General features: G+C 33.9%; 50 protein-coding genes and 1 riboswitch (1 of these 51 only partly in view). Of the genes, 43 read left to right on the top strand and 7 right to left on the bottom strand.

Annotation, left to right across the window (positions count from 1 at the left end; genetic code table 11):
* Window positions 1-1,048 carry the 3' portion of an MFS transporter gene (locus AC4BB5_RS07650; protein ID WP_490458754.1) on the top strand. The gene continues 260 nt to the left of window position 1, outside the view, so the window shows 1,048 of its 1,308 coding nt (coding positions 261-1,308); its start codon lies beyond the left edge, outside the window; its stop codon occupies window positions 1,046-1,048.
* Between the two features lie 223 nt (window positions 1,049-1,271).
* On the opposite strand, the gene AC4BB5_RS07655 is transcribed toward AC4BB5_RS07650, so the two are convergent.
* Window positions 1,272-1,670: a VOC family protein gene (locus AC4BB5_RS07655; protein WP_490458755.1), complete on the bottom strand. Its 399-nt coding sequence runs from the start codon at window positions 1,668-1,670 to the stop codon at window positions 1,272-1,274.
* A gap of 239 nt (window positions 1,671-1,909) precedes the next feature.
* Here AC4BB5_RS07655 and AC4BB5_RS07660 point away from each other — a divergent pair, with 239 nt between their 5' ends.
* From AC4BB5_RS07660 to AC4BB5_RS07670, 3 genes are all read left to right on the top strand, one after another.
* On the top strand, window positions 1,910-3,367 hold the full coding sequence (locus AC4BB5_RS07660; protein ID WP_490458756.1) for a zinc ribbon domain-containing protein: 1,458 nt from the start codon (window positions 1,910-1,912) through the stop codon (window positions 3,365-3,367).
* A gap of 91 nt (window positions 3,368-3,458) precedes the next feature.
* Window positions 3,459-4,646: a glycoside hydrolase family 3 protein gene (locus AC4BB5_RS07665; RefSeq protein WP_490458757.1), complete on the top strand. Its 1,188-nt coding sequence runs from the start codon at window positions 3,459-3,461 to the stop codon at window positions 4,644-4,646.
* Window positions 4,647-4,656: 10 nt separating this feature from the next.
* Complete coding sequence (locus AC4BB5_RS07670; protein WP_490458758.1) at window positions 4,657-5,424, top strand: zinc ribbon domain-containing protein; 768 nt, start codon at window positions 4,657-4,659, stop codon at window positions 5,422-5,424.
* A 57-nt stretch (window positions 5,425-5,481) separates the two neighbouring features.
* On the opposite strand, the gene AC4BB5_RS07675 is transcribed toward AC4BB5_RS07670, so the two are convergent.
* The 3 genes from AC4BB5_RS07675 to AC4BB5_RS07685 form a co-directional block, all read right to left on the bottom strand.
* Window positions 5,482-6,333 (bottom strand): MurR/RpiR family transcriptional regulator, encoded by an 852-nt coding sequence (locus AC4BB5_RS07675; RefSeq protein ID WP_490458759.1) that lies wholly within the window; start codon window positions 6,331-6,333, stop codon window positions 5,482-5,484.
* 112 nt (window positions 6,334-6,445) lie between these two features.
* Window positions 6,446-7,285, bottom strand: coding sequence for a Cof-type HAD-IIB family hydrolase (locus AC4BB5_RS07680; RefSeq protein WP_490458760.1), 840 nt, complete (start codon window positions 7,283-7,285; stop codon window positions 6,446-6,448).
* Window positions 7,286-7,311: 26 nt separating this feature from the next.
* Window positions 7,312-7,695 carry a VOC family protein gene (locus tag AC4BB5_RS07685; protein ID WP_490458761.1) on the bottom strand — a complete coding sequence of 128 codons (384 nt, stop codon included), beginning with the start codon at window positions 7,693-7,695 and terminating at the stop codon, window positions 7,312-7,314.
* A 697-nt stretch (window positions 7,696-8,392) separates the two neighbouring features.
* Between AC4BB5_RS07685 and AC4BB5_RS07690 the strand changes: the two genes are divergently transcribed.
* From AC4BB5_RS07690 to AC4BB5_RS07825, 28 genes are all read left to right on the top strand, one after another.
* A complete protein-coding gene (locus tag AC4BB5_RS07690) occupies window positions 8,393-9,895 on the top strand; it encodes an Lsa family ABC-F type ribosomal protection protein (RefSeq protein WP_490458762.1) in 1,503 nt (500 codons plus the stop codon).
* Between the two features lie 254 nt (window positions 9,896-10,149).
* The gene (locus tag AC4BB5_RS07695) at window positions 10,150-10,344 is read left to right on the top strand and encodes a hypothetical protein (protein WP_490458763.1); all 195 of its coding nucleotides are present in this window, start codon (window positions 10,150-10,152) and stop codon (window positions 10,342-10,344) included.
* A gap of 137 nt (window positions 10,345-10,481) precedes the next feature.
* On the top strand, window positions 10,482-12,632 hold the full coding sequence (locus tag AC4BB5_RS07700) for a hypothetical protein (protein WP_490458764.1): 2,151 nt from the start codon (window positions 10,482-10,484) through the stop codon (window positions 12,630-12,632).
* Between the two features lie 224 nt (window positions 12,633-12,856).
* Complete coding sequence (locus AC4BB5_RS07705) at window positions 12,857-13,558, top strand: DUF969 domain-containing protein (protein ID WP_490458765.1); 702 nt, start codon at window positions 12,857-12,859, stop codon at window positions 13,556-13,558.
* Window positions 13,555-14,499: a DUF979 domain-containing protein gene (locus AC4BB5_RS07710; RefSeq protein ID WP_490458766.1), complete on the top strand. Its 945-nt coding sequence runs from the start codon at window positions 13,555-13,557 to the stop codon at window positions 14,497-14,499. Before AC4BB5_RS07705 ends, AC4BB5_RS07710 begins: the two co-directional genes overlap by 4 nt.
* Window positions 14,500-14,633: 134 nt before the next feature.
* Complete coding sequence (gene pcp, locus AC4BB5_RS07715; RefSeq protein WP_490458767.1) at window positions 14,634-15,278, top strand: pyroglutamyl-peptidase I; 645 nt, start codon at window positions 14,634-14,636, stop codon at window positions 15,276-15,278.
* A gap of 167 nt (window positions 15,279-15,445) precedes the next feature.
* Window positions 15,446-16,618 (top strand): hypothetical protein, encoded by a 1,173-nt coding sequence (locus AC4BB5_RS07720; protein WP_490458768.1) that lies wholly within the window; start codon window positions 15,446-15,448, stop codon window positions 16,616-16,618.
* Window positions 16,615-17,232 carry an MptD family putative ECF transporter S component gene (locus tag AC4BB5_RS07725; RefSeq protein WP_490458769.1) on the top strand — a complete coding sequence of 206 codons (618 nt, stop codon included), beginning with the start codon at window positions 16,615-16,617 and terminating at the stop codon, window positions 17,230-17,232. The genes AC4BB5_RS07720 and AC4BB5_RS07725 overlap by 4 nt, the downstream gene beginning before the upstream one ends.
* Window positions 17,207-17,902 carry an energy-coupling factor transporter transmembrane component T gene (locus AC4BB5_RS07730; RefSeq protein WP_490458770.1) on the top strand — a complete coding sequence of 232 codons (696 nt, stop codon included), beginning with the start codon at window positions 17,207-17,209 and terminating at the stop codon, window positions 17,900-17,902. Before AC4BB5_RS07725 ends, AC4BB5_RS07730 begins: the two co-directional genes overlap by 26 nt.
* Window positions 17,902-19,329 carry an ABC transporter ATP-binding protein gene (locus tag AC4BB5_RS07735; protein WP_490458771.1) on the top strand — a complete coding sequence of 476 codons (1,428 nt, stop codon included), beginning with the start codon at window positions 17,902-17,904 and terminating at the stop codon, window positions 19,327-19,329. The genes AC4BB5_RS07730 and AC4BB5_RS07735 overlap by 1 nt, the downstream gene beginning before the upstream one ends.
* A gap of 13 nt (window positions 19,330-19,342) precedes the next feature.
* A complete protein-coding gene (locus AC4BB5_RS07740) occupies window positions 19,343-19,684 on the top strand; it encodes an antibiotic biosynthesis monooxygenase (RefSeq protein WP_490458772.1) in 342 nt (113 codons plus the stop codon).
* A 321-nt stretch (window positions 19,685-20,005) separates the two neighbouring features.
* A complete protein-coding gene (locus AC4BB5_RS07745; RefSeq protein WP_490458773.1) occupies window positions 20,006-21,130 on the top strand; it encodes a tyrosine-type recombinase/integrase in 1,125 nt (374 codons plus the stop codon).
* A gap of 318 nt (window positions 21,131-21,448) precedes the next feature.
* The gene (locus tag AC4BB5_RS07750) at window positions 21,449-22,174 is read left to right on the top strand and encodes a winged helix-turn-helix domain-containing protein (RefSeq protein ID WP_490458774.1); all 726 of its coding nucleotides are present in this window, start codon (window positions 21,449-21,451) and stop codon (window positions 22,172-22,174) included.
* A gap of 124 nt (window positions 22,175-22,298) precedes the next feature.
* On the top strand, window positions 22,299-24,728 hold the full coding sequence (locus tag AC4BB5_RS07755) for a hypothetical protein (protein ID WP_490458775.1): 2,430 nt from the start codon (window positions 22,299-22,301) through the stop codon (window positions 24,726-24,728).
* Between the two features lie 13 nt (window positions 24,729-24,741).
* Entirely contained in the window at window positions 24,742-25,095 is a 354-nt protein-coding gene (locus AC4BB5_RS07760; protein WP_490458776.1) for an LPXTG cell wall anchor domain-containing protein, read from the top strand.
* Window positions 25,095-25,886: a WxL domain-containing protein gene (locus tag AC4BB5_RS07765; protein WP_490458777.1), complete on the top strand. Its 792-nt coding sequence runs from the start codon at window positions 25,095-25,097 to the stop codon at window positions 25,884-25,886. The genes AC4BB5_RS07760 and AC4BB5_RS07765 overlap by 1 nt, the downstream gene beginning before the upstream one ends.
* A 31-nt stretch (window positions 25,887-25,917) precedes the next feature.
* Window positions 25,918-26,736: a WxL domain-containing protein gene (locus tag AC4BB5_RS07770; RefSeq protein ID WP_490458778.1), complete on the top strand. Its 819-nt coding sequence runs from the start codon at window positions 25,918-25,920 to the stop codon at window positions 26,734-26,736.
* A gap of 106 nt (window positions 26,737-26,842) precedes the next feature.
* A complete protein-coding gene (locus tag AC4BB5_RS07775) occupies window positions 26,843-27,907 on the top strand; it encodes a WxLIP family cell surface protein (RefSeq protein WP_490458779.1) in 1,065 nt (354 codons plus the stop codon).
* Window positions 27,908-27,930: 23 nt separating this feature from the next.
* Window positions 27,931-28,593, top strand: a complete 663-nt coding sequence (locus tag AC4BB5_RS07780; protein WP_490458780.1) for a hypothetical protein — start codon at window positions 27,931-27,933, stop codon at window positions 28,591-28,593.
* A 27-nt stretch (window positions 28,594-28,620) separates the two neighbouring features.
* Complete coding sequence (lepB, locus tag AC4BB5_RS07785) at window positions 28,621-29,382, top strand: signal peptidase I (protein ID WP_490458781.1); 762 nt, start codon at window positions 28,621-28,623, stop codon at window positions 29,380-29,382.
* 228 nt (window positions 29,383-29,610) lie between these two features.
* Entirely contained in the window at window positions 29,611-29,961 is a 351-nt protein-coding gene (locus AC4BB5_RS07790; protein ID WP_490458782.1) for a hypothetical protein, read from the top strand.
* A 289-nt stretch (window positions 29,962-30,250) separates the two neighbouring features.
* Window positions 30,251-31,381 (top strand): tyrosine-type recombinase/integrase, encoded by a 1,131-nt coding sequence (locus AC4BB5_RS07795; RefSeq protein ID WP_490458783.1) that lies wholly within the window; start codon window positions 30,251-30,253, stop codon window positions 31,379-31,381.
* 279 nt (window positions 31,382-31,660) lie between these two features.
* Window positions 31,661-34,288, top strand: a complete 2,628-nt coding sequence (locus tag AC4BB5_RS07800) for a glycoside hydrolase family 38 N-terminal domain-containing protein (RefSeq protein WP_490458784.1) — start codon at window positions 31,661-31,663, stop codon at window positions 34,286-34,288.
* A gap of 21 nt (window positions 34,289-34,309) precedes the next feature.
* Window positions 34,310-35,626, top strand: coding sequence for a PTS sugar transporter subunit IIC (locus AC4BB5_RS07805; protein WP_490458785.1), 1,317 nt, complete (start codon window positions 34,310-34,312; stop codon window positions 35,624-35,626).
* A 93-nt stretch (window positions 35,627-35,719) separates the two neighbouring features.
* A complete protein-coding gene (locus AC4BB5_RS07810; RefSeq protein ID WP_490458786.1) occupies window positions 35,720-36,517 on the top strand; it encodes a MurR/RpiR family transcriptional regulator in 798 nt (265 codons plus the stop codon).
* 13 nt (window positions 36,518-36,530) lie between these two features.
* Complete coding sequence (locus tag AC4BB5_RS07815) at window positions 36,531-37,802, top strand: glycoside hydrolase family 125 protein (RefSeq protein ID WP_490458787.1); 1,272 nt, start codon at window positions 36,531-36,533, stop codon at window positions 37,800-37,802.
* A gap of 10 nt (window positions 37,803-37,812) precedes the next feature.
* Window positions 37,813-39,186 (top strand): glycoside hydrolase family 1 protein, encoded by a 1,374-nt coding sequence (locus AC4BB5_RS07820; RefSeq protein WP_490458788.1) that lies wholly within the window; start codon window positions 37,813-37,815, stop codon window positions 39,184-39,186.
* 107 nt (window positions 39,187-39,293) lie between these two features.
* Window positions 39,294-39,656: a hypothetical protein gene (locus AC4BB5_RS07825; protein ID WP_490458789.1), complete on the top strand. Its 363-nt coding sequence runs from the start codon at window positions 39,294-39,296 to the stop codon at window positions 39,654-39,656.
* A gap of 274 nt (window positions 39,657-39,930) precedes the next feature.
* On the opposite strand, the gene AC4BB5_RS07830 is transcribed toward AC4BB5_RS07825, so the two are convergent.
* From AC4BB5_RS07830 to AC4BB5_RS07840, 3 genes are all read right to left on the bottom strand, one after another.
* Entirely contained in the window at window positions 39,931-40,365 is a 435-nt protein-coding gene (locus tag AC4BB5_RS07830; protein ID WP_490458790.1) for a universal stress protein, read from the bottom strand.
* Window positions 40,366-40,510: 145 nt separating this feature from the next.
* Window positions 40,511-41,812 carry a murein hydrolase activator EnvC family protein gene (locus AC4BB5_RS07835; protein ID WP_490458791.1) on the bottom strand — a complete coding sequence of 434 codons (1,302 nt, stop codon included), beginning with the start codon at window positions 41,810-41,812 and terminating at the stop codon, window positions 40,511-40,513.
* A gap of 262 nt (window positions 41,813-42,074) precedes the next feature.
* Window positions 42,075-42,893 carry a helix-turn-helix domain-containing protein gene (locus AC4BB5_RS07840; RefSeq protein ID WP_490458792.1) on the bottom strand — a complete coding sequence of 273 codons (819 nt, stop codon included), beginning with the start codon at window positions 42,891-42,893 and terminating at the stop codon, window positions 42,075-42,077.
* A gap of 437 nt (window positions 42,894-43,330) precedes the next feature.
* On the opposite strand from AC4BB5_RS07840, the gene AC4BB5_RS07845 reads away from it, so the two are divergent.
* From AC4BB5_RS07845 to AC4BB5_RS07895, 11 genes are all read left to right on the top strand, one after another.
* Window positions 43,331-43,894, top strand: coding sequence for a hypothetical protein (locus AC4BB5_RS07845; RefSeq protein ID WP_490458793.1), 564 nt, complete (start codon window positions 43,331-43,333; stop codon window positions 43,892-43,894).
* Window positions 43,895-44,072: 178 nt separating this feature from the next.
* Complete coding sequence (locus AC4BB5_RS07850) at window positions 44,073-46,139, top strand: heavy metal translocating P-type ATPase (RefSeq protein ID WP_490458794.1); 2,067 nt, start codon at window positions 44,073-44,075, stop codon at window positions 46,137-46,139.
* 105 nt (window positions 46,140-46,244) lie between these two features.
* Complete coding sequence (locus AC4BB5_RS07855) at window positions 46,245-47,723, top strand: helix-turn-helix domain-containing protein (protein ID WP_490458795.1); 1,479 nt, start codon at window positions 46,245-46,247, stop codon at window positions 47,721-47,723.
* A 60-nt stretch (window positions 47,724-47,783) separates the two neighbouring features.
* A complete protein-coding gene (locus AC4BB5_RS07860) occupies window positions 47,784-48,695 on the top strand; it encodes an aldo/keto reductase (RefSeq protein WP_490458796.1) in 912 nt (303 codons plus the stop codon).
* Window positions 48,696-49,260: 565 nt separating this feature from the next.
* On the top strand, window positions 49,261-51,906 hold the full coding sequence (gene polA, locus AC4BB5_RS07865; RefSeq protein WP_490458797.1) for a DNA polymerase I: 2,646 nt from the start codon (window positions 49,261-49,263) through the stop codon (window positions 51,904-51,906).
* A gap of 96 nt (window positions 51,907-52,002) precedes the next feature.
* Window positions 52,003-52,839 (top strand): DNA-formamidopyrimidine glycosylase, encoded by an 837-nt coding sequence (gene mutM, locus AC4BB5_RS07870; RefSeq protein WP_490458798.1) that lies wholly within the window; start codon window positions 52,003-52,005, stop codon window positions 52,837-52,839.
* A 3-nt stretch (window positions 52,840-52,842) separates the two neighbouring features.
* Window positions 52,843-53,436 carry a dephospho-CoA kinase gene (gene coaE / locus AC4BB5_RS07875; RefSeq protein WP_490458799.1) on the top strand — a complete coding sequence of 198 codons (594 nt, stop codon included), beginning with the start codon at window positions 52,843-52,845 and terminating at the stop codon, window positions 53,434-53,436.
* Between the two features lie 376 nt (window positions 53,437-53,812).
* Window positions 53,813-54,298: a transcriptional regulator NrdR gene (nrdR, locus tag AC4BB5_RS07880; RefSeq protein ID WP_025868683.1), complete on the top strand. Its 486-nt coding sequence runs from the start codon at window positions 53,813-53,815 to the stop codon at window positions 54,296-54,298.
* 12 nt (window positions 54,299-54,310) lie between these two features.
* Complete coding sequence (locus tag AC4BB5_RS07885) at window positions 54,311-55,717, top strand: replication initiation and membrane attachment family protein (protein WP_490458800.1); 1,407 nt, start codon at window positions 54,311-54,313, stop codon at window positions 55,715-55,717.
* On the top strand, window positions 55,717-56,646 hold the full coding sequence (gene dnaI, locus AC4BB5_RS07890) for a primosomal protein DnaI (RefSeq protein WP_490458801.1): 930 nt from the start codon (window positions 55,717-55,719) through the stop codon (window positions 56,644-56,646). The genes AC4BB5_RS07885 and dnaI overlap by 1 nt, the downstream gene beginning before the upstream one ends.
* Window positions 56,647-56,747: 101 nt before the next feature.
* Window positions 56,748-57,212 (top strand): hypothetical protein, encoded by a 465-nt coding sequence (locus AC4BB5_RS07895; RefSeq protein ID WP_490458802.1) that lies wholly within the window; start codon window positions 56,748-56,750, stop codon window positions 57,210-57,212.
* Between the two features lie 159 nt (window positions 57,213-57,371).
* Window positions 57,372-57,542: riboswitch (M-box (ykoK) riboswitch) on the top strand.
* The last annotated feature ends 129 nt before the right edge of the window (window positions 57,543-57,671 follow it).

A 57,671-nucleotide genomic window follows, 5' to 3' on the forward strand; every position in this document is an offset into this window, starting at 1 on the left:
TGTTATTGTGGCAATCTTTGCTCTAGTTCTATCAATTGTTGGAACGATTTCAGCCGATTTTCCGCTTTGGCTAGTGTTTGTCTCGCTATTCGTTCGTTCAGTTGCTCAAACATTTCAAATGCCAACAATACAGTCAATATTACCTACGATGGTACCAGAAGACGAGCTGACCAAGGTCAATGGCCAATTTAGCATGGTTCAATCGGCAAACTTTATCATTGCTCCGGCTTTAGGGGCAGTTTTGTACTCAGTGATTCCAATGAATTTTCTAATTTTGTTAGATGTTCTTGGTGCGGTCTTGGGTGTTGGGCTGTTGATTTTAGTCACAATTCCAAAAATCACCTCCGAAGGTGAGCAAATTCATCTTTTAGCGGATACTAAATTTGGTTTTAAGAAATTATTTGAAAATAAAGGCCTTTGGTATATTACGATTGTTGGGGCAATCTTCATGCTATTGTTTATGCCAGCAGCGAGTTTGTATCCTTTGATGACGATGAATTACTTTAATGGAACTGTTGGTCAAGCTGGATTAGTAGAAGTAGTTTACTCAGTAGGAATGTTGGCTGGAGGAGCAGTGATCGGGATTTTCGGGAAATGGAAAAATCGTATGAATTTGATCTTTTTTGCTTATGCGGTGATTGGTGTGACGATCGGGTTGAGTGGTTTCTTGCCAGCAACAAACAAAGGGTTCCTCTATTTTGTTCTCTTGAATTCGATTGCAGGATTTGCAACTCCTTATTTCAACACATTACTGATGGCGATGATCCAACAAAGCTATGAACCCAATGTACTAGGACGGGTATTGGGTGTTCTGAATTCTTTGTTGAGCGTTACTGGACCTGTAGGCTTGCTTTTTGCAGGACCATTAGCAGATAAAATTGGTGTGGAAAAGATGTTTGTGATTGCAGGAGTTGGCGCGATTGTCTGTGGAGCAATCAACTTTATGATTCCAGTTGCAAGAAATTATGATAAAGAATTGCAGAAAAAATTAGCGGAAGATAAAGAGCAGGAGTTAGGCTTAGAAAGTCCGAAGACTAAAGAATTTTAGGAGAATGATCATTATAAATGGGCTCGAGAAGGTTTTATTTTGTCTGTTCATTCGATTCGTTATAATTGATTCTATGTATAGAGAAGCAATTATATGCTAGCACAAACATAGTAGAAAAAAATATGATTAAAAAGTATATGTCATGTAAATGATTTTGCATTCTTTTTCAAATAAAAGCCATCGGCTAAATTAACCGATGGCTTTTTTTATAATGAACTTTAATTTACATCTTCATCCAAGTTGGTTCCAAAGAATTACCATCTGGATCTTGAACTTCAAGTCCAAACATCATATCTTCAGGGATCCCCATATCAACTTTGTAATAATCGCCACCATTTGCTTTTGCAGTCTCAGCGAATTTCTTCACCGCGTCAGCACTCTCCAAACTAAAGGCTACTAAAACACCACTAGTAGATTTCGCATCCGCAATTTTTTTGTCTTTGATAAATTTACTGTAGAAATCATGATTCAATAACATAATCCAAAAATTATCATCCCAAACCATAGAACTTGTGTCTTCGTTTGAAAATTCTTGATTCTTTTTAAAGCCTAGTTTTTCATAAAACTCTGTAGAACGTTTTACATCAGTGACTGGAAAATTTACAAATACCATTGTTGACATAAAAATCCAACCTTCTCTCTTTATTTTGTATATTACGCTTAAAGCTTCTCATGTGGCTATCTTTTTGTCAAAAATAAAGAATTAAATTAAAATTGTTATTTATACGGGAGATAGTAGGCTCCTTTTCTCGATAAAATTTAATTTATATGTAGTTAAATCGCAAAAATAGTTGACTTTTTGTTCATAAAATAGAATGATAGGAGAGGGAATAAAAATGAATAAAAAATAGGAGAAAAAGAATGAAGATTTGTCAGTCATGTCATCATGAAAATGATGAAAAAGCAGTGTTTTGCGAAAATTGCGGGGAGAAATTCGAAAATAGTAAGAATCAAGAAGTTATATCACAAGAAAGTATGCAAAAAGCTGAAAAAATCCAGTCTAATACCGTCAAACCGCCAATGAACAAAAAGCAAAAAATTATACTAAGTATAGCAGCAGTCATTTTATGTTTAGTATTTGTACTCTATTTTTCTGCGAGAAATTATTATAGCGAAGAGAATCAGCTTAAACGAATGATAGAAGTAGTTAAAAATAAAGATATAAATCAGATGGAAAAATTGACGGTTTCAGTCGATCCAAATTATAATGTAACAAAAGAAGAATTAAAAAAGTATTTTGATTATTATGAACGGAATGAACATAAAGAAGCATTTTCCAAGCTTATCACTCAGTTAGGCAACATCAACAACCAAACGGGGACATTGACCGCTATAAAAAAAGGGAAGAAATTTCTGATGTTTGATGATTATCAGTGGGCGTTAAGACCAAGTTATATCACCATTATAGCGAATCAAAAAGAGATGAAACTTTTTTTGAATGATCAAGAAAAGGAAACAACGGACAAAAATCAGTTTCAAACTGTCTGGGGACCTTTAACACCAGCTGAATATACTGTAAAAGGGGAGTTAGCTGGTGAAAAAAGTGAAACTACGATCGATTTAATTGAATCTCAACATTCAGGTACGGATCAAATGAGTGAAGTCAGCTTAGATTTTCGTAAAATTTCATTTAAGTTGATGTCGAATTTTTCAGATGCTGAAGTTTTTATTGATGATAAAAAAGTTGGTCAATTATCGAATGGAGAATATGAAATAAAGGATAAAATCTGGCATCAAGGAATGACGGTTCAATTAAAAAAGGTATTAGAGGATAAAAATGTCCTAGAGACAAAGAAACAAACAATCGATGATTCTTCCTTTGAAGCAAGTAGGTACGACCCAGAATCGTATTCTTCAAGCCTTGAGCTAGATTTTTCTGGTATTCAAAGGAAATCAGATGTGGAATTCTTTTTAACTGGTTTTTACTCAGATGTTTCTAGCTATACTGGAACTTATTCAACCTATGATGAAACAACAAAACAAAAGTTTTCAAACTACTTTAAGGATGGTCAAAATAATGTTGAGTATCAAGATTTTGATACGTTCATTCAGTCTGTCCGAGATAGTAAAATCAAAAGTTCAGTTAATGGTTCTCCAACAGTGGAGTCAATCAAAGTGAGTGGAAAAAATACTTACAATGTTCGTTACCTAATCAAGTACAAAACAATTTACAAAGATTATAAACAAAAAGATGTTACACAAATTTTCCGTTATCAAAAGGCAACACTTCTTTATAATACAGAAGAAAAGAAATTCACTATTCAAAGCTTAGGTGGCAAAGAAAATTTTGAAGTAGTGGATAATGGTGGAATTGAGTAAGAAGTCTATTGAAACTTTTTGCACGTTTAATTCTCTATCTTCAAGCTATTGCCTAACCTTTTAAGGAGGAAGTACCATCAATAATAAAAAGATGATTATCAGTGCAGTTCTTGTTTTACTTGCGATTTTCGGCATCAGTTTAGCGGTAATTTTGTTGTTTAGCCAAAAAGAAACAGTAAATCAAAAAGGTGTGACAAAAACCAGTATAGAGACGACAGGTACTGAAGTAAGCTCAACAAACGAAAATGGAGAAAATCAAGTAAGAAGTCAAGAAAAAGCAATCAATGAAATGATGGCAACAATGAGCATTGAAGAAAAAGTCGGGCAATTATTTTTAGCACGTGTGCCAGTTGAGGCACAACTAGAAAATATTCAAGATTATCACTTAGGAGGTTACCTTTTATTTGGTCGTGACGTAGAAGCAGAAACACCAGATTCATTGAAGAAAAAGATAGAAACGTATCAATCTGTAAGCAAACTTCCATTATTCATTGCTTCAGATGAGGAAGGCGGTACGGTATCCCGCTTGAGCAGAGGAACAGGTTTAGTACCAGAGACATTTAAATCACCACAAGAAGTGTATCAAGAATCAGGTTTTGCAGGGATTCGTTCAGACATTCAAAAGAAAGCAGACATTCTACATTCTTATGGGATTCAAAGTGGGCTATTTCCCGATGCAGATGTCGCAACAGATCCGCAGGCCTTTATCTATGATCGAACGTTAGGACTTGATGCACAAAAAACAAGTGAATTCGTGAAGATCAGTGTGGAAGAATTAAAAAAACAAAAGATTACTTCAACGCTGAAACATTTTCCAGGCTATGGGAATAATCGTGATTCTCATGTTGAAATCGTTTATGATACTCGTAGTTTAGATGAGTTAAGGAGCAATGATTTTTTACCCTTTAAAGCAGGGATTGAGGCTGGCGCTGATAGTGTGCTTGTTTCACATAATATCATTACGAGTATTGATGATTCAATGCCGGCTTCGATATCTCGACCAGTTCATGATATTTTACGAAATGAATTAGGGTTTCAAAATGTGATTATGACAGATGATATGGATATGGCAGGACTGGCGGATTTTATTTCTCAAGAAGAGGCAGGGCTGGCCGCTTTAAAAGCAGGAAATGATTTAATCTTATCTTCTTCGTTCCAAGAACAAATTCCATACGTGCTAAAAGGAATCGCGCAAGGAGAGTACACAGAAGAGGCATTGAATCAATCGGTTTACCGAGTATTGAAAATGAAAAATGATGTAGGGTTAATAAATTGGTAGAGGTGTAAATATGAACTATTGTATCCAGTGTGGGAAAGAAATAAAGAACGAAGCAAAATTTTGCCCAATGTGTGGCAAAAAACAAGTTCAAGATAAAACAGAAGAGCAGACAGTTGAAACTATTTTAGAAAAAGGAACACAGATTCAATCGAATTTGAATGAACAGCTGAAAAATAATCAAACTGTTCAGCAGCTGAAAAAGGAGAGTAAAAACTATTTTAGCTGGTTAAATAGCCAAATCAAAGGAGTTGATAAACCAAGTATCCCAATTTTCGGTGTGGTTAATTTTCTATTGCTGGTTGTTTTGAATAGTCTAGCAGTTAGTCGCAGTATTGGAACTATAAATGGGTATACGCAGGAAACACCGTTATCCTTATTTATTGAAAGTTTGTTAGTGATCGGTGTTTATTTTTTGTTCTTTGTTTTAGTGTATTTTTTTGTCGTAAATAAACTATTTCGGAAACAAATAGTATTTTTAGACGTTTTTGACGTTCTCTTTAGTCCAGTAAGTTTAACGGTTTACATTAGCTTGTTTGCTTTTATCCTTTCTTTTTTACCAGGTGAATACTCAAATATGATTGTAATAGGATTATTCTATTTATCTGCATTATTGATCAGTCTATCGTTTACAGATCATTTATGGAATAGAAAGGAAGTTATTGGACGTTTTGGTTTGACACTTTTCGTTTTGTTCATATCCTTAAGTCTGGTTTTCTTAGTATTTAAACTATTAGGTGGATCAAAACTGTTCAATATTTTGATAGAACTTCTTTATTAGATTAGTCACGAAAAAAGACAGCTCTTTTTCAATCGGAGTTGTCTTTTTTTGAATCGTCTAAATCAGGTCAGGATTCATTTTTTTGTAATTTTCTAATTTATAAGCTAAGTTTTTTTCATAGTCATAGTTAAAAAAACTAAGATATAATCGATCAAAAAGGTACATTAAAGACGTCCGAGTTGAAAAGGAAGAGATTTTATTGTAATGATTTTCTAGTGAAGAGAACAACAGAACACCGTTGACTCTTTCAGAGAGAAGCGGGCTGTTTTTTGATGTAATCAATAAAATTTTACTCTTATTTTCCTTTAAATTATTTAAGATTTTTTTAACACTAGCGCCTCGTCCACCATATGAAACCACGATTGATAGATGGTCGGGACTGCTGTTTGCAGCGGATAAGTTTTGCATGTAATCATCGATGGGAACATTGATTCTTTTGCCAACTTCTTGCATTTGAAATTGAAAATTCTGGGCAAAATAGATATTTGCAGAAGAAGCATAGATGTCGATAAACACCGACTTATCAAGAAGTGCACTAGCATGTGCGATCATTTCAACCGTATTTGCATCAATTGTTGATTGCATCGTTTGTTCATAGACGGCCTTTAAATTTTTTGTCATTGCATAATGATTATCCTCTGCGGATATCGGGTAATCGACATCAATAATCTGTTCTGTGGCATGCTCATTTAAATGATTGACTAAAGCTAGTTTAAGATCGTTCAATCCATCAAGATCTAGCTTGTTGATCAAGCGATAAATCGTTGAAATAGAGACAAAGGAATGTTCAGCCAATTCTTTTGGAGAAAAATGAATCACTTTTTCTGGAAAATCTAGAATATAGTTTACAAGGGCCGTTTCACTTGTGGTAAGTTTATTTAAATTTTTCAATCTAAGAATTAAGTTCATTCTATAAAACACCTTTCAGTTAGGTTTGGATAACTGAATTATACTTGATTATTGCCATTATGTGTAAAAATAAAGAAACAGCTCGACATTTTTTCCGAACTGCTCCTTTATTTTATAGTAATTCGGCTAATGCTTTAGCGATGCCATCTTCGTTATTGGATAACGTGATTTTATCGGCTGCTTTTTTTAGGTCATCGACGGCATTACCCATTGCGATACCCATACCAGCATAATTAATCATAGAGAGATCATTATGACCATCGCCAAATGAAATGATATGTTCTTTGTTTATACCTAATGGTTTTAATGTTTGTTCTAACGCATTTGCTTTGTCGATTCCTAGGTCAGTAAATTCAAAATACATTGGTGCAGAAAAAACACCACTGACAGAGTTTTTGAATGGTGCGAAAATTTTTTCCCAATTATCTTGTAAGTATTCAGGCTGGGCCGCTACAAGAATTTTATGCAACGGGAAATCAACAAAAGCTGCTAAATCCTCTTTTTCACATAAGTGGAAGTTTCCACCGCGTGCCTCATATTCAATAATGTTGAATGAGTTGTTGGCAAACTTTAGATCTAGAACACCGTCAAAAACGTTATTGACGTACATATAATCATCTTTAGCAATCATTGGTTTCACATCGAATTGTTTAAGATGTTCCAATATATTCTTACTGCTTTGAACAGAAAGTGGCTGGCTGAATAATTCTTTTTGTGTGCTGACATCAAGCACATGAGCACCATTGTAAGACACGATCATTCCATTATACTGAGCCATGTCCAATGCCTCAACGTATTTCAACATACCTGGAGTAGGCCTGCCAGAAGCTAGAATGACTTTAATCCCATTTTTTTGAGCATCGATCAAAGCTTCTTTTGTGTCATTAGTCATTTTTTTTTCATCATTTATGAGTGTTCCATCGATATCTAAAACAATTGCTTTTACATCCATTGTATTGCCTCCATCTCATATTTATGCTAAATAGTTAATTCTAAGCGGTTCCCTTCTGGATCAGCGATTACAGACTCATAATAACCGTCACCAGTTGTGCGACAGGGACTTAATAATTCATAACCCTCCATAACTAAGATAGTAGTTAAATTATCAACAGTATCCTTACTACCTAATGAGACCGCTAAATGAGCAAACCCTGCCATTTCTTCTCTTGTTATACGATCAATGACATCATCCCGTTGCATGATTTCAAGTCTAGCACCATCAGAGAATGTTAAAAAATAAGAATGGAAACTTGTTTTAGGATTGTCGTAAAGATCAGAAGAGGTAGCATTAAAATAAGTTTCGTAAAACGTACGCATTTTTTCTAAGTCTCTTACCCATAAACCAATGTGTTCGATTTTCATAGTAAAACTCCTTTGCTGAATAATGTAAATGAACTAATCTTGAACTCGCTCAGTTGCTCAAATAATTGTTGACCATTCTAGTATAAAGGATAATGAAGCCCAAAAGAGAGGGGGGAAAGAAATTGGAAGTTTTTTTTCAAAAAACAAGATTGTTCAGGCTAAAATATGGAAATTTTTGTTCAAGACCAAATAGTGAGACAGAAAAAATCAGTTTTTTAAAGAATCTAAAATCGTAAAGATTGGCTGATCGATGCTGTCTGGTGTTCTTTAGAGACGATCCCCATGGAAAGCTACACTAGGTAAATATCACTTGTAAATAGGTCTTTATTCAAAAGGTTACCTCCCAGACGGTCATAGATTAAAGCTAATAATATAAAGGATATTATACATAACGTCACTGATTTTACTAGTCGAGAAAGCAAAGCTTGTTGACAAAACTAAAATAAGCATGATATATTAAATGCACTAAAAAACGAAGTGAGGGATCCGTGCGTTGAAAAATTAAGTCAATTTGTTGAAGCTGCATTCAGACTGTACTTTGAAACATTATCAAGGGAGCAGTGTGCAGATTTTCAGGGTTGGCATTAATTTTTCAGTGTACGGGTCTTTTTGTGTACTCCGTAAACATGTTGCTGATTCTGAAAAGAACAGAAAGAATCAACTTGATTCTTTTCGCTTTTCTTAATGAGGTGAGACTATGTCAAAAATTGAACTAAAAAATCTAACATTTGGGTATGATACACAAGAAAGCTTGCTATTTGATCAAGCAAATTTAAACTTTGATACACAGTGGAAATTAGGCTTGATCGGCAGAAACGGTCGTGGTAAAACAACATTGCTTAAAATTTTACAGAATCAACTTCCGTATAGCGGTCAAATCAAGCATCAATTAGAATTTCTATACTTTCCACAACCAATTAAAAACAAGCAGCAATTAACCTATTATGTGTTGCAGGAAATCAGTGATTTTGAACAATGGGAAATTGAGCGCGAGTTAAATTTACTGCAGGTCGATCCAGAAATTTTATGGCGTGAGTATACAACCCTTTCTGGTGGGGAACAAACGAAAGTCCTATTGGCGCTACTGTTTATTGATGATCATCATTTTTCGTTGATCGATGAACCTACTAATCACTTAGATATCATCGGACGAAAACAAGTAGCGGATTATTTAAAAAAGAAACGTCAAGGGTTCATTGTCGTCAGTCATGATCGTTCATTTGTCGATGAGGTTGTAGACCACGTTTTATCTATCGAAAAAAGCCAATTGGAACTCTATCAAGGAAATTTTTCTGTTTATGAAGAGCAAAAGAAAATCAAAGATGACTTTGAGTTCGCCCAAAATGAAAAATTAAAAAAAGAAGTTAGCCGCTTGAGAAAAACAGCTGCTGAAAAAGCTGAATGGTCTCGATCTAAAGAGCAAGATAAATATGGGAAAGCCTCTGAAAAAGGTAGTGGAGCAATCTACGATACTGGTTTTATTGGTGCAAGGGCTGCCCGTACGATGAAACGATCAAAAACAATCGAACATCGGATGGAAACCCAACTATCAGAAAAAGAAAGTCTTTTAAAAGATATCGAATATATTGATCCACTGACGATGAATTATCATCCTGGACATCACAAGCGTTTACTAACAGTGGAGAATTTAGTGTTAAGTTATCAAGAGCAAGAGCTATTTCAGAAGATTTCTTTTGAATTAAACCAAGGACAGCGAATTGCGTTAGCAGGACAAAATGGTTCTGGAAAATCATCGATCATTCGTTTTTTACTTGCTCAATTCGAAGGTGAGGCTAAAGGTGAAATTCTTCGTCCAGTTCAACTAAATATTAGTTATGTTCGTCAAAATTATGAGGATAATCAAGGAACGTTACTGGAGTTTTCTGAAGAACAAGGATTGAATCATCAAGAGTTTCTCAATAACTTGCATAAATTAGGAATGGAAAGAGAGGTTTTTCAAAACCGTATCGAGCAAATGAGTATGGGGCAACGTAAAAAAGTTGAGCTGGCAAAATCTTTGGCACAGCCCGCAGAATTGTATATCTGGGATGAACCGCTAAATTATCTTGATGTTTTTAACCAAGAGCAATTAGAAAAATTGATCTTATCAGTAAAACCAACCATGTTGTTAGTGGAACACGATCAAGCCTTCTTAGAAAAAATCGCAACGCAAGTTATTACTTTGGCTAAAAATAAATAAATAAGACCTGTCAAACGATGCTGTATAAAGCTCATTTGACAGGTCTTTTAGTAACTCTCTTCATTACAAGATATGTAAATGAATTAGTTGGTTTATCTCGTGGTGCTCGTTACCATCATTTTCGTTCTAAGTAGGAGATCCGTGACGAAGCAATCAGACAAAACGAGAACGTCGTGCAGAAAATATTATAGAAGAAATACATACTGTTTTTGAGAAGCTAGATATTGATTCGTTTATTCTAATGAGATACTTGATTGTGGACTGAATTATGTTTGTTTGTAGTAAAAGAAAATAATGCTACATTAGAGAATTGGCTTGAACTTCAAGAAGAACAATCTAAAAGTATCAGTAAAGTAGAGGGAGTTGAGCTAACAGGAACACATTATTTTCAGCATAATCAGTCTGAAACAATAACTGAAGAGTTAAAAGAATTTATGAGGGATAAATAAAACCTGAATGATCGTAATAAAGAGTTAATTCTAACGTATTCTAGTATTGTTATTATGAACTCTTTTTGTCATAATAAATATGAGGTAAAAAAAGTGAATGAAACTACTTTAGAGAAGTGAGAAAGTGGGTTGAGGTTATGAATTGTTGGGAAATTTTGGGGTTGGAACCAACTTCAGATAAAAAGAAAATCAAACAGATATACGCAGCAAAATTAAAGACGATGGATGTAGAAGAAGATCCTTTAGCATTTCAGATACTTAAAGAAGCTTTTGATTCTGCTATTTTTTTATCAGGATCAATTATTGAAAGCAATCGACCAATTGAAAAGAAAGACCCTAGAACAGACCAATCAATTGCAGATCAGAACGACTTTGAACAGTCACTAGAAATAGGTCAAGAAACTGAACTAGAGAAAATATCACTAGATGTATTCCCCGAAGTTTTTCCAATCAAAGGGACAGCTGAATTTGATTGCGACAAAAATCGTTTGAATTTGGAGACAAATGATTTTAAGAATAATAGCTCTCAGAGAGAGGAATCGAAAGAATCTTCATATGTTGAGATTTTTAATCAAGAATTGACAGCAATTTACGAAAAAAAGGACTTCTTTGCTGATGTAGAAAAATGGACACCGCTTTTTTCAAATGAACTGGAGTGGTCAATTGATGAACATGATGAAATAAGAGTAATGATGCAGCAATTTTTACTAGCCAATTATCGTGTGCTATCAAATGTAGTGATTAATTATTTAGCTACTTTTTTTGATTTTGATTCATTCATGAGTGATTATAAAACCAGTGATTACTTTCGGTATACTTGGACTGAAATCAAACAAGTACCTCCTCTTTCTTTTGAAATTTATCAAGAGATTCCTAAACTGCAAAGGATCGAGTATTTTACTAATCGATATGAGCTATTTCAAATCGTGGATCACGGAAACTTAAACGAAAGTACTTGGAGTGAGCGCCTAAATATATGTAAATTAATCACTACAAAAGATTATGATCTAATCAATTTACAAATTTCTTATCTTTTGTTGAAAGATTTCAGAATGGAGCAAGAACAAACTGTAACAGAATATACGACATTGCTTAGTGAATCGCAGTCTTTAAAAGAGAGTAAGACATGCGAATTTTTTAGTGCCTATTATCAATGGGTTAAAGAAAATGGATCTACGAATGACGTCCTAAAATATGATAAAGCTGAACTAACGATACCTATTACAATCGTCAATTTGTTAATGGGATATATCTATTTTAGCTTGCGACGTCACTCTCGAGTGAATGAATGTTGGGAGGAGTTAAGTCAAAAGAACCCTACATTGCTTAGAGCAGAAGAATTAGCTATGTTACAACCGATTGAACCAGTACAGATTCTCCCAAAAAAAGAAAAAAATGGTGGACACTATTTATGGGCTATTTTTTTGTTGATTTTTGCACTTGTTAAAATTGGTGGTACTATTTCAAAAAATAGTGATCGAAATTCTTATAAGTCACTACCTGACATTCAAAACATGTACAGCGGAGAGCGTGATTTTAAAACGAATTATGCTGCAAACAGTCTTCTGGAATTGAAAGAAAGTGAAAATATTTATGAGCAGTTTGTTTATTATTTTTACATTGATCGAGAGGATGAAGAACGAGCAAATTTTATAGAGTCAAACTTAGTTGGACAAGCGAAAGAAATGGCTGAAAACCTGACTATATCTGAGTTGCCTGAAATAAAAATCGATTCCAGATATGATTTTCATTCGTCACCAGATAATGTTGCTGATTATGGTTCTGTAACAGCATTGACTCTTTTAGACGATGATGAGCCTTTTATTATCTTGCAAGAAGACCAAGACGAAAACATCTCTAACGTTTTTGGAAATGGTTGGGAAGTATTGCCAAAAGACAAATTCAATGCACTCTGGGCCGACATTCAAGTTCGTCCAATGATGTCGCAAAAATTCTTTGTTGTATACTATTTAACATCGGAAGAACGCAAGGAAAATTTAAACGATAATCCAGAATACGTAACAGAGAATATAAAAAAACTACTAGAAAAAAATACTTCCATACCAATAGCAAAAGAGTTTGATTCAGGTACTTGGCAAATCAGTCAAGATGAAGAAGACAAACTATATACCATCATCAATGATGAAAATGATCAGCATCGCTTTATCCTATCTTATGATAGTTATGGCCGTGTAGAGCATATTTTCGGAGAAGGATGGGAGAAGTTGGATAATGCGAAGCAAAAATTGATCTACGACAATGCTGAAGAAAAAATTGGCATTTTTTAATTCATTAAACAAATAAATTCTACTTTATTTTAATTAGAAATTCTATGTTAAGAGGAAGAGTTAAGGCTGAGATAGTGAGAATATCAGTCTTAACTTTTTTATTTATATTAAAAAATTAAAAATAAAACAAATTTTGTGTATAATAAAGAAGCATCAATTTTGAAAATGATCGACACTTTATTTTCAAAACATGATTCAAATAAAAGAAGAAGGAAGTGTGAGCATTGGAAAATATTCTTAGTTTATTAGGCGTACTGATTGTTATTGTCGGTTTTGCAATGAAATTAGACTCGATTTTGATTGTAATGATTGCCTTAGTTGTGACGGCATTAGTCGGAGGAATAGGAGTAGAAGGCATGCTTGAAATTCTCGGCACAAGTTTTGTAAGTAATCGAGGTATGGCAATTTTTATTATTATTATGTTAGCAACAGGAACATTAGAGAGAAATGGTTTAAAAGAATCTGCAGCATCTTTAATTCGTCGATTCAAAAAAGTATCAGCAGGATTAATTATAGATATTTACGGTGTTTTCAGAATGATTTTTGCGGCATTCAACGTCAGCTTTGGTGGAGTTGCAGGGTTTGTTCGCCCAATTATTTTACCAATGTCGATTGGGGCAGTTGAATCGCAAAATTTAGAATTAAATGAAGATTATGAAGAGGAACTAAAAGGCATGGCTTCAGCGATGGAAAACATCTGCTGGTTTTTTGGACAAGTTTTGTTTATCGGTGGTTCAGGAGGACTGCTAGTTCAATCAACTTTAAAAGAACTAGGCTACGAGGTCACATTAGTCCAGTTAGCAGCTGTTGAAATTCCTGTTGCACTTGTGGCATTGATCACTGCTAGCATTTATTTCTATACAAAAGATCGCCGCTTGATGAAAAAATATTACGGCGATATCGAGAAGAAAGGAGAACGATCATGAGCTACTTTATGAATTCAGAAATATTGCTTGGTGAGAAATTATTGGAAGTTTTATATATTTTAATGGGTCTGATTTTGATTTATACAGGTATCAAGAATGTACTAGATAAAAGTAATCCTCATCGTTATGGTACGGGCTATTTTTGGTGTGCATTAGGAATTGTAATTGCGGGTGGTCGCTTTATTCCTTCAATAATCAGCGGTCTTTTGATCTTTTCTATGACGATTCCAGCAATCTTGAAAAAAGTCAGTAAAGGACAAAGTAAACTACCTTCTAAAGAATATATGCAGCAAATGTCAGATAAATTGGGAATGAAGATTTTTATTCCTGCCTTAAGCATTGGCGTATTTGCTATCATTTTTGCCTTATTTACTAAATTGGGTGCATTGGTTGGTGTTGGTGCTGGTGTTTTAGTAGCAATTTTGATTTTAATGTTTTATTCTAAACACAATAAACCAACGACTTTTTTAGATGATGCAGCGGACATGCTAGGAACTGTAGGACCTTTGAGTATGTTGCCAATGTTACTAGCGTCACTAGGTGCTGTATTCACTAGCGCAGGTGTTGGAACGGTGATTTCTTCAGCAGTTGGAACGATTGTCCCTCAAGGTAATGTATCTATAGGAATCATTATTTACGCTTTTGGAATGATGCTATTTACCATTATTATGGGAAATGCTTTTGCAGCAATAACTGTGATGACAGTCGGGATTGGAGCACCTTTTGTATTAGCTTATGGTGCTAATCCAGCATTGATTGGTATGCTGGCACTAACTTGTGGTTATTGTGGTACACTATTGACACCGATGGCGGCGAACTTCAATATAGTCCCAGTCGCTATGTTAGAGATGAAGGACAAATATGGTGTGATTAAAAATCAATGGTTTATTGCTATTTTTATGTTTGTTTTTCAAGTTGTATACATGATTTTATTTAAATGATAATTTCTCTTGCTTTGCGGGCTGATCGCTCATTAAAAGATCAAATTAAATAGAAATACGTCATTTGATTTTTCTAGTTATCATCCCAAGCTAGACGAGTTCTTTACGTTATTAATTTTAGGAGGAGATATGTAATGAAAGTTTTAATCACAGGTTTTGATCCATTTGGTGGAGATTCAGTGAATCCGGCATACGAAGCAGTAAAATTGATTCCAGATGAAGTAGCAGGAGCCAAAATCATTAAATTGGAAATACCAACTGTTTTTGGAGAAAGTGGGCAGGTGTTAAAAGCTTCAATGGAAGAACATAATCCTGATATTGTTATTTGTGTCGGACAAGCTGGTGGACGCAGCGCCGTTTCATTTGAGCGAGTAGCCATCAATTTAGCTGAGGCGAGAATACCTGATAATAAAGGGAATCAGCCAATTGGGACAAAATTAGAAGAAGACGGAGAGACAGCTTACTTTACTTCATTACCTATTAAAGCGATGATGAAAAATGTTCAGGACAATGGCTTACCAGCCTATATCTCTTATACTGCAGGCACATTTGTTTGTAACGATATCATGTATCGCCTATTGTACATGATTGATAGAGAGTTTTCAGGTGTTAAGGGCGGATTTATCCATGTGCCATTTGAACCAACACAAGTAATTGACCGACCTGTCGGGACGCCTTCTATGCCGATTCAAACGATTGCCGATTCGCTAGTGCTTGCAATCGAAGCAGCAGTGACAACTGATGTAGATATTGAGGAAAATACAGGAACCACACATTAAAAATGATTTAATTAAAATAGTTTGAACTAAGTACTCTTGGTTTGAACTATTTTTTACTAGTACAGTTATTAAATAGAGCTCAATACAAAAAAATGTTTTTTAATGATAATGATTCTCATTATCATTTTGTTGTGATATACTAACCCAATAAGGAAAGGAGTGCTTCAATGTATGAGCTTCAATTAGATACATTTTCAATTAAATATGCCACTTCTAAAACAGTAGACTGTCAAGTAATGCTTGACGATCATACATATATTGAAAATAAACCGTTACCTCGTTATTTTATCTGTGAGACGAAGTTGACATTCTTCGAATTTTATCAAGCTGATAGTCCTTATTTAGAAGAGACAGACTATCAATTATCTAATAAGTTCCAGCAAATTGTAGGTAGATTTCCCCATACAAATCAGAAAAAAATTACTCTAAATGATGAAGGTAGTTATAGTATCAATGAAGTACCAATTTATATAAATACGAAAGATTTTATTTTAGCGAAGAGTCAACCCGATAAATATCCAGAGTTCAATAAAAAACTAGAGGGTATTCAGTTATTGATACCTGTAACTGAAGAGCAAACATCATCGTATGTTAGCTATAAAAGAAAACGTCTATTTTTAGACGGGACTTATGGAATTAGGGAGTTGTTGGAAGTTGGTCAGGAAAAACATGTTCAAATTATTCAAAACAAACTAGAGTATGTAAATGAGTTATATTCATTTGCTAGTTATAGTTATGCAGCAATGGTTCAATTTTTACCAGAGTATGGAATTACAACGTATGATCAGTTTCATGAAGCATACGGTAAATACGTTTACAGTTTTACCATTACTAAAAATGGTAAAACAATCCCGTTGTTATGGCCTGATTACCTCTATCATAAACCTGAGAATCATTTAGAATTCGGTCTTTTAGCAAATGTAGATCAACCTAGATATCAACTATTTGATCGCTGGGAAACTGGTGAGTCTATAAGTATTGAAATTCTGGCTGAAGGGTTTGAAGATGTTCGATTTGAATCTCACTTGAAGCGTCAAATGATTTTTTCACCGGAATTATCTCAAACTGAATATATTCAAGGAGAGATGATTTGTCTAACAATAGACCCAGAAATTATTAAAGAGTTGAAGGAGCAAACTGCGCTGTTTCAACTGTTTAAAACAAAAAAAACTTTCGAGAACGCATACTTATTAGAGTATAATTTGCTAGAAGATCAATTAGTATTACCTAGTGCGCAATTGGAAAAACTAGGGCGTTATCAATTGAAAATCACTAGCGATCTGTACGGTCAGCTATTATTTTTATTCACAATAAAACAAGAAGGGTTAGTCCAAGAATGAAAAAGTTAAAAATTCAAGATTTTATTTCAATAGGAATCTATACAGCCATTTACTTTTTGGTCGTAACGATCGCCATGGTTATTTTACGTTTTACAATTCCAGCATTTAATTCTATTCTTATACCAAGTGCAACAGCACTTTTCGCTGGGATAGTTTATTTATTAGTCATACACCGTATTCCTCGTTTTGGAGCTATCACGATCATGGGGAGTGTAATGGGGTTGTTTTTCTTAGTATCGGGCCATTTTCCCTTATCTTTTTTACCAAATATTTTATGTGCAGTAGCGGCTGATTGGATTCAATATCGCGCAAAACTGACAGAAAAAATACGAACTATGATCAGTTACACAATATTTAGTTTTGGTTTGATGGGACCAGTATTGCCTCTGTGGTTTATGAAAAATGCTTATGTTGACTCATTGATTGCTCGTGGAAAGGATGCTGTCTACATTGATAAAGTCTTTGCACCAATCACAGCAACAACTTTCTATGTCTGTGTGGCAGCGGTTATTATATGTAGTATCTTAGGCATTTTCATAGGACAAAAAATCTATGTGAAACATTTTGATAAAACTAAAGGAAAAAGATATGGAAAAAACATACGTAATATTTGATCCTAGAAGTAAACTTTGTACGATTTTATTTGCTAGTTTTTTACTGATGTTCCCTTTGCCATTTAAAGCGGAAGTTTTGTTTGTGACTCTGCTCTTCTTGCTATTCATTTTAAACGGCGGTTTTAAAAAAGGTATGATTTTTTATGGTATATTTTGGTTGCTTGTTTTGGGGGATTATCTATTATTCCCCTATATCGATAACTCGTTTGCAGCTTTTTTTGATTTTTTATTTGTGGGCAATAGGCGGATGTTACCAACGATCATGGCAGCAACGTTTGCATTGAATCAAACAAAAATCAGTGAATGGATTGCGGCTTTAAAAAAGTGTCATGCACCTTTTGGATTGATTATCCCGTTAACCGTATTGTTTCGTTTTTTCCCCACATTATTTCAAGATTTTAAAAGTATTCGCAATGCAATGAAATATCGAGGGATTGCAGTTTCTACTATTGATTTGTTTTTGCATCCTTTTCAAACAATGGAGTATATTATTGTACCGATTTTGATGTCAGCTGAAAACACATCGCTAGATCTATCTTCAGCAGCATTAGTTCGGGGTTTAGCAAATCCAAAAGCACATACAAGTGTCTATGAGATACGATTGAAAGTTCAAGATTATTTATTGATTGGGTTATTAGTTCTTTGTGGAATTTTTGGGAGGTTTATTTAATGATTGATATACATGCTGTAACTTTTTCTTATGAAGATCAGGAAGAAATCATCCAACAAGTGGATTTAAAAGTACAAGCTGGTGAGTTTGTCGTATTATGTGGAAAAAGTGGTTGCGGAAAATCAACGTTATTAAGGATTTTAAATGGTTTGATTCCAGAATTGTATACTGGTGAGTTGACCGGAACCGGTATTGTGTTGAACCATGATCTGTTGGAAAAAGATTTTAATGAATATGTCAGAGATATAGGCGTTGTATTTCAAAATCCAAAAACTCAGTTTTTTACGAGTGATGTTTATTCTGAATTGGCTTTTGCTATGGAGAATTATGGTGTGGCTCAACAAGAGATGATCGATCGAATCAATGAAATAACCAGCTTGTTCTCATTAGAAGAATTTTTAGAACGTAGTATGTTTCATTTATCAGGAGGGCAAAAGCAACTAATTGCATTTGCTTCTGCTAGTATGTTGAAGCACCGTTTATTCATATTGGATGAACCTTCAAGTAATTTAGATGAAGCCACTATAACTCAGTTGAAATCCTATTTACAAGTATTAAAAGATCAAGGGATGACAATTATTGTTTCTGAACATCGCTTATATTATCTAACGGACCTTGCTGATCGCTATTTAATCATGGATGAGGGCAGAATTGTAGAAAGTCGTACGAGTCATGAAATGAAAGAGAAATCTTCTTTTGATATCAAGGAGATGGGGCTAAGATCGCTTCAGCAAACGTGTTTTAAGAAGGGAATTGAACGAATAGAAGGTTCTGCCAAAGTAGTGTTAGCATGTGAGCAGCTTGATTTTCATTATCGTAAACAGCCTTCTGTACTGAGTATTTCTTCACTCGCTTTAACTAGTTCTTATATAACAGGTATAATCGGCAGTAATGGGGCTGGAAAAACCACTTTTTCAAAACTGATTTCAGGATTACTAAAACCAAATCAGGGAACAATTATGCTGAATCAATTGGAGATGCGACCAAAAGATTTGATTAAAGAGAGTTTTATGGTGCTACAAGACGTTAATTTACAATTATTTTTTGAAACGGTAGAAAAAGAAATCAGTATAAATGCAAAGAATACTGAGGAGTTTGATAACGTTGTTCAGATGTTAAATTTAAAATCATTGTTATTAAGACATCCCCAGACCTTGTCGGGAGGAGAGAAGCAACGTGTTGCGATTGCTAGTGCCGTATTATCAGGCAAGAAATTAATCATCTTTGATGAGCCGACAAGTGGGTTAGACTTAGTGCATATGGAAGAAGTCAGTAATACGATTCGTTGGTTGCATCAAGAGAACATATTAGTGTTAGTGATTACTCACGATAAAGAGTTTCTCAGCCAAACTTGTCAACGAATTCTTCACTTTGATCAAGGGCAAATCATTGATGATTATTTTATCGAAACCATAAAAAAAAAGTAATGGAGGAAAAGTTATGTATATTGTAACGAATACAATTAAGACAGAAACGACTCACTCACAAAAAATTATTAAGCAGTTTACAGCGGGTCATACTAAAGAAAGTATGGAAATGGTAGATGGATTTTTAAATTTTCAATTAATGCATCGAATATTACCAGAGGATCCCGAAGTAACTGAATTAGTTGTCTTAAGTCGATGGACATCAAAAGAGCATCAAAAAAATTGGGTAAATAGTCAATCGTTCAAACAGATGCATCAAAGAAAAGAAGCAAAAAAAGAAGAGAGTGAAAATGAGCCTCCAAAGAGAGCAGGCATCATTTCAAGTACAATAGCTGAATATGAAGTTTTAACATAAAAAAGTTTCTGCATATAAACTATGCAGAAACTTTTTTTACTATTTATTTGATATTTTTCCTCATTGTTGTACAAAGAAGAAGATTCGGTGTTTTTTCTAACTAAGTACTAGTTTAATTGGAAAAATATAAGAAGTCAACATGATTTTATTTCGTATTTTCTCATTTTTTTTTCTTAAAATGAAAAAAAATGAGAATATAATCGAAAAAAGAAACATTCTTAGTCAAATCTATCTGTTTTCACACTAAATCCTTCTTTTTAGAGAGCTTTTTATTAGCCGTCAAAAAAATGGTCAAATAAATTAACAAAGGAATGAGCTAAAATGGCTAAAAAAGGTGAAAATATTTATAAGCGAAAAGATGGGAGATGGGAAGGTCGATATATTAAAGGTCGAGATAAGGCTGGTACAATTAAATATGGGTATGTATATGCTAAAAAATACAAAGAAGTTAAAACAAAGTTGATTGTGGTAAAAGCAGAGCTAATTGAGAGAGGCAAGGAGCCTAGAGAAGAATTGTTAGAAGAATGGTGTACTTTTTGGTTGGAAAACGAAGTGAAGATTTCAGTTAAAAGTTCTACGTATGCTCAATATCGATGGTTGTGCAGTACTTACATAGTTCCTTTCTTTAGAAATTGTTACCTACATAGAATAGAAAGAGATGATATTCAAGGATTTATTATTTACTTAGAGAAACAAAATTTAGCGTCAGGAACTATCAGAAATATTTTTACTTTATTAAAAAAAATGTTAATTGCTGCAAAGAATAAGCAACTTTTAATAGAAAGTCCTTATACCAAAATTCGGTTGCCTCATAAAAAAAAGAAAACAATTGCTGCATTATCTAGAGAAGATCAGCAAAAGCTAGAAGCTGTGGCATTAAATGAAAAAGGGTGTTCACCAATTATTCTATCACTATACTTAGGCCTAAGAATTGGTGAAATTAGTGGACTAAAGTGGTCTGATATTGATTTCAATAATGGAGTGGTGTATATAAAACGAACAGTCTCACGAGTAAAAACATCTTTTAAGACAGAAAATAAAACAAATATTATTATAAGTTCTCCTAAAACAGAACAATCATACAGAGTTGTACCATTATCGCAAAAAATACGTTATTATTTATTGGATAAAAGACAACAAAGCTGTTGCGAATACGTTGTTACTTGTAAGAATAGTTTAGCAGAACCTCGAGTTATCCGCTATCGATTCAAAAGTTCTATAAAAAAAGCTGGGATCTTAGATGTACACTTTCATATACTTCGACATACCTTCGCTACAAGATGTATTGAGATGGGAACAGATATAACTAGTCTTAGCAAATTGTTGGGACATACATCAGTTAAGATGACATTGGATATTTACACAGATTCCATGCTAGAAAGTCGTAAAGACATCGTACAAAAATTAGATCAACTTATGGTTGAGAATACAAAAATCCCTTTTTAGACTAAAACCGACATATAATTTAATGACTAAAATATAACTTTTTAAGTTATATTTTAGTCATTTTTTTGGATGCTGATTTTCTTAAAAAAATTTTTAAGCCGTCAATAAACCGTCAACTGCTTTTTTATAGTCAATAAGAACAGTCTTTTTATCAATATTTCTTCTTTGTACAACAATGAGGAAACTTTTTATAATATGATGCCCATCATTTTATTGAGTATAACATAATGGAAAACTTAAAAAAATTATTATGACTATCAAAAAAACATAACGAATCATCAATAACAAATAAATATATGTAAAAGGAAGGATCAGTCAATGTTTAACATAGGTATTGTTTCATTTTCAAGTACGCTTTGTGAAGAGTATTTGGAAAGAGTCAATGAAATCGGGAAAGTACATTTAATTAACCAAGAAAATATTCAAAAAATACTTCAAGATGTTGACTGTATCATTATTCCAGATAACAGTAATGACGATAATGCAATGAGCGTCACGTTACAAACGATTATAGAAATCAAATCCTTAACAAATAAACTAGTTTGGGTTTTAACGAATGATATGAGAAGCATTAAAAATGTTGTGTTTTTAAAATTAGGAGTTGATGGTGTTTTACCTGCAAATGGCTTTCCAGAAGAATTTATATTAGTAGTCAAAAATGCTTTAAATCGCAGCAAAACTGCATTTGAAAAGAGTGATCCTAATCTACAAAAATCAACTGAACTTTTTGGGAATAAAAATAAACAAGGTGAGTTAACAAAAGTAGAATTACTTCCAAGTAACTTAAGTGTCATTGTAGATGGGAAGGAAGAAATTGATCTAACTCGTCTTGAGTATCGAATTTTCGAGTTATTGTATGAAAAACGAAATAAAGTCGTATCTTATGAAGAAATATACTCGACAGTCTGGAAAAATGAAATAGGGAATAAACAATATCGGGTGGCAAATATAATATTTCATCTAAGAAAAAAAATTGAAACTGATTCTAATTCCACTCAACTTATTAAAACAGTTCGTTCGATAGGTTATCGACTGAGTTATTAACTATTGCTTGTCTGACATTTAATCAAGTTCTTCATAATACCTTGATTTGGAAAAACATAAGTACATCCTTGCTTACGTATAGGACCGTGAGCAAGAAATCTAAGTTTAGAAAGGAGTTGAAAAAATGAAAATCGGAAAAAAAGCATATTTTTTAGGTGTTACTTGTGTGTTGTTGTTATTTGGAACGTTCTTTCTAATGAAAAGTTCTTCTATAAAAGCTTCTGAATCAGAACTGAGTACGATTGTATTAGAACAAACGGCAAATCAAATTCAAGCATCGGAAGAAAATAAGTTATATTTTTCATTAAATGTAAAGTCGGCAAAAAAAGATCAGTCCATTTTATTAGACTACTCCGATGAAGTATCTTTTGATAAAGAACAAATACTAGAAATGAACAAAGAAAAACTTTCGTTTGTTCAAGTTGATGAGGATAAGACAACATTGCAATTAAAGCTTGCAAAAGAGTCTAAAGAGACAGTGCTTCACTTTCAGGCTACAGAGAAGAAGACGGCAGTTCATACAATTCAAGCTTCATCTGAACAGAAGCGTTCAAACCAATTAGTAATTGGTAAAGAAGTAAAAGCATCTACAACAACTTCCAATTCTTCATTTCAATCTGAAGAGAAGTCAAAAGACCTTACTAATTTCTCTATGCCTTATGCAGATGAATGGACGGAAATATATACAGCTGAAGAAGCATCGATAGCAGCGGGTGTAGGGAAAGAATTACGTTACGGATTTGGTCCTACAGATGCCTTGGGAACGACAAGTATATCTGGTAACAAGCAAAAACAATTTGCTATTCCTAACGTAACTTTCATGGACAATGGTAAAAGAGTTCAACATATTTATCATAAGCAAAGTCCAATGAGTAAACCGGAAGAGGCTGGTCAATCCTTATGGACAAGTTATGGGCTGATTTATGCGTATGGAAATAATACAAGTCCTACTGTATTTAATACCGGAAGCCATATTACCAGTGAAGGATACAAATATTACAAACGTGTGCTGCCAAATGGAATGACTGTTTATAAATTGACTTATAATACCGCCTTTGATTCCAAAAAATTTCATGTTGAGATTATTATGACTGGTAAAACAACTGGTACTGTAAATGTGGAATATACTGTGACCAATACAGGGACAGGCAAAGCAACAGATTTTGTCATTGGTTCGATGATTGATACTGAATTAAACGAAGATGATCAAGTACCAATTTACGCTATTGGTGATAATAAAGGCGTTTATATTGAAAATACGAAAGATAAGGTAAATAAGTATAAACTTCAATATCTATTTACCGGTTTAAATTCTGTCCAAAATTGGACAGGAAGACACTGGATTCAAGGAACAAATGCCTTTCCTAGAGATCATTTCTTAAGTTATTTCTTTAATTATGATGATTCAGGTTTTTCAGCTTTAAACTCAGTTGGTTATGAGGCTCAAAATTATCCTGCTGACCAATTAGTGTACGTAACTTCTGATATCAATAAGATGGATACGGCAATTTTTATGAAAAATCAACCAACATCGCTTGAAGTCAATGAAGGAACAAAAATGTCTTATGATGTAACGATTGGGCTTCCAGGTAATCCGCCAGAGGTATTCATTGATCAAGCTGATCAAGATGTACTTCTAGGAAACAATTTTGAGGTTACAGGTAAATGGAGTGATTCTGAGAGTCGGTTTGTTGATTTATTTTATACGCTTGATGGTGGATCACCAGTGAAATTTGGTGATCAAGTTCCTAATGATATGACTAGCCCAGGGAAGAAAATAGACTGGAAATTCACACTACCAAGTTCAGTCTTGACGTTAGGTACAAGAGTGATCAAGGTTTACGCTGTAGACCTTGAAGGACATATTTCGGAAGAAAAAACTTTGAATTTAACAATTAAGGCCGGCGAGGCGGATCTGATAGTTAAATTTATTGATGAAGAAAGCAACAGTATTCATCCAGATATAAAAATAACTAGAAATATAGGTAGCATTGTTGATTTAACCAAAGAAGCTGATGTAGTGACTGCTGTAAACGAACAATTAGAAAAAAATTACGAAATTGTAAGTAGACCAGTATCAGAAAATGCAATAGAGATTGTTGAAAATATTCAACCTGTAGTTTATCAATTTAAAGGACGAATCGTATTATCTGCGCCAAAAGAAATCGATTTTGGAACTCAGATTGTCAAAGCGCAAGAAACTGTGATCGAAGAGCCTGTTCGAATTGATGGTGCTCTGGTAATTCAAGACAGTAGAGCAACTAAAAAACCTTGGATATTGCAGGCACGTATGAAACAAGAACTAACGAATAGTAATAATGAAGTTGTAACCAATGCAATTCGCTATGTATATCGCGGAAATCCGATTAAGTTGAACTCCGGCATGCAAGAAGTAGCTGGAGGGAAAAATACGGATGAGACACCGAATAAACTTAGCGATAAATGGTCTGCCAAAGGCGACGGTTTCAAGCTAATAACCGAAACGGGTGCTGTTAAAGAATCTGGTGTTTATACAGGAATTATCCACTGGGAATTAGTTGAAGGACCGCCATAGAGAGGGGAAGAATATGAAAAAAAATAAGTTTCTAGTTAGCATTCTGACTATCTCAGTCTTTGTTCTCTCAACTTTCTTAGCATCTGTAACGTATTTCGCAGCTGATGGCGGTCAGATAGGTCACGAAGCTGTAATTGAGTTTTATCGTGATGCTGACGAAAAAGAACCGCCAACTAGTACCTCAGATTCAAATGAAAAATCTAACATTGGTGACGAGCCTAAAGTAACCAAGCCTATTGGACGTTATCCGCAAACAGGAGAAATTGTAAAAAAATCACTTGTGCTTAGTGGTGTGCTCTTAGCTTTATCCGCTATTTATGTTTACGTGAAAAAGCAAAGGAAAGAAGACAAAGGGGAGAACAAATAATGAAAAAGATAATGATAAGCGTTTTTTGTTTCTCCATACCGCTTTGGCTTATTCCAATAGACAATGTTCAGGCACAATCCGTTACAAATGAGGGGACAATCGGCTTTGATGCCTCACTCATCCCTCCTCAAGTAGTTGATCCGGAAAAACCTGGAAAACCAGTTGATCCAGGCCCAAGCCCATCAACAGAAGGATTTCTAAGAATTGATTTTGTTCCTAGACTGGACTTTGGTAGAAATCGATTATCAAAAAATGATCATTCTTATCAAGCTAGAGCTCAGTTATTCCACGATGACACTGGTCCAAGAGGGAATTTTGTACAAATAACAGATAGCCGTTCTACTGGAACTGGTTGGACCTTACAAGTCCGCCAAGAATCACATTTTATGATTCCAAAACATGAAAACTCAGAAATAAAAGGTTCATATATTTCATTGGACAAAACATGGACGAATTCATCAATGGATAAAAAATATGCCCCTGCATTATTAAATGATGTCATTAAAATTGACAAAGTTCAAACCACTTATGATTTAGCGAAAGCTGATAAAGGAAAAGGACAAGGTATTTGGAGTGTAGAATTTGGAGCGTCTGAAGAAAATGAGAATGATTTAGATTCCACATTGACGCCATTGATTGATGACACGGGAAAACCAGTACTTGATCCAAGTTTTGAAAACAAGCAGGCGTATGAAAACAGTGCAGTAACATTTTTTGTTCCCGGTTCTTCTGATAGAGAGCCCGGAAAATACCAAACGGTGCTGACTTGGATATTATCTGAGTTACCATAAATATTAATAGAATAACTAGGAGGAAACACAAATGAAAAAAAGAACACTATGTTCTATCGCATTACTAACAGTTTTAGGAGCAAACGTAATATTGCCAGCAGCCGCAAGTGCTGATAATGGTAAAGCAACTGAGGTAAATGGAGAAGGTACAATTGATTACGTAGAGGATTCAGGCAAAAATACGGATAAAGACCCGGAAGATCCTAAAAAACCAGTTGACCCACCATATGTTCCAAATCCTGATAATGGTCCATTAAAAATTGATGGTGTTTCAACGATGAACTTCAAACAACAAAAAGCGGTTTTAACTGATGAAAACTACTTTGCTGAGCAAGTTGAAGTATCCCAGGCTGACGGTTCAAAAGAAAAACGTGGGGTTTACTTGCAATTAACTGACAAACGTATTGATAAACGCTCAAAATGGGTTTTGAGAGCAAAAATGACACAACAATTTAAAGCTGCATCTGGAAATACACTTGATAATGCAACAATCAGTTTTAAAAACCCAATCGTTGAAACTGATACAGACGCGGCTGTTAGCCCACATGCTGTATTAGCAGCAACTGGTTCAACATTTAAATTAGATCAAACTCAAAATGTAGTTGATGTATTAGAAACAAAAGCTGCTGCTGACGGATTTGGTACGTATACTGTTGCTTTTGGTAATACAGTTGGATACAACACTGCTACTGGAAAAGGAACTGCAGAGGACTCAACTGGTGTGCCAAATGCTACAGATGCAAATAAAATCGAAAATGGTTCTGTTTCATTATTTGTTCCAGGCAAAACAGTGAAAACAAAAGAAGCTCATACAGCAATTGTTTTGTGGGAACTTGCAGAAGTACTTTAAAATTAGTTAGTAAATAAAACGAGAATGTTTCATAAGACAAGCCCACTGATTATTACGATTAGTAATCGGGAGCTTGTCTTTGAATGAGAGGATTTGTTGTACGTCTATGAGAAAATTTTTTCAGAACTTAGTCATTATTTCTTTTTTAGTTATTTCGTTTCTTTTTGTAGAAGCACAAGTAAGCGATGCTGCAGCGGATACGTCAGGAGCGGTTGGATTTTTATATAAAACGAACCACCCAGAAAATCAGATTGATGAGTCAGGTTACTTTAACCTAAAAATGACGCCTGGTCAAAAGCAGAAAGTATCGATTACATTGACGAATCCAAGTAAAAAAGAGGTGACGGTCAATGTGAGTTTAAATGGAGCAAGAACAAATTCAAATGGTGTCTTAGAGTATGGGAAAACGAATTTAGAAAAAGATGCGTCAATGAAATTTGATTTTAACGATATTGTAAAAGGGCCGAAAACGATCACACTCCCAGCAGAATCAGATAAAGATCTAGAATTGCAAATCAATATGCCTGAGACAGGTTATGATGGCATTATTTTAGGTGGAATCCAACTACAAAAAGTGGATGAAGATCAAAAGAAAGAAAACACAGGGACTACGATCATCAATGAATATGCGTACACGATTGCAATGTTGCTAAGAGAAAATGATACGAAAGTAGAACCTCAAATGGGCTATTTAAAAGCATATGGAACTCAACCAAATGGGCGTAATACTATCACTGTAGATTTAGCTAATCAACAATCAGATTTACTTAATGATCTAACTGTAGAAGTTCAAATTATGCCTGACAAAAATGATGAAGTTCTTTTTGAATCAAAAAAGACTAAAATGCGCATGGCTCCGAATTCTGTTTTAAATTACCCCATTAGCATGGAAGGACAACCAATGGTGCCTGGTAAATATAGGGCACATGTTACAGCAATAGCTTCAGATAAAAAATGGGAGTGGACAGAAACATTTGAAATAACGAAGGCAGAAGCAGATAAATTTAATCGAGAAGACATTGGTATTGATCAAGATAGAGGAATCGATATTAAATTAGTAGCTATGATTGTGGGTGGAATTATAGGAACCATCCTGATTATTTTCTTGATTATACGTTTAGCAACAAATAAAAAGAACAAACAAAGAAAACGATCATCTAAAAAAAGGTAGGACAGAGAGTTGGGAGAGATAAAATGACATTTTTAGATTGGATTGCAGTCATAGGATTAGCGATAGCCATTATTTTTCTCCTTTTTATTTTCTTGCTTTTGGTGGGGGTTGTAAAGACTGGAAAAGAGCGAAGAAAATTACTTTTGATCCGAACGAAAAATAAACGTAAAAGAAAAGCACTTGCCAGAAAAAAGAGACAATTACAAAGGAAAAAGAAAAAATGGATAACAACCAGTTTCTTATGTTTGATCGTGATGATAATAAGCGGTGCTGTATCAATGTATGCGGTATATTATCAGTCAACAAATCTAGGTGAAGAGGATAAAAAGGCAATTGTTTCAGGATACTATAATCTTCGTGATATTGAAGATCAATTGCACTTGGCAGAATCGGGTGAAGAAGAACGAGCAGAACAAAATTTGAATAATTTATCTTTACGATTAGCCGCTTTTGCATTGAATAGAGCAGATTATCGAATTAATGGGGATGGTCAAATTCGTATTAATCGTTATTATTCCTCAATGAAAGAGCTTGGAATAAATTTATCTTCACAAGAAAAAGACTTTTATAAAAATCCATCTTTATTGGAATCTTTTAAAGTGGATATCGAAAAAGTGAAGAAAAATGAGCAAGCAGTAATTAAGCAATTTAAAATAAATGAAAAATCACTAGCGGAAAAAAAATAATATTAAATTAAGTGGAGTCAAATGTTTATGACTAAACAAACACCGCAATCATTAAAAAAAAAATTACCTAAACGTTCAATTAAAAAAGATACAAGACCAAATTTCGGGGGAAAAAGTAATGCTCTTACTCTAAACAAGCAGAATGAGCAAAAAAAAAGCAGAACAAAAGTTAAACGAAAAACTGATAAAAAAAGAAAAATGCGGAATCTAGCCCATTTAAAAAAAAGGAAGCAACAGAAAATAAGAAGGCTTTGCCTAGAAATAACTAGTGCAATACTAATTACGTGTAGCCTGATTTGGCTCCTTTCCCTGTTCTTGTTTACTTTTTCTAAAGTAGAGGGATATAGTATGTTACCGTCACTTTCTGAAAGTGACTTTGTGTATATTAACAAACGAGCAAAAATTAATCGTTTTAAATTTGTTTATTTTGTTACACCTGATCAACGCGAAAAGACAATCCGCCGTGTGATTGGTTTACCTGGTGAATCTGTAGAATACAAGTCTGATAAATTGTATATCAATAATGAGGAAGTAGAGGAGCCTTTTATTGATAGCAAGGAAGTAGTAAAAGCGCGTAACATGGAAGCAAACTTTACCGAAAACTTTGACATAACCAATATAAAAAATGGGCAACAAATAATCCCGAAGGATTCTTATTTTGTTCTAGGTGACAATAGGCCATATTCTACAGATAGCCGATATTATGGTTTCATACCTGAGAAAAATATTATAGGAGTTGTTGAAATGAGAATTTTACCCATACATTTGATGGAAAAGTTTAATCGATAACTTTGCTAGTATAACAATTTTTAACTGCATAAATGACATAGAATTTATAAGGAAGAGCACCGTTTATTACATATGTTGGATTATTTTAGCTTAAAAATAACCACATATTTATAAGAAAAGCAGAATTTATCACTGAATAACAGATGATTCTAGCTTTCTCTAATTCATTTAATAATTTTGGTTTTTTTAGATAGTCACTCAAAAACATATTTTAAGGAGATGTTATAAATGAAAAAGAAATTATTAGTTATGTTTTCACTAGCAATGGGGTTATTCATCGTATTAGGTTTCGGAGGACAAAAAGCGGAAGCTACAATGAAAACAACATATTTTGAAAGCCAAACAAGTGCAACTTCAGTAACAAAAGAGTCAGGACTATTCCTAAAAGGTGAAGTCACAGTTACAACGGAAAAAGAAAGTACTACGAAATATGCAAGAATTTATGTACGACAAAATGGTAAATTGTATCATGACAGCTGTTCAAAATTGATTTCATCTACACCAGAGTATGATTCTAAAGGCCTTCCTACGGGAAATTACTTACATGTATACAAATATTGCGGTTTTAGAGTAGGATAAATAAATAATTAATTAACTTGAGTGATATCTTTAAAAACTATAATTATATATAGCACCAGACAAAAAATTAGAAAATTTTTTGTCTGGTGTTTTTTTTATCCCAGATTTTTTTATATAATATTTATTATTTTGTTGACCATTCTAGATAAACTATGTATGAAAAAAATATACAATAACAATAAGTATTGTATATTGAGTGAAAAATAAGGTATATTAATATCATTCTGTGTTATACATTATTTGAAATATTTTTAAAGTGAGTTTTGTTTGTTGGGAAGGAGTATGTATGGTGACCAGAAGAGGAGAAAACATTTATAAAAGAAAAGATGGAAGATGGGAAGGTCGGTATATTAAGGAGAGGAATAGCGAAGGTAAAATCATTTATGGTTACACTTATGGAAAACGTTATTTAGATGTGAAGTCAAAGTTAATTATTTTAAAAGCACAGCATGCGGAGTTCAATATTCTGAAAGATTTTAATGGCGATGTGGAAGAGTGGACGATTTATTGGCTTCATCAATATAAAAAAGACTATGTTAAGCAATCTACTTTCTTTCATTATGAATGGCTTATAAAAAAATATATTTTTCCATATATTGGAGAGAAAAAGTTAAGTAGCCTGTCAATTGAAGACATTAGAACGTATGTTAAGACTTTAGAAAAATTAAAATTATCATATGGAACAACTAGTAATATTTTTATTTTACTAAAAAAAATTCTCGAAGAGGCTGAACATCAAAAGATTATTTCTTCAAGCCCTTGTAGACATATAAAATTATCTAAAAGAAAACGAAAAAAAAGAGCTCCGATTGCTTTGACAATGACTGAACAAAAACGATTAGAACACTTCGCTTTTAAGGAAAATGGTTGTTCTGCGATCATACTAGCCTTATATTCAGGCCTTCGAATTGGAGAAATCAGTGGGCTTAAATGGTCAGACATTGATTTTGAAAATGGGGCTATCTATGTTAACAGAACGATATCTAGAGTAAATAGTCAGAAAAGTGATGGGAACAAAACAGAAGTGCTAATTGGCGATCCTAAAACAGATCAATCATATAGAGTAGTGCCTTTAGCAGAAAATTTGAAGCAATACTTACTTGAAAAAAAAGTGACATCATTTTCTTGTCATGTCATTTCGTGCAAAAATAAAATGACAGAACCGAGAGTCATAAGGTATCGTTTTAAAAAAGTTGTAGAAGTAGCAGGAATAAGAGATATTCACTTTCACTCTTTGCGACATACTTTTGCGACTCGATGTATAGAAAATCAAGTGGACATATCTAGCCTAAGTAAACTTTTAGGACATACTTCTGCGAAAATGACGTTAGATACATACGCAGATTCATTGATAGAAAGTCGAAAAAAAGCGATCTATAAAATTGATCAATTGATGCTTAAACAAGTGCCACAAGAGTAAATATCAATTGAAATAGTAAGGTTAACAAGAAAAAACTGTAGTAAATGAAAATATTTTACAATTCCCAATTGGTAAAAATGAATAAGTAGATCAAGTGTCTAATAAAGAAATTTTTTCTTCCATACTAGGCACTTGATTTTTTGATGTTTTTCGCAATGAAAATATTTTCACATATTCATCGTGATAAAAGAAAATAGTTGAAAATATTACCGGAATCGTTTTCTTTTTGTATGATCCAGAGTATATTAAACATGAAGAGTGATGGAAGGAGAAATTAGAATGAAAAAGATACATGTTGTTGCACATACACATTGGGATCGTGAATGGTATTTCAGTGATAATGAAGCATTTGTTCAATTTTCTTATCATATGGATGAAGTGATTTATGCGTTAGAAAATAATGAATTGGATTACTACTATTTGGATGGCCAATTAAGTATTTTAGACGATTATTTAAAAATATACCCCAAACAAGAAACAATAATCAAAAAACTAGTTATGGAGAATAAATTATTTATTGGTCCATGGTATACACAGATGGATGAATTTGTAGTAGCTGGTGAATCTGTTGTGAAAAATTTACAAATCGGTATTGAAATGTCGAAACGTTTGGGAGGGCATACACCTTTAGGCTATTTGCCAGACTCATTTGGTCAAGGCAAGGACATGCCAAAGATATATAATGGATTTGGCATTCAAGATGCTGTCTTTTGGCGGGGGATGCCTAGTGAGGTCACAAAAAGTCGAGAATTTTATTGGACGGCAGAGGACGGATCAAAAGTACTGACGATTAACATTCGTAATGGTTATTATGCTGGAGTGGCACTTGTAGAAGGCGAACTTTATCAAAAGAAATCCATACTTGATCTTGTATCTGAGGACAGTGCCACAGAGGTAATAACTTTACCAGTTGGAGGAGATCAAAGAGCAGTAGATCGTAACTTGAAAGCAATTATCCATGAAGTTAATGAACAGTTTGGTAACGAATACAACATTGAAGAAAGCAATTATCCTCATATTTTTCAACTATTAAGAAACAAAGTAGAAAATTTACCAATGGTTCAAGGCGAATTTATGAGTGGAAGCGTTTCTAAAATCCATCGTTCAATTTATTCATCAAGATATGATTTGAAAAAAGTGAATGACACAATTGAAAATCGCTTGATTTTTCAATTAGAACCTTTGATGTTGATGGCAGACAATTTAGGCATTCCATTTAAGCGAGAACTATTGGATTATATTTGGAAGTTACTATTGAAAAATCACGCTCATGACAGCATTGGCGGGTGTAATACAGATAAAACAAATGAAATGATTTTAGCAAGATATAAAGAAGCAGATCAACTCTCTTATTCCACTGTGGATTATCTTGTAAGAAAAATCTCTGAATCAATAGAAGGAATAAAAGAAAATGATTTAGTTTTATTTAACACATTACCTTATACGAGAACGGATCCTTATGTGGTAGAGGTAAGTACGAAACTAAAAAATATTAGGTTGTTTGATGAAAATCGTAATGAGCTGGATATACAAGTATTATCAACGGAAAAGGTCTATGCAGGTGAAGTTAGACGATCAGAAAGTGATTATGATGAATCAAAATACTACTACATTCATAAAATAAGCTTTATCAAAGAGACATTACCACTGTCCTATAAAATACTTACCGTAGAAGAAGAAACTGGAGTGATTGAAAGCCTAGACATACCTGTTGTAGAAAATGCTGCTATTGAAAATGAGGCTTATAAAATCAATTTTTCAAAAGGCCATTTTTCTATTTTAGCAAAAGAACAACAAAAAACTTATGAAAACTGTCTATATATGGAAGAATCTGGAGATGAGGGAGATACTTATGATTATTCGCCTGCTTATTATGACAAAATCCATCAGTTAGCTTTCGATACGACAGACGTATCGGTTCAGGTAGGACCTTTTCTTTCTACAATGATAGTAAAAGGTAGTTGGTGGATACCAAAGGATTTAAAAGCTAGAGAAGAGCAAAACTTAAACGAATTGATTGAGTACACTTTTACGCTTACATTAAGCCAAGGATCTAAGCGGATTGATGTGAAATTAAAAATCAATAATCAGGCATTGGATCATCGAATGCGTTTTGTTGTGAAAACACCTATTGAAAGTCATGTTAGCTATGCAGATACACTATTTGGAATTGTTGAACGGAATACTCGTGATCCTCATATTGATGATTGGAAAGAACTAGGTTGGAAAGAAGAACCAACAGAGATTTACCCAATGATCCACTACACTAATATTCATGATGCCATTGAAAGCTGGACTATTATTAGTAAAGGAATCAAGGAGTATCAAGTAATTGACAATAATATGTATATTACTTTGTTTAGAGGTGTGGGATTTTTAGGGAGACCTGAATTGATAAGAAGACCTGGAGATGCTTCTGGTAATCAATATCGCTACATTCCGACTCCAGACAGTCAAATGCTAGGCACTTTAGAAATGGAGTTATCATTGATGATTGCCGATGACTTTGACCCTGTGATGCTCCAAAAAGAGTATCAACAGTATTCAGTCATAAGTCCATATTATCAAATTCAGACATTGAATCGTTTTACTAATCCAATTCAATACTTCCAAAGCAATAAAGTAGATCAATTAAATAATCCAAAAGAAATTCTAAATCTAGACGATTCTAACCTTGTATTTAGTGCATTGGAGTTAAGTCGAGATGGTCGTAGAATCAATGTTCGGTTGTATAATCCATCCTTGGAAGAATTAGTTGTTGATGAAAAAATAATATTAACAGATAAAAAGAACGTTGCTTTTGTTGATTTGAATGGTGATTTGTTAGAGTCTTTAGGAACAATAAGTGAAATTTTATTAGGTGAATTTAAGCCAGGAGAAATTAAAACCGTTTCAATAGAAAGATAACACGAGAAAGGTTGAGTTGAGATGAAAATAAATATCGAAAAAATTCAAGATCCATTACTAAAAATTGCCAACAAAGTAGATAATAATAGCGTGTTACAAGCCATAAAAAATGCCTTTATCAGTAGTATTCCATTCACTGTTGTCGGTTCCTTTTCTAATTTGATCAAGATGCAGATTGATGCTTTCTTTGGAGAAACTGCGATCGGACAAACTTTGTCTGCCATTTTTGGAAATGTTTATCAAGGAACACTTGGGATTGTAGCGTTACTAATCGTTTTTTCTACTGCCTATAATTATGCAAAAGAATTGATGAAAAAACATCCAGAAGCCAATATCAATCCTTTATTGGCAACACTATTAGCTTTTGCAGCTTATTTTGTAATGGTTCCAAATAATGTGAATTTCGCAGATAGTTCTGCTGATATTTTACAAGGATACGCAAATAATTTCTTTAGTTATGAAGGTATGTTTACTGCATTGATTGTTGGTTTACTTGCCGTTTTCCTTTATTCAATTTTAGCCAAACATAAAATCGCTATTAAGCTGCCAGGAAATGTTCCACCAAATGTATTTGATTCATTTTTTGCATTGATTCCAATTTCAATTGTATTGTTGATCTGTTCAGTTATGAAAGTTGTAATCGAAGCTTTCAATTTTAATTCCTTTATGGATATGGTCAGTCAACTTTTTGTTCAGCCTTTAACATCAGTTGGAACAGGTTTGCCTGCAATTATCGTTGTTATTTTGTTAGAACAAATCTTGTGGTTCTTGGGATTGCATGGATTTAATATTGTTTGGGGCGTTGTTTCTGCTTTATGGCTGCCAATCTTCTTGGAGAACGTTGCAAAATTTGCTGAAACAAAAAGCTTTGCTGATATTTCCGTTGCACCAAATACAATGACAAATGTGTATGCTATGATTGGTGGTTCTGGGGCAACGTTTGGTTTGATTTTAGCCATATTGATTTTTACGCCAAAAACATATAGTGGGCGTGAAGTCGCAAAACTTTCCTTTATTCCAGGTTTATTCGGAATCAATGAGCCAATTATTTTTGGATTCCCAATTGTTCTAAACCCACTAATGTTTATCCCGTTTGTATTTGTACCAGTATTTAATGCAATTGTAGCGTATATTGTAACTAGAATCGGATGGGTTGTTCCACTAGTTGTATTAAATTCAGGAAACGAACCAATATTTATCAGTACTTGGATCTTAGGAGCATTCCATTTAAGTCCGGTAGTGTTAACGGCTGTTTTAGTTGTATTAGATGTCTTTATCTATGCACCATTTGTACGTATGAATATGAAATTTGATGAAAGCCAACTACTAAATGCATAAAATCAGTAAGTCGTAAAACAACAAGAGCTAAACTGGGTTAGAATTAGCCCAGTCTCTTGTTTTATTTAGTCTTAATGAAAGGAGTGATTCATCATGGAAAGTTATATTGAACTAATTATTCAAGCAAATCAAAAGAAGTTTACTGATGTAGAACGAGTAATCGCACAATATTTTCTTGATGGTAACAAAGAAATGGGGATTCAAGAACTAGCTAAACAATTAAGTGTTTCTAATTCTTCAATTACGCGTTTTTGTAAAAAAATCGGTTTGGCTAATTATAAGGAACTGATTTATTTATATAAATATTCCAGTAAAGGAACAAAAAAACAAACTGATTCTAGCATTAGTTACGTAAATTTAAATTATTCTTTACTGTTAAATGATATTATAAAAAAATTAGATAAAGATGAAGTTAAAAAAGCAGCGCTAATGATTGATAGTGGAAGAATCATTCATTATTGGGGGACAGGCTATAATGCTTTTTGTGGAGAAGATTTTCAATTTAAATTCTCTCGTCTTGGAAAAATTGTCAATGTAATCAAAGATGAACATTCCATTGTGATGATGGCCCATGGTGTTCAACAAGGAGATCTAGTAGTATTATCTTCGATTTCTGGTAATAATGCGGCTGTTCAAGAAGCAGTGAAAATTGTTTCGGAAAAACAAGCTAAAGTAATTGTGATAACAGCGAATGAAAAAAGTCCCTATAGAGGTTTTGCTGAATCATTTTGCTTAACAAGTTCAATGGGGAAAAAAGATATGGGCGGAATATCACCTCAAATCCCTATATTGACAGTAATTGATATGTTATATACAGAAATTTTGGCGATGTACCATGAAGACACAATTAAGTCTTGGATCAAATCAGAAGTGATTTTAAAAGGAAAGTAAAAGGAGAATCATTATGGAAATGAACTATTCAAAGGCAGTTATCGGAAATATAAAAAAAATGGTAACTGAACAATCTGAAAATCCAAGATGGAGTGAAGTATTTTCAAACTGCTTTGACAATACGCTGGAAACAACCGTAAAAATAACAGCTGAAGATACGTTTGTGATTACTGGTGATATTCCTGCGATGTGGTTAAGGGATTCATCTGCTCAAATCAAACCATACCTGGTCGTGGCAAATGAAGATGAAAATATTAAAAGGATTATTCGGAGCCTAGTTGACCGTCAAGTAAAATGTATCTTGATCGATCCTTATGCGAATGCTTTTAATGAAACTAATAATGGAAATCATTATCATAAAGATATCACAGAAATGAATGATTGGATCTGGGAACGAAAATATGAAGTGGATTCTTTATGTTATCCAATCGAATTAGCTTATTTATTATGGAAAAAAACAGGGGAAACAAAACACTTTACTAAGGATTTTAAAAAAGCTGCTGAATTAATCATTCACGTTTTTCAAACTGAACAAAGGCATGAGAATTCGCCTTATCGTTTTGAGCGTTTTGGCGAAAGACCAGAAGATACACTTTTTAACAATGGTTTGGGTCCAGCGTGTGGGTTTACAGGGATGACATGGTCTGGTTTTCGTCCAAGTGATGATAGTTGTACATATAATTATCTAATTCCAGCTAATATGTTTGCGGTTGTTATTTTAGGATATTTAGAGGAAATTTTGAATGAGATTTTTGCTGATAAATTACTAGCTGGCATGGCATGTGAGCTAAAACTAGAAATCGATAATGGAATTACCAAATGGGGAATTGTTGAACATCTTGGTCAAAAAGTTTATGCTTATGAGGTAGATGGCTTAGGAAACTATCTCTTGATGGATGATGCCAATGTCCCAAGTTTGTTAGCTGCACCATATTTAGGATATTGTTCGAGTGATGATCCCATTTATCAAAATACACGGGAGTTGCTTTTATCTGATAAAAATCCATATTACTACGAAGGAAGCGAGCTTAAAGGGATAGGAAGTGAGCATACCCCAAAAGACTATGTATGGCCTATTGCCTTATGCATTCAGGGGTTAACGACTAATAATCAAGTTGAAAAAGCTGAGCTGCTAAATACTTTAGTACAGACAGATGCTGGTACAAATCATATGCATGAAGGAATTAATGCCAATAACTCTAATCAATACACCCGAGAATGGTTTTCTTGGGCGAATATGATGTTTTGTGAGTTGCTTTTAGATTATTTAAAAATAAATAAATAGGAGAAAATAAATGAAAAAATTTCCAGAGTATTTTTTATGGGGAGCTGCTACATCTGCTCCGCAATCGGAAGGGCATGGCTCCTTAAATGGGAAATCTCCTTCAACATGGGATAAGTGGTATCAAATGAATCCAGAGAAATTCCAGAAGAATCAAGGCCCAGAACACACGTCAAATATGTATGAAACATATATTGAGGATGCTGAAAGAATGAAAGAAATTCATATGAATTCTTTTAGAACGTCCATTGCTTGGACACGCTTATTACCGGACGGCAAGACTGTTAATCCTGAAGCAGTTATGTTTTATCGCAATTATTTTTCTGAGTTACAAGCAAATGGGGTAAAACCAATCATCAATCTATTTCATTTTGATATGCCATGGTGGTTGATGGAAAAAGGTGGTTGGGAAACAAGGGAATCAGTTGAGGCATTTTCATTTTATGCTACTACTTGTTTTGAATTGTTTGGAGATCTTATTGAACAATGGACAACGTTTAATGAGCCAATGGTTCATGTAGAATGTGGTTATCTGTATGGTTATCATTATCCTGCGATTCATGATCTAAAAAAAGCGGTTCAAGTGGGTTTCCATACGTTGATGGCACATACGATGGCTGTAAAAGCGTTTAAAGATGGCAATTATCATGGGCAAATCGGAATCATTTTGAATGTCTCTCCATGTTATCCTAAAAGCCAATCAAAGGAAGATTTACGAGCAGCGGAACTTGCTGATTTGCTGAATACAAAAAGCTTTTTAGATCCAACCGTTTTAGGAACGATACCCCAAAAATTAGTAGAGTGTTTAGCCGAAAACGATCTCCTTCCAAAAATTGAAGAGCAAGATTTGGAAACAATTAGAATGAACTTAGTGGATTTTATTGGTATGAATTATTATCAACCTCGTCGCGTTCAAGCACCGAGTGAAGATAATAAACCAGCCTTATCACCAGCTGATTTTTATGATCATTATGATTGGCCAGATAAAAAAATTAATCCTTATCGAGGATGGGAAATTTATCCTGAGGCGTTATACGATGTTGCGATGATGATCAAAAATGAATACAACAACATTGCTTGGTATGTGTCAGAAAACGGAATGGGTGTGTCAGATGAAGAACGATTCTTGGATCAATCAGGGATGATTCAAGATGATTATCGGATTGAATTTATGGAAGAGCATCTAAATCAGTTGCATAAAGGAATTGAAGCAGGGAGTAATTGTTTTGGTTATCATTCATGGACTTTTGTTGATTGTTGGTCTTGGCTAAATGGCTATAAAAATCGATATGGTTTTTACCAATTAGATTTAGAAAATGGTCAACGCTCCGTGAAAAAAAGTGGAATTTGGTTTAAAGAGCTGATTGATCGAAATGGTTTAATTTAAATAGGAAATAAAAAGAATAAAGCTAGAAGAAAACCTAGCTTTGTTCTTTTTTTAGATGCTATAATGAAGCAAGAGTATATTGTGTCAACTGAAAAGGTGTGATGAAAATGAATAATAGAGAACAACAAAGAAAATTTTCCGAACGAAGCAATATCAACAACAGCGCATTTGATGCAATGAATACAAATCAAACTGGCTATTCTAACGATCATGGCAAAAATGTCCCACCAGCAGATAGAGAACAATCAAGAGTCCCAAGCTATTATTTTTCAACAGGACTTACTTATCTTACGGGCGTTTTATTCGCAATGATATTGTTTATCTTTGTTGTTCCTTTAATGGAACATGTCGTATCACCGTCCTTTTATGAAGGAGCAGGTTTTCTTTTATGTGGATTACTTTTTTGTGTTGTAATGGGGTATTTATGGGTATATATCGGACTAAAACTTTTCAAGAAGTATAGGAGATGATCCTCTAAAAAGAAAACTGAAGATTCAAACCCAAAATAGAGGACCAGTCACTGGAACTTAAACAAAAAGAATTTCATGCGAATATCCAGGTTTTTCTGTAGAAGCTCATTTTGAACAATTATTTAAAATTCAAAAAAATTATTGAAAAGAAGTCTCATTGACAATCAACAACATTGATTTGTTCTAGTTGGAAGGTTGAAAAATTAATCCCAAAAAGCGTGTGATCAGCAATTTTAGAGTTGATCACACGCTTTTGTTATCGGTTAAAAAGTTATTATTTTACAACAAGCACATTACAAGGAGCAGATTGTACAACATAACTTGTTGTAGTTCCCAGTTGATTCGTTTGAATCATTCCTTTACCCGTGGCTCCGACGATAATTAAGTCAATTGCTTGATTTCTAGGGACAATTGTAGAAATCATTTCTTTCGGATTACCAATTTCAACAATAGGTATCACATCTTCTAAACCATGTTCAGTCGCATAATAAATATTTTTTAATAATTCTTTTTCAATGGCTTCTTTCTCTTCAGCAAGTACTTTGGAATACGCATACGAGCTATGGCTGATTGCATTTTCGTCAACAACAGATAATAAATATAATGTAGCATTTTTTTCTTTTGCAATCGCAACGCCATGTTTTAGAGCTAACTCAGAGTTTTTTGATCCATCAAGAGCGACTAAGATATTCGAGTAGTTATTGATCATTTTAATCAGCACCTTTCTTTATCTAACTTCATTATATCACGTTCATTGGTTAAGGTTAAACGAATTGATGGGAAGGAAGGGGATGGTATAGAAAAAACGATAAGAAACCAGAAGCAATCTGAATTTCTTATCGTTTTTTGATTACTTATAAACCAAGGAAAGGTGCGGGATTAACAAAACCACTCCATAATCCTGTTGAAATACTAAAGTGTAAATGGACACCAGTGGAATTTCCTGTTGTTCCCATGCCACCCAAAGTTTGTCCAGCACTAACACTTTGTCCAGCTGATACACTTAAACTACTCATGTGTAAATAGTATGAATAGTAGCCATTGTCATGTTTAATCACAACATGATTTCCTGCCATACCACTATAATTCGCACTAACGATTTCACCTGAACGAGCAGCCATGATTGGTGTACCGCTTGCTCCACCAAAATCAATTCCATCATGGAAACTGCCAGAGATTCCAGTAGGATCTTCACGACCACCGAATCCACTAGTGATGGTCATACTTGCTACAGGAGCAGACCAGCCGCCAGAAGATGATGGTGGAGTAGGAACTTGTTGATTATTGTCAGAAATATCATTAGTATCAGTATTCGTCGTAGTATTTGGTACACGTGCTGGCTGTTCTTTTTCTGTTGTTTGAGTAGTAGTAGAGGTTGTTGATTGTTGTACTTTAGCCTGTTCTTTAGCTTGTTTCTCGGCTAGTGCTTTGGCCTCTGCTTCTTTTTTCTTTTCTTCAGCAATTGCTTTTAATTGAGCTTCTTTTATTTTGATTGCTTCTTCTTTCTGCTTAACAAACTTGTTCTTTTCAGCTGTTTCAGTTGCAAGGTTAGCAGCAATTTCATTTATTTTTACATTCTGTTCAAGTTTGGCCTCTGCCAGAGTAGCTTCTTTTTCTTCAAGTTCTTCAGTTTTTCTCTCGAGTGTTGTTAATGTTGCTGTTAACGATATTTTCAATGAGTCAAGCTCTTTTTTGTCATTTTTTTGAGCAGTTAAAATGTCATTATTAGCAGTAACCAATGTATTAACGGCTAAGGCTTTTGAAATAGCATCAGAAATTGATTCAGCACTGAGTAAAACAGTCAACATTGATTCTTGTTCATGATTTGTTTGAGTATTTCTTGCTTGAGCACGTAACTGATCATTTCTTTTTTTAATTTTTGTTTCTAAATTAGCAATGTCTGTGTTAAGTTTGTTCATTTCTTTTTCATATTTTTGTTTCTCAGAGAGAACTGTTTGATATTCTGCTTCGATTGTTGAGATTTCATTTTCTAAGGTTGCCAAGTAATCTTTAGCGTCTTTTTCATTTTTTACGATATCTTCTATTTTTTTTGTTTGATTTTCGATTTTTTGATCAATATCATCAGCTAAGACGCCTAAAGGTGCAACGTTTACTAGTAAAATAAATGAAAGTGTAATCAGTAGTTTTTTCTTCAAGTGATGTTCCTCGCTTTTATTCATCTTTTTAAACGGTTAATGTTTCGAAAATAGTCACCGTTATTATTTTTCAATAACACAAGATAAAGTATACCATAATCTTTGAAGAATAATCATGCTTAAAGAGTAAGATTAATATAGAATGCTGAAATTTAAAATCTGGCAACAAAGCTATCATCTAATTGTAATATATGAAACTTACTATTAATAAGAGAAATTAGCTGTAATAGTCGATAACGATCTATTTTAAAATGTATAATTGCTACTTCTCATTGTATTCTGCATAAAATTCATCTAGTAAATAAATCAATTCCTGTTTTATATTTGCGTATTTTTTCTTCACTGTATTCTCAGATAAAGGTTTTTCTTTGCTCCTTTCCTTAGTAAGGTCAGTGTAATCAACTACCTTAGAAATTACTGTGTTTCTATAGGATATATCGTTAGTGACAACATCTGATAATAATGCAAAAATTTGAGGAATCGATAGAAAATTTTTACTTTCTTCACTTCGTTTTAATAGGTTGAATACTAGAAATAATACAGAGGTATTGATTTCTTTTTGATTGGAATCCATTAGTAAATCTTCGATTAGAGGTAAAAAATCAGTTCTATAGCGATTATTTTGCTCAATCTTATAGGTAGCAAAGTCTTCGGCAATCAGTAGCGGTGGTTGCTGTGAAAGTTTTATTTGATAATTTGTTTCGAATAAATCTGGAAATAACTCATTAGCAGTAGTTAATATTAATAAATCTTGAGAATAAGAAATTTTTCGTTTTTGTAAAGTACTTAGTAATTGTTCAAGTTGCCTGTCATCAAGCTCTTTACGTAAACTTGCTTCAGATAATAAATTTGTTACATATTCGATGAAATCTCCATAACGAATCCAATCAGCAGTTGTATTACCAAGAATGGCAATTTTTTCTAGCCTATCTTGTTTAGGCAGATTATTCCCTTTTTCCCAATTATTAACGGTACTTGCGCTGGAATTTCCAACTAAGTTTGCAAAAATGGCCATTGAATATTTATGCTGACCTCTAATGTTGCGAATCCTTTTTCCAGCAGCGTTTAAATCTATTTCCAAAATAATACCCCCTTAATCGTATAAGCTGAACGAATCTATATAGTCTTAGCTAAAAATAGAAAAATGCAATTGAGCTAATTTTGTTCTTCTATACTTTAGATTTACTCGAAAGACTAACTCGTAATAATTCTCTCTTCTACTATATCATTATTTAAAGAATAGGTGTACCGTTTTTTTTTCATTTTGTTCTTGTAATATCTCCATTGAAATGATATAGTTTTTATACCGAAATTTATTCAGTTGGATCGTTTCTTTTATTCACCATTTTTTTTGATATAAATGTACCTGTATTTTGAATCTTAATTATATTTTTCGCTAATATTTGGTATTTTCAACATTAAAGGGATTAAAAACTGGATATAAATAGCACATTTATATGATGTTATTTTGAAATAAAAGTACCGAAAATCATTCATTATTAGGGAGGATAAGTGTAAATGAAAAAAATAGCTAGAATTGAAGAACAAAAAAATCATCTATTATATCAATTTTTGGAAAAACTGAACAAAGAGATTCCATATCAGGACAGTCAACAAAAAGTAGAAGATCGTTGTGTTCATCAATATAAATTATTGGTGAATATGTCATTCAGTGCGAATATCTTATATAGAGGTCTAGATTATGCAAGTCATGTTTACAATCATGTTGTCAAAATTGAATATACAAGACTATGCAAAATGATTATAAAACAAAATTTTGACAAAGAAGTAACTGAAAATTTACTGAAAAAATTAAAGAAAGCTCAAAGTGAATTATTTCTTCATTCACCTCTTACCAAAGAGTCCGAAGGGATTGATATATTTTATGGCTTTACTGGAGGAAACCGCAAAAAATATAAAGCAAATCGAAAAGCAATCAAACAGATGTATACAGAAATAAAGCGGGAATCAAAGAAAAATCTGTATAGATACATCAAAGACTCTTATCGCCTAAAATGCAATCGAATCAAAGAAAAAAGAGCTTATGCACTTTGGCTTTTAAAGAGTTATACTTGGCATTAATCCAAAAGACTCAATAGTAAGATACGCAAAAAAAATTTGTTTTTATGAAATGAGAGACATTATTTTTCCCAAAAGATATGTTGTGCTATGCTTTGAATGAGGATGTTACTTTTTCCTGCAAAAATTTGTTCTAAAGTAGGATTACTATAAACAAACCTTAATGAAAGAAGGAATTTAAATGAAGAGCAATGAAAAAGCACATGACTCTCAGAAAACTCATAGGATGGAAACGATTGATCATCGCTCGATGACTAATCATGGTCAAATGAATAGTATGGATCATTCAATGCATATGGGGAATTTTAAAAAAAAATTTTGGGTGTCTCTAATACTGGCTCTACCCATCATTTTTCTTTCGCCAATGATGGGTGTTGATTTACCTTTTCAATTTATGTTCCAAGGTTCAGATTGGTTAGTTTTGATACTCGCTTCTATTTTATTTTTTTATGGCGGTAAACCTTTCTTAAGTGGGGCAAAAACAGAACTAAGACAAAAAAGTCCAGCGATGATGACGTTGATTGCGATGGGCATCTCAGTTTCGTATTTTTATAGTCTTTATGCGTTTATCATGAATAAGCTGATGCCACAAACTCATGTGATGGATTTTTTTTGGGAGTTAGCAACATTGATTGTTATTATGTTGTTGGGACATTGGATTGAAATGAGTGCCATTTCTAATGCTAGTGATGCTTTGCAGAAAATGGCTGAGCTTTTACCTGATAAGGTTAAAAGGTTGAATACAGATGGTGGCGAAGAAGAAGTACCGTTGCAACAAGTCCAAGAGAATGATCATTTAATTATTCGGGCAGGGGACAAAATACCTGCTGACGGTCTAATTATAAAAGGAAATACTTCGATAGATGAATCGATGGTCACAGGTGAGTCAAAGACTGTTGTAAAAAGAGAACATGATCATGTTATTGGAGGTTCTGTTAATGGTAGTGGAACAATTGAAATAAGCGTAACTGGCATAGGAGACTCCGGTTACCTTTCAAAAGTAATGAATATGGTTAAAAAGGCGCAAATGGAGAAATCAAAACTAGAATCACTTTCTGATCGAGTTGCTAAATGGTTGTTTTATATAGCATTAGCTGCAGGAGTTATGGCTTTTACTGTCTGGTTACTAGTGGACAAGGATTTAACTATTGCTTTTGAGCGAATGGTCACAGTGTTTATTATTGCTTGTCCCCATGCGTTAGGTTTGGCTATTCCTTTAGTTATTGCACGTTCTACATCAATTGCAGCAAAACATGGGTTACTAATAAAAAATCGAAATGCATTAGAACAAGCAAATGATATTCAAGTTGTTATGCTAGATAAGACAGGTACACTAACTGAAGGGAAATTTACCGTAACAGGAATTGAGATGTTTACTCTGGATACAACACCTGAAGAAGCGTTAAAAGTGATAGGAGCGTTGGAAAATAACGCTAATCATCCCTTAGCGATTGGCATCATGAACTATCTGAAAGAGCAAAAAATCTCGCCCTATAAAGTGGAAAATCTTCAAAGTATTTCTGGCATAGGTCTTAATGGAATCGTTAATGGGCAGACTATCAAAATAGTTAATGAAAAAGAAGTGGTACGATTAAATCTTACCTTTAATTCTGCTTTGAAACAAAAATATCAAGAGCAAGGAAATACTTTAAGTTACTTGATTATTGATGATCAATTAGTAGCGCTGATCGCATTGGGAGATGTGATAAAACCAGAAGCCAAACAATTTATAACCGATGTAAAAAGACAAGGGATCATACCTGTAATGTTAACAGGTGATAATAAAGTAGCTGCGCAATCTGTAGCACACTATTTAGGCATTGACGAATTTCATGGAGAGTTACTTCCTGAAGACAAAGAAAAAATTATTCAATCTTACGTAAAAAAAGGCAAAAAAACGATGATGGTTGGTGATGGTATTAATGATGCTCCAAGTTTAGTCAGAGCAACAATCGGTATTGCGATAGGTGCTGGAACAGATGTAGCAATTGATTCAGCTGATGTCGTTTTGATTGATAGTGATCCTAAGGACATACTTCGTTTTCTAGCTTTGGCCAAACAGACACGACAAAAAATGATTCAAAATTTATGGTGGGGAGCAGGATACAATATTATTGCAATCCCGCTTGCAGCGGGTATTCTAGCTCCTTGGGGAATTCTATTGAATCCAGCTGTGGGGGCAATTTTGATGTCTTTAAGTACAGTAATTGTAGCTGCAAACGCCATGACCTTACGAATCCACAACTAAAAAAATAAAAAGTAATGAATAATGCGTATAATTTTTATGCATATTCATTATTTTTTTGGTTCTAATTGTTATAATGAGTGTTCATTTTAGGGGTGGAGGTATAGTATGGAATATAAAGAAATTCTTGATTTTGAATCAAGTAAATTACTAAGGCTTTTTAATCTACTAAAGTCTTCTGAAAAGAGCTGGTCATTGGAGGATATCTCTAGCGAATTAGGGGTCAATGTAAGAACAATAGTAAGATCAATAAAAAAGCTGAAAAAGCTATTTAAAAGTTATCGATTAGATCAATATTTAGCGATTTGCAGTCATTCAAAAAAATTTTTCTATATAAAAAGAGAAAACGATTTATATTTGGAGATTTTTTTAGTTCAGTATTTAAGTGATGTACCTGAGATTATTTTTTTAAAAGCTATTATCGAAGAGGAGGAGATTCAAACTAAGCAGTTAGCTGAAAGCTTGATGATCAGTGAGTCAAGTTTGAGGAGGAGAGTGAAAAAGATCAATGAGTGGCTGAAAAAATTTGATATTTATCTGAAGCGAGGAACATACGAACTTATAGGAGAAGAGGAGCAGGTTAGGGCGCTGATTTTACATTTTTATTGGTTTGTTTATCAAGGAACAGAAAATAAATTTTTACCGCTGAAAAAAGAAGCCAGTCAGTATTTGGTCAATCAATTTATTCAATTTTTTCAAATGCAAATCAATGATTTGCAAAAAGAATCTCTTTTCCGAATTATTCAAATTGCTGCTTGGCGTTTTCAAAAAGGAAAAAAGATTTGGATAAAGGAGGAATGGAAACAATACATTGATCATAGCTCTATTTTTTCTAAATTTATAAAAGCTATGAGGAAAGAAGAAACCACTATAAATTTAGATTTTGAAGAATTATCGTATCTCTACTTAATTATTCAAGCCCATTTTTTACCATATTTTGGTTCTAGTATGCAGGCATATATTATTGAAGAGCATTTTTCAAAAAAGACTACTTGTCATTCCAACACATTAATTGTGACGAATAAATGTAGGCAAATATTTTGGGGAAAAAATTTCAATCATTCCAAAGCAAGCGTAGTCGCATTCTTAGGCTTTCATTTATATTATGAACTAATTTCAGGTTTTTTATTTGAAAAAAATCAATCTAGAGCTTTTTTAAAAAAGAATTATCCTAGTTTTATGTGTAAGCTGGAAGAAGGGTTATGCGAGTTGTTTGAGGAAAACATGATTTACCATAAAATACCAAAAGATGCTTTATATTATCGTTATTTTATGATTTTAAGTTCTCTTATTTCGCCTGTATACAATGAGAGAAAAATATTTGTTTGTTTGATGACTGATTTACCGCTTGAAAAAGAAACAGAGCTAGGGAAAAGACTCACTGATTTTTTTTATAACAAGTTTAATTTAGTGGTTATTTACGCTAGAACATCTAAATCCATTTCCTATGCTGATGTTATTTTGACCACAGTTGTTTACCAAGCATTAAATCAAAAAAAATCTCAGCCAATTTTACTTATAGAATCAGATTTTTCTGAAGAAATATTTTTTCAAATTGAAAAAATATTAAAAAAAGCTAGAAAATGAAGCCCTTTCATCTAAGTGTGTTAAAATAAAATAGTGAATATAATTTTAGGAGGTTTTCCAGTGAAAAAGATTCAATTTGGAACAAGCAATCTACAAGTATCATCTGTTATTCTTGGATGTATGAGAATGAGTGGTGCTGAAAATCCAGCAGAAATTATCGAAACAGCTTATGAGAATGGAATAGATTTTTTTGACCATGCAGATATCTATGGTGGTGGTGAATGCGAAACAATTTTTGGTAAAGCCTTAAAAGAGACTGCAATCAAAAGAGAAGACATTATTATTCAGACAAAATGCGGTATCCGTAAGGGGATGTTCGATTTTTCAAAAGAACATATTATTTCTTCAGTTGAAGGTAGTTTGAAACGATTAGGAGTGGATTATGTTGATGCGTTGTTACTTCATCGACCAGATACGCTTGTGGAACCAGAAGAAGTTGCAGCAGCTTTTGATCAGTTAGAATCACAAGGAAAAGTAAAATACTTTGGTGTTAGTAATCAAAAACCAATGCAAATCGATTTACTGAAAAAGACTGTAAAACAACCATTACTAGCAAATCAGTTACAATTTGGAATCAAACACACTGGTATGATTGATCAAGGGATTCATGTAAATATGACGGATGAACCAAGTGTTGATAGAGATGGCAGTATTTTGGACTATTCTCGCTTGAATGAGATGACAATCCAAGCTTGGTCACCGTACCAGTATGGTTTTTTTGAGGGTGTTTTTATTGGCAATGAAAAATTTTCTGAGTTAAACAAGACATTGGATCAAATTGCTCAACGCCACAGTTGTACTGCGACTGGCTTAGCAACTGCATGGATTTTAAGACATCCTGCAAAAATGCAAGTAATTGCTGGGAGTATGAATAAAGAGCGAATTAAAGAGATTGCAAAAGCCTCTGATGTTATTTTAAGTAGAGAAGAGTGGTATGAAATCTATCGTGCTGCGGGCAATATTTTACCATAACTAGCACTAGTCTCTGATTTTACAAATTTCTTTTAAACTAAAGAGCTTACTAAATTATTAAGAGGAAGAGTCCGAAACAAAACTGATTTTTAAGTTTTGTTTCGGACTTTTTCATAAAATAATCGTTAAAATATTGTAACTGTTGAAAGGTGTGATGAAGAATGTGGAATCAACAACTTTATTTGATTTTCAATTTATTTAACAGATTGATCGCTTTTGCGTTCTTTCATCAAATTGTTGAGCAAAAATAATTTGGAAAGGATGATTGCTCGATGTAAAGCGAATAATAGATGATGATACCTAAAAAAGTTACACTTTAGAAATCTTTCGTTCATATAATATTCACAAATTCCTTGTACTATAAAGACATAGAAGAAAGACAATAGTTAGTAGGAACTAATTTCATTTGTGTGAACTCCTAATTAACCCGCTCTGAGTGTGCAGAGCGGGTTTTATTTTGTTTTCAATTAAGCTTTGCGAACTTTAGTTCCTTCCTACTGCAAAGTTGGCAGATTTTTGTTAGAATAAGAGAGAAACCAGTTTGCTGAAGATGAGGAGAAAAAAGATGACAAAAAATAAGTTATTATTAGTCGATGGAAACAGTGTGGCATTTCGAGCTTTTTTTGCTTTGCATAATTCCTTAGAACGTTTTAAAAATAAAAATGGGTTACATACGAATGCTGTTTATGCATTTAATAATATGTTTGAAAATGTAATGGCTAAAGAAAATCCAACCCATGTTTTAGTTGCATTTGATGCAGGAAAAACAACTTTTAGAACTGAATTTTATCCTGAATACAAAGCAGGTCGTTCAAAGACACCAGGAGAATTTAAAGAGCAGATGCCTTACATTCGTGAATTGTTGACTGGTTTAGGCGTGAAATATTATGAGTTAGATAACTATGAAGCAGATGATATTATCGGAACATTAGCCACTAAAGTTCCCAAAGATAAATTTGATGTCGTTGTATTATCAGGAGATCGAGATTTGACTCAATTAGCAACTGATTCTGTAAAAGTTGATATTACAATCAAAGGGGTTAGTGATTTAGAGTCCTATACGCCAGAACATGTGGCTGAGAAATATGATGGCTTAACACCAAATCAAATCATTGATATGAAAGGCTTAGCTGGGGATACTTCGGATAATATTCCAGGCGTCACGAAAATCGGTGAGAAAACTGCTATTAAGTTGTTGAAAGAATACGGTTCAGTCGAAGGTGTTTACGAAAATATCGAAGGCATGAAACCAAGCAAGATGAAAGAAAATTTGATCAATGATAAAGAACAGGCCTTTATGTCAAAACGTTTGGCAACGATTAATGTAGACTCTCCAGTTGAGGTCAATATCGATGAGTTGAAATACGAAGGAAAAGACTTGGAAAAACTAATTCCTTTTTATAAGGAAATGGAATTCAAACAAATGCTCAGCAAATTAAATGTCGAGGAAGAAACAGTAGAGTTAGAAGACGTGCATTTTGATGTAGTAGATACATTTACTGAAGAAATGTTTACAGACGACATGGCATTATATGTTGAAATGTTGGAAGATAACTATCACACATCACCAATTGTAGGTGTTGCTTGGGGAACGAAGAAAAACGTTTATACAACAAATAGTTTAGAGATATTTGAAAGCAAAGCATTTGTTGATTGGTTATTATCAGATAAAGTTAAGAAAACGGTGTACGACGCAAAACGCACGTATGTTTCTCTTAATCGGTATGTTGGAAAAACACAAGGTATTAGGTTTGATGTTTTATTAGCTGCTTATTTATTAGATACTAATGATAATAGTGCTGATATTGAGGGGGTAGCGCAGCATTACGGTTATACTGATATCCATTCTGACGAGTCAGTTTATGGAAAGGGTGCTAAAAAAGGGTTGCCAGAAGATGACGAAGCTTTCTTCAGCCACCTTGCTCGTAAAGTGAATGCTATCCATTTTCTTTCTGAGAAATTAGACACGGAGTTAGTAGAAAAAAATCAAGCTGATTTGTTCTATAAAATGGAATTGCCGCTTTCCAAAATCTTAGGTGATATGGAGATTACAGGAATACGTGTGGATGCAAATCGATTGAAAGAAATGCGTATTGAATTTTCAGATCGACTTCGTGAAATCGAACAAAAAATTTATGCAGAAGCAGGCGAAGAATTTAATTTAAATTCACCGAAGCAATTAGGGGTGATTCTATTTGAAAAAATGGGACTTCCGATTATTAAAAAAACAAAAACGGGTTATTCAACAGCAGTAGATGTATTAGAACAATTAAAGGAACAAGCGCCAATTGTAGAAGATATTTTAGTTTATCGTCAGATTGCGAAGATTCAATCAACCTATGTTGAAGGATTATTAAAAGTGATTCAACCAGATGATAAAATCCATACACGTTATGTTCAAACGCTGACTCAGACTGGTCGTTTAAGCTCAGTTGATCCTAACTTACAAAATATTCCGATCCGTTTAGAAGAAGGACGGAAAATTCGTGAGGCCTTTGTACCAAGAGAAAAAGACTGGATGATTTTTTCATCAGATTATTCTCAAATCGAGTTACGTGTTTTAGCACATATTTCAGATGATCAGCATTTAAAAGAAGCCTTCATTGAAGGTCAAGATATCCATTCAAGTACTGCGATGCGAGTGTTTGGTATCGAAAAACCAGAAGATGTAACCCCCAATATGCGCCGTCAAGCGAAAGCTGTAAACTTCGGGATAGTTTACGGAATCAGTGATTATGGTTTGTCACAAAATCTAGGCATTACAAGAAAGCAAGCACAAGAATATATCGATACTTATTTTGAAAAATACCCTGGTGTTAAAAGATATATGGAAGATATCGTACGAGACGCTAAAGACAAAGGGTTTGTAGAAACGCTTTACAATCGCCGCCGTTATTTGCCAGATATCAATTCTCGTAATTTCAACCTTCGTTCTTTTGCCGAAAGAACAGCAATCAATACACCGATTCAAGGTAGTGCTGCGGACATTTTAAAAATTGCCATGATTAACATGGAGCGTCGCTTGAAAGAAGAAGATATGCAGGCAACGATGCTACTACAAGTGCATGATGAACTTGTTTTTGAAGTGCCTGAAAATGAATTAGAAAAACTAAATGCTTTAGTTAAAGACGTGATGGAAAATGCAGTGGATTTACATGTACCTTTGTTAACAGATAGCAGTTGGGGTAAAACGTGGTACGAAGCAAAATAACCAATTAAACTAACTGGAAAAGACTGACTAAACGAAAAAGTGTTTCAAGCATTGCTTCGTTCGTTTCGGTCTTTTTCTTCTAAGGAGAGATAAAATATGCCGGAATTGCCAGAAGTTGAAACGGTCCGAAAAGGATTGGAAAAACTTGTTGTTGGAAAGACGATCGAAGCCGTCACTATTTTGTGGCCGAGGATTATAGAATCACCTGACCCTGAAATTTTTGCGCACCGGTTGATCGGTCAGAAGATTGAGAAAATGAAACGCAGAGGGAAATTTTTGATTTTCAAATTAACAAATTATGATATGATTTCCCATTTACGAATGGAAGGGAAATATGAAACGCATAATCCAGAAGATGAACGAACGAAACATACGCACGTAATTTTCACATTTACAGACGGAACGGAATTACGATATCTCGATGTTCGTAAGTTTGGGCGGATGGTTTTAGTGGCGAAAGACCAAGGAGAAAAATATAAAGGAATTTTAGCGCTAGGCCCAGAACCGATTCCTACCCATTTTAAATTATCAGAATTTCGGACAGGGTTAAAAAGACACCATAAAGCAGTTAAACCGTTATTATTAGATCAGCGTTTAGTGACAGGTTTAGGTAATATCTATGTAGATGAAGCGCTATGGGAAGCGAAGATTCATCCAGAGCAGCCGGCAGATACTTTAAAACCAAAGGAAGTCGAACGGTTATATCACGCAATTATAGATGTTCTTGGACGGGCAGTTGAAGCAGGTGGGACGACAATTCGCAGTTATTTGAATGCTCTTGGTGAGGCAGGTACATTTCAAGTTTCGCTAAATGTCTATGGTCAGACAGAAAAACCTTGTCCAAGATGTGCAACACCAATCAAGAAAATTAAAGTTGCTCAGCGAGGGACCCATTTTTGCCCTAAGTGTCAAACATTGAAAGTGAGGAATTGATTGATGGGGGTAGTACTAGGCCTGACAGGAGGTATCGCAACAGGGAAAAGTACAGTTGTGAATGTTTTTAAAAGCTTGGGTTTTCCAATAGTAGATGCAGATGTAATTGCTCGAGAAATTGTTGAAGTGGGGATGCCAGCTTTGGCAGAAGTCGTTGCAAGTTTTGGTCCAGAGATACTTAATCCAGATGGATCATTAGATCGCAAAAAATTAGGTGAGATTATTTTTTCTGATAAATCTCAAAGAAAAAGATTAAATGAAGTACTTTCTATTTTTTTGAGAGAAGAGATTTTATCTCAGATTAATCAGAAAAAGAATAACTCCGCATTAGTAGTAGTTGATATCCCATTACTATATGAAGGCGGTTATGAGAAATTTGTAGATATAGTTGCGGTGGTGTATGTTCCAGAAAGAATTCAGTTGGCTCGTTTAAAAAAACGAGATCATTTAACTGATAAGGAAGCAGAACAGCGAATAAATAGTCAGTTATCAATTGAAATAAAAAAACAAAAAGCTGATATTATTTTTGATAATCAAGGTACTAAGTTGGCGACGGAAAAAATAGTGAAGAAATGGGTATCAGAAAATATTTCTTGATTATATAACATATTTAAATAACTGACAACGAAGACGTAGAAAATTTTATTTCTATGTCTTCTTTACCGATACATATAACACAATAAACTAATTATTAGTGGTGGATTCAATAAATTCTAATTTTCAAGCGGAAATTGTTTTTTTAGATAACTAGTAAGCGACGGATTAAGTCTAAATAATTGGTTGGTTAACGGACCTACTTGATTTTATTGAAATTAGGAACTTGTTATTAAATCTGTTTTCTTTAATCAGAAAAAAATGCTTAAGAAGTGATTGTAAATGTCTGGTTTCTCAAGCATTTCATGTTATAATATAGATAACAAACTAAAACTAAACTTTAAAAATAGATAATATAAGGTAGAATGAGGTGAATACTATGCGTTGTCCAAGATGTCATCATAATAATTCCCGTGTAATTGATAGCCGTCAAGCGGATGATGGTCGTGCGATTCGTCGCCGCAGAGAATGTGAAAATTGTAATTACCGATTCACAACATTTGAACGGATCGAAGCAGCTCCATTGCTCGTTATCAAGAAGAATGGTGATCGGGAAGAATTTAATAGAGAGAAAATTTTGCGTGGCTTGATTCGATCAGCTGAAAAGCGCCCAGTTGCCATGGAACAAATGGAACAAATCGTAGATAATGTTGAGAATCGCGTGCGTAGTTTGGGGGAAAATGAAGTCTCAACTACTTTAGTCGGCGAATATGTCATGGAAGATTTGGTCAATTTAGATGAAATTGCTTATATTCGATTTGCCAGTGTATATCGTCAATTTAAAGATATGAGTGTATTTTTAAAAGAATTGCAAGGTATCGTAGATAAAGCAAAATCTTCAAATTCAGATACAACGAATGAATAAGGAGGTCTTTCCTTGAAAGACAATTGGAAAGAAGTCCATCCTAAAAGTATTTTTCAAGCAGCAATTCCCTACCCCTTATCCAATCAAGAGCAAATGATACTGACCCTTTTGTATCAGCCGATTATTGGGGCTGAGGCTTTCAGTTTGTATGTGACACTTTTATCAGAAGTAGAAGGAACAAGCATTAGCGAATCACTTTTTCATGCTGATTTGATTACGATGATGGATATGAGTATAAAACAAATCGAAGTAGCAAGAAAGAAGTTAGAAGGAATCGGATTATTATCGACTTTTTTTAAAAACGATGCTGAGTTAGGTGTGCATTTCTTATATCGCTTGAATCATCCTGAAACGGCTGAACGCTTTTTTAAAGATGAAGTCTTGTCATTGACACTTTTAAACAGTGTAGGACAAAGAAAATTAGATAAATTATTTGATCGATTTAAACCAACATTCGTAAATTTAACAGGTTATGAAGAAATTTCAGTTGGGTTTAAAGATGTGTATACTTTCAAAGAGGAGCAAATTATTTCTGAAAGTGAGCAGTTAAGCAGAATGGAGCAATCTTTTATCGATCCGCGACCAGCACAAACCGTCAGTGCAGTTGATGAAAGTTTTGATTGGGCGTATTTTGTTCAAGGAATCGAAAAACTTGGAATTAAATTGCCTGATAATAGCAATGGATTCAAAGAGGAAGTTTTTGTTTTTCATAAATTATTTGGGATCACTGAATTGGATATGATCGATTTTTGTTCCAAGTCATTTGATTATTATACAAGCAAGATTGATGTCAAAGACTTTGAAAGAGCGGTCTATCGAACCTATGATCCAGATAAAAAACAAAGAATTAGTGAGTTTCAAAAGAATGAGTCCGTTGATTTATCTGCTGAGGATCAACAAACCTATCGCTATAACTCACTAAAAATGAATGGTCTTTCAACCCAAGATATCCAGATGATCATGGATAGCGAAAAAAACTTCCCTCTCAATTATTTGGAGGCATTAAAAAATGAACGTGGGGGGTATACAACGCCTCAAGAACGTTCATTGGTCAAATATTTAGTGAGTAAATCTGGCTTGCCTAATAGCGTAATCAACGTTTTGATCAATTACGTTTACAATATTCAAAAACAACCAACACTAAAAGCTGATTATGTAAATCGGATTGCTAATGAATGGGCGCAAAGTGGTATCTTCTCACCTGAAAAGGCAATCGAGCATGTACGTGAAATCGCTAAAAAAGGCAAAGAACAAAAGCAAACAAGACAGCGCTATGGCCAAAATAATCGACCGATTCGTCAAGAGACTTTACCAGATTGGGTAGAGAATCCTGTAGAGGAGCAGAAATTATCCAAAGAGGAACAAGCGCGTCTTGATAAAGAAATTCAAGATTTTTTAAATAAAGGTGGTGGAAATTAATGGAAGATGTAGGGAAAGAGATGTCAAGAATCATTCAAAGCAGAGATATGGGTGAGCGATATAATGAGTTAGTTGAGGTTGTATTGAAAGATACCGATGTCCAAACCTTTATTCAGGAAAATCGTGAACGATTGACGGATGATGATATTCGGAAAAGTTATTCAAAATTATATGAGTTTGTTCAAGAAAAACGCAAGTACCAATTGAACGACCCAACAATGATCGCTCCTGGATATGAACCTAAATTAACCTTGAATTTCCATTATATTGATGTTACATACGTTCCAACAGAAGCACTAATTGCCAAACAAAGAGAAGATGAGATTCGCAAAAGAGTTCGAGCAATGGATATGCCGAAAGATGTTCGAGAAGCAAGTTTAAGTAGATTTGACACAGCATCTCAAGGGCGTGCTCAAGCCATGGCAGAAACAATGAAATTTTTAAACGAGTATACTTCTAATCCAAAAGAATTTCATAAAGGTCTTTATTTACAAGGAACATTTGGCGTAGGTAAATCCTTCTTACTCGGTGCAATTGCCAACAGCTTAGCTGAACGTGGGTTTGTCACAACGATTGTTCATTTTCCAACCTTTACAGTTGAAATGAAACAAGCAATCGGTAAAGATATGGTTGGGCCTAAATTGGATGCTGTCAAAAAATCACCTGTTTTAATGATTGATGATTTGGGTGCAGAATCAATGACTTCGTGGATTAGAGATGACGTGTTAAGCGTTATTTTACAATATCGAATGCAGGAACAATTAGTGACGTTTTTTTCATCCAACCTTGATTTAAAAGATTTAGAAAAGCACTTATCTGTGACGCAACGTGGCGAACAAGAACCTTTAAAGGCTCGTCGAATCATGGAACGTATTCGCTATTTAGCACAAGAAATAACGATGTCAGGGAATGATCGTAGAAATGGTTAGCTGTCTATTTACTAGACGGCTTTTTTTGATGGTAAAGGATGATGATGGACTACCACAGAGAGTATAGCTTATAATAAAGTATCAGTATTGGAGGAAAATCTATGAAAAAAATCGCATTAACAATACTAACAATTTTCTCATTGGCTTCTTTAGGCGCATGTACGAAGAATAAGGAAGACTCACCAAAAGGAAGTGAAAAAACCTCTATGAGTAGTAAGCAAAGTAAAACAACGGAAGAAACATCTAAAAACAATGAACAAGCAAGATCAGTGTTTACAGCAATTTTAGTTGAAGATGCTAAAGAAAATGATACGGTGGATCATTCGACTCGTTTGGTTTTAAAGGAAGTTGAAGCAATCGAAGATCCAGAAAAAATCGTTGGTATGATGAAAAATGATGGTGTTATTCTGAATATCTCAAAAGAGCAATTTGCTGATGGTGTCGCAGAGAATGATTTGAAATCAGGAGATAAAATTAAATTTACACTCGTCGGTTTACCTGCAATGACAATGTCGATTCCGCCACAAGTAGCCGGAAATTCAGTGATTGAAGTTGAAAAAATTTAATAAATATAAGGTGACCGCTGCTATGATGACGACAGATATACGTCTTGTAGTAGTGGTTACTTGCTTTTTACTCTTAAATCAAAAATATTTTTTGAAATAAATAAAAAAATATTGACATTTGTTTTACAACGATGGTATAGTGGCACCTGTAAGATAACTAAATAGATTTGTTAGGTGAGGCTCCTATACAAACACAGGCTACTGCCCAAAAACATCGAGAGATGCCAATGGGTAGAACAGGGATTGTCGATTACAAGGCTTTTCATAAGGTAGCTAAAAGCTCTGCTTTTTACGTTGTATAGTGCCAAAACTCAACGACTAGATCATGCAGGCTTTTTTTTGTGCGCTTATTTATGACCTTCCGCTGAGTTTTGGCGGAAGGTTTTTTGCTTTTTCATCAAAGATTCGTCGCAGGAAAAATGCTGTGAATCACTATGATTGATCGAAAGGCAGAGTAGA

It is taken from the genome of Enterococcus sp. AMC1252 (genome assembly GCF_058216515.1).

What these genes read in the sequence shown, in the direction of transcription:
- AC4BB5_RS07720 (WP_490458768.1), top strand. Translation starts at nt 15,446, where the DNA reads ATGTATGAGCTTCAATTAGATACATTTTCAATTAAATATGCCACTTCT.
- AC4BB5_RS07750 (WP_490458774.1), top strand. Translation starts at nt 21,449, where the DNA reads ATGTTTAACATAGGTATTGTTTCATTTTCAAGTACGCTTTGTGAAGAG.
- AC4BB5_RS07665 (WP_490458757.1), top strand. Translation starts at nt 3,459, where the DNA reads ATGATTATCAGTGCAGTTCTTGTTTTACTTGCGATTTTCGGCATCAGT.
- AC4BB5_RS07735 (WP_490458771.1), top strand. Translation starts at nt 17,902, where the DNA reads ATGATTGATATACATGCTGTAACTTTTTCTTATGAAGATCAGGAAGAA.
- AC4BB5_RS07755 (WP_490458775.1), top strand. Translation starts at nt 22,299, where the DNA reads ATGAAAATCGGAAAAAAAGCATATTTTTTAGGTGTTACTTGTGTGTTG.
- AC4BB5_RS07850 (WP_490458794.1), top strand. Translation starts at nt 44,073, where the DNA reads ATGAAGAGCAATGAAAAAGCACATGACTCTCAGAAAACTCATAGGATG.
- AC4BB5_RS07655 (WP_490458755.1), bottom strand. Translation starts at nt 1,670, where the DNA reads ATGTCAACAATGGTATTTGTAAATTTTCCAGTCACTGATGTAAAACGT.
- AC4BB5_RS07825 (WP_490458789.1), top strand. Translation starts at nt 39,294, where the DNA reads ATGAATAATAGAGAACAACAAAGAAAATTTTCCGAACGAAGCAATATC.
- AC4BB5_RS07660 (WP_490458756.1), top strand. Translation starts at nt 1,910, where the DNA reads ATGAAGATTTGTCAGTCATGTCATCATGAAAATGATGAAAAAGCAGTG.
- AC4BB5_RS07855 (WP_490458795.1), top strand. Translation starts at nt 46,245, where the DNA reads ATGGAATATAAAGAAATTCTTGATTTTGAATCAAGTAAATTACTAAGG.
- AC4BB5_RS07730 (WP_490458770.1), top strand. Translation starts at nt 17,207, where the DNA reads ATGGAAAAAACATACGTAATATTTGATCCTAGAAGTAAACTTTGTACG.
- dnaI (WP_490458801.1), top strand. Translation starts at nt 55,717, where the DNA reads ATGGAAGATGTAGGGAAAGAGATGTCAAGAATCATTCAAAGCAGAGAT.
- AC4BB5_RS07740 (WP_490458772.1), top strand. Translation starts at nt 19,343, where the DNA reads ATGTATATTGTAACGAATACAATTAAGACAGAAACGACTCACTCACAA.
- AC4BB5_RS07765 (WP_490458777.1), top strand. Translation starts at nt 25,095, where the DNA reads ATGAAAAAGATAATGATAAGCGTTTTTTGTTTCTCCATACCGCTTTGG.
- lepB (WP_490458781.1), top strand. Translation starts at nt 28,621, where the DNA reads ATGACTAAACAAACACCGCAATCATTAAAAAAAAAATTACCTAAACGT.
- AC4BB5_RS07820 (WP_490458788.1), top strand. Translation starts at nt 37,813, where the DNA reads ATGAAAAAATTTCCAGAGTATTTTTTATGGGGAGCTGCTACATCTGCT.
- AC4BB5_RS07690 (WP_490458762.1), top strand. Translation starts at nt 8,393, where the DNA reads ATGTCAAAAATTGAACTAAAAAATCTAACATTTGGGTATGATACACAA.
- AC4BB5_RS07805 (WP_490458785.1), top strand. Translation starts at nt 34,310, where the DNA reads ATGAAAATAAATATCGAAAAAATTCAAGATCCATTACTAAAAATTGCC.
- AC4BB5_RS07790 (WP_490458782.1), top strand. Translation starts at nt 29,611, where the DNA reads ATGAAAAAGAAATTATTAGTTATGTTTTCACTAGCAATGGGGTTATTC.
- AC4BB5_RS07670 (WP_490458758.1), top strand. Translation starts at nt 4,657, where the DNA reads ATGAACTATTGTATCCAGTGTGGGAAAGAAATAAAGAACGAAGCAAAA.
- AC4BB5_RS07810 (WP_490458786.1), top strand. Translation starts at nt 35,720, where the DNA reads ATGGAAAGTTATATTGAACTAATTATTCAAGCAAATCAAAAGAAGTTT.
- AC4BB5_RS07710 (WP_490458766.1), top strand. Translation starts at nt 13,555, where the DNA reads ATGAGCTACTTTATGAATTCAGAAATATTGCTTGGTGAGAAATTATTG.
- AC4BB5_RS07680 (WP_490458760.1), bottom strand. Translation starts at nt 7,285, where the DNA reads ATGGATGTAAAAGCAATTGTTTTAGATATCGATGGAACACTCATAAAT.
- AC4BB5_RS07815 (WP_490458787.1), top strand. Translation starts at nt 36,531, where the DNA reads ATGGAAATGAACTATTCAAAGGCAGTTATCGGAAATATAAAAAAAATG.
- AC4BB5_RS07845 (WP_490458793.1), top strand. Translation starts at nt 43,331, where the DNA reads ATGAAAAAAATAGCTAGAATTGAAGAACAAAAAAATCATCTATTATAT.
- AC4BB5_RS07775 (WP_490458779.1), top strand. Translation starts at nt 26,843, where the DNA reads ATGAGAAAATTTTTTCAGAACTTAGTCATTATTTCTTTTTTAGTTATT.
- coaE (WP_490458799.1), top strand. Translation starts at nt 52,843, where the DNA reads ATGGGGGTAGTACTAGGCCTGACAGGAGGTATCGCAACAGGGAAAAGT.
- AC4BB5_RS07675 (WP_490458759.1), bottom strand. Translation starts at nt 6,333, where the DNA reads ATGAACTTAATTCTTAGATTGAAAAATTTAAATAAACTTACCACAAGT.
- pcp (WP_490458767.1), top strand. Translation starts at nt 14,634, where the DNA reads ATGAAAGTTTTAATCACAGGTTTTGATCCATTTGGTGGAGATTCAGTG.
- AC4BB5_RS07895 (WP_490458802.1), top strand. Translation starts at nt 56,748, where the DNA reads ATGAAAAAAATCGCATTAACAATACTAACAATTTTCTCATTGGCTTCT.
- AC4BB5_RS07745 (WP_490458773.1), top strand. Translation starts at nt 20,006, where the DNA reads ATGGCTAAAAAAGGTGAAAATATTTATAAGCGAAAAGATGGGAGATGG.
- AC4BB5_RS07685 (WP_490458761.1), bottom strand. Translation starts at nt 7,695, where the DNA reads ATGAAAATCGAACACATTGGTTTATGGGTAAGAGACTTAGAAAAAATG.
- mutM (WP_490458798.1), top strand. Translation starts at nt 52,003, where the DNA reads ATGCCGGAATTGCCAGAAGTTGAAACGGTCCGAAAAGGATTGGAAAAA.
- polA (WP_490458797.1), top strand. Translation starts at nt 49,261, where the DNA reads ATGACAAAAAATAAGTTATTATTAGTCGATGGAAACAGTGTGGCATTT.
- nrdR (WP_025868683.1), top strand. Translation starts at nt 53,813, where the DNA reads ATGCGTTGTCCAAGATGTCATCATAATAATTCCCGTGTAATTGATAGC.
- AC4BB5_RS07700 (WP_490458764.1), top strand. Translation starts at nt 10,482, where the DNA reads ATGAATTGTTGGGAAATTTTGGGGTTGGAACCAACTTCAGATAAAAAG.
- AC4BB5_RS07830 (WP_490458790.1), bottom strand. Translation starts at nt 40,365, where the DNA reads ATGATCAATAACTACTCGAATATCTTAGTCGCTCTTGATGGATCAAAA.
- AC4BB5_RS07725 (WP_490458769.1), top strand. Translation starts at nt 16,615, where the DNA reads ATGAAAAAGTTAAAAATTCAAGATTTTATTTCAATAGGAATCTATACA.
- AC4BB5_RS07800 (WP_490458784.1), top strand. Translation starts at nt 31,661, where the DNA reads ATGAAAAAGATACATGTTGTTGCACATACACATTGGGATCGTGAATGG.
- AC4BB5_RS07780 (WP_490458780.1), top strand. Translation starts at nt 27,931, where the DNA reads ATGACATTTTTAGATTGGATTGCAGTCATAGGATTAGCGATAGCCATT.
- AC4BB5_RS07770 (WP_490458778.1), top strand. Translation starts at nt 25,918, where the DNA reads ATGAAAAAAAGAACACTATGTTCTATCGCATTACTAACAGTTTTAGGA.
- AC4BB5_RS07760 (WP_490458776.1), top strand. Translation starts at nt 24,742, where the DNA reads ATGAAAAAAAATAAGTTTCTAGTTAGCATTCTGACTATCTCAGTCTTT.